Raw genomic sequence first — 52,748 nt, 5'->3', positions numbered from 1 at the left:
CTAAAGGACAGGTTATTTCAACCGGCACAGCATACTTGCAAACTGAAGTGTTGCCGAATGCTGAATTAGATAAAATCACTTGGTGGATGGATACTAGACCTGAAGGTAAATGGTTCTACGAGTATTTTAAAAAGTAAACAATGAAAGCCGTCCTGTCGGGCGGCCTTTTTTCATTTTGCATCAATAATATCAATAAATTTCAACGTCATATTATTATAAAATGCATCCGTACAAATTATAGATTTATTCAAAGGATCAATATCAATGACAGTCATATAGCTAGTAAGTAAAAATCCATCTTCATAATATGTAATCAATATTTCTTCTTCAGAAAGCAGCGAACATAATAGCGTATTCTCAATAAGTTCTTGTTCATCCTGGGTTAATGTAGGGCGTTCTACTTTTGTCTTGTCTTTAATAATCTCACGGATACCTGCGAATTGTTCTGGCATCGCTGCGAACGGAGTCCATTTAACCATTCCTCTTCCTTTTGGCATATTAGCGTTATTCATGCTTTATGTCCCCCTAACAATGTGTTTCTGTATCTTGCTGTTGCACTATTTGTATACGAAATTCCTCTTAATATGCTGTTCTTACCAAATTTAGTGCGTATTTCATCCATTACTTTAGTTAGTTTCATTTCTTTTTCTCGTTGTATTACATTATCGAATAGTGAGATTTGTTCTTCGCCTTCATGGATTAAGTTAGTTAAAGAAACATTTATGGATCTAATGGGCTCCCCAGTGTAAAACTCGTGTAAAAAATATGTACAAATCTTATATATATCCATTGTTAAATTGGTCGGTCGGTTCATAGTGTGAGTTTTTCTGAAGCCACCAGAGTAATTTTTGCTATAACCAATGGAAAAATGAACAGTTTGAGCTAGTTTGTTTTGCCTTCGCATTCGATAACAAACTTCTTCTATATGCTCCAGTAAAATAATTGGAAACTCTTCTATAGTGTAATCACGCATGAGTATTTGGCTTTTACCAATAGAAGTTGTTGCTGGAACGTATTTTTCTGATATACGGCTAAAATCAATGCCGTTGCTATGTAAGTGTAGTTCTTCGCCAATGACCCCAAAGCTCTGCTTTAAGTATTTCAGTGGATATTGTGCCAAGTCTCCGATTGAATGAATCCCTTTTCGGTTTAACTTTGCTTCTGTCTTACTCGAAATCCCCCAAAACTTACTCAGTGGTCGTATTGGCCATAATTTTATGGGTACATCTTCGTACTTCCAGTATGCTATGCAATCTTTCGTTTTCTTCGCTTCTACATCTAAGGCAACCTTGCTCATTAAAGGGTTAGGTCCAATTCCTATCGTGCATTCGATTCGAGTCTTAGCATATATCTCACGTTTGAATTTCAACGCAAACTCATATGGATCGTTTGCAAACAAATGAATACTATCCGTAATGTCCATAAAGAACTCATCGATGGAATATTGGTGGAAATCCTCAATTGGCACGTATTGTAGAGCCAACTTAGTAATGAAATTAGAACATTTTATGTAAGTACTCATAATTGGATTTACCACAAGGATATCTTTACGACGTGGTATTTCATACAACCTCGCCATCTTTTTTATACCCAAGGCTTTTAATGGTGGAGTTGCAGCCAAAACAATTGAACCACTCCTATTCACATCACCGACTACAGCTAACTTTGTGTGAAGTGGGTCTAATCCCATTTTGATGCAACTGACTGAAGCATAAAAGCTACGAAGATCTACACATAAAACAATTCGGTTTGGCAATATTGAATAGTCATACACCGTTATTCCTCCTAAATAACAGAACGTTAGTTCTTATTATATACGAATGTACGTTCTTTTATGAAGAGGTTTTTATAAAAAATAAAAATAGCCCCACTCATTTAAGTGAAGCTACATCCAAAAATCGTTTTCATTTATGTTTTTCCCTAACTTTTTTAATCCTTTTGTGATTTGAACTACAGTTGAAAATTTTGGTCTATACGTATGGTCATTACACAGTTTTGAAATTGTCGCTCTACTCAACTTGGATTTCTCTCCTAATTCCGCTTGGGAAATCCCTTGGCGATCTAACCACTTTCCAAATTTACTTCTATTTGTTTTCCCTAATCTTAGCCAATCAAACATTACTGTCACCTCAGTAAACAGCATGTACAAGAGTTAACTTTTTTATACGAGTGCAAAAAAAGATGCATATCAAACAAACAGTATGAAATACCTTTTACCATACCAAACAAATTACGATTCTTACTTCCAATTTGATAGCCTTTTAAAACTTCGTTTCACCTATTCTGAATAGAATTCGGTCACGGAATACTACTTCAGACATTGAAAGATTAGTATTTTCAATGATTCATAGCTATTATTCTCTCTTCTAATTAGCAGGGACTGTTTTTGCTAAAACATACATGAGGGGTGGTGCAGGTTTGTGATATTTGAGTTAGTAAGTTCAGCTGCAGTTGGTGGTGTAGTCTTTCTATCAAAAATGCATCAAAAAGGAGCAACGAATGATGCCTCTAAGATTCAAAGAATTTGTGCTAATTGCGGTTTAAAAGTAAAAGAAGGGAAAGAGACCAGGACCATACAGCTACTCCGTAAGACGAGGAATGAATGGGGAGTTGAATATGCATATAGAATTCCACTCGGTCTTAGCTTCTCCGATTTTGAACAAAAGATACAACATTTAGAAGATGGATTAAACCACAAGAGCAAAGTTTATGATTTTAAACTACAAGACTTCAAATCTCTCCGACTGCGAAAAGATATCTTAAAACAAATACAAAACATCATAAGCAAGAAAAAACTCGTTAGAAAGGAAATTGAGCTGTCTTACGATGGGTTACTTAAAATACGAGTTTATGAGAAAGGGATTCCTAATTTCGTAAAATTTGAAGAAGAGATGATGAAGCAATGTAGAGGATGGGAAGTACCTATTGGTTATACGAGGGATGGATTGGTAAAACACGACTTTGACCAGTTATCACACATGATCTCTGCCGGTATGACGGATATGGGTAAATCTAATGTACTAAAGCTCATCATTACATCCTTGGTACGCAACCAATCAGAAAATATAAAGCTATTCCTTATCGATTTGAAGGGTGGTCTCTCTTTCAACCGATATAGATTCTTAAACCAGGTCGAATCAATTGCGAAGAATCCAGAGGAAGCCCTTAAGACTCTAAGGGAATTGCAAGATAAACTGAATGATAGAAACGAATACTTACTAGAAAAAGGATACGAAGATATAAAAGAAGCCGGGGATCCAGTAAGATACTTTGTAATCGTGGATGAAGCAGCCGATATAGCGCCATATCAGGAGTGCAGAGACATCATTGTGGATATAGGTCGTCGCGGCAGGGCAGCGGGATTTCGATTGGTATATGCAACGCAGTATCCAACTAATGAAGCTTTGCCGTCGCAGCTACGTCAAAATATTGGTGCTCGTGTTTGCTTCAGACTACAGACAGAAGCAGGGAGCCGTGCCGTATTAGATGAGGGCGGCGCAGAGAGCCTTCCTAACATAAAAGGAAGGGCTATATATCAAACGAACGAGAAAAAGGCCCTACAGACAATTTATATCGATAATAAGCAAATTGATAACATCATAAAGCCGCACATTAACATAAGAGCGAGGAAGGAGCATGAAGATGCAAAAACTAGCCATGAAGGAACAACGCATAGAAAGCATACTCTACAGCTTGAAGAGATTGGGATTCTTGACTAGGAAGCAATTACAGGTACTTCATAACCTTGGCGGAGACAGGAATGCTTCTCGTGTAATGAAGGGGCTTGAAGAATATGTGTCTAGCTTTAGAGATGGTGAGAAAGTGTTTTATTTGAATAAAGAAGGGCGTGAGCGCATTGGAAGTAAAAAGGTACTCAAGCGTTCGAATCAATTTCGCCATTACATTATGAGGAATGACATCTACATCGCTTACGAATGCCCGAAAACGTGGAAACAGGAAGTTAAGATGAATGTAAAAGGTATCGTTTCCATAATTGCAGATGCACTATTCACGGATAATGGCCGTTATCACATTGTAGAGGTGGATCATGAGCAAAAGATGAGCGCGAATCGTATCAAGATGCAGAAGTATCGCAAATTAATTGAATGCAAAGTGTTTGAAAAGACACCTAAGTTTATTTGGTACACCACGACGGAATATCGTAGAAAACAACTTCAGAAGCTTTGCGAGGGATTGGATTGCAACATATTTACGGTTACTGATTTCCATTAAAAACAGGGAGATGGTCCATATGGCAACTGAGACGATGAGCATCAAAGATTTTATGGATGGTAACTATGGGGCAAAGAAAAAGTGGAGCTTGTTCAAAAAGAAAGCAAAAAAATACGCACCCGTGGCGGCGCGAATAAGTATTGTGATCGGTAGTGCTATTATATTCAGCCAAATTTTAGATATTCCTCATGTGTTTGCTGATGGTAATAATCCGGATGTAAATGAAGTATTTAAAGATGTGCAGTCAAACGATGGGAAGATAAAGAATTATATAGATGGCCAACTGTACAATCGCATTGTAAATGCGTTTGAACCGGTTATTTTCTTGATTAAAGCAGTATCCTATCCGATTGCATCCGTTGTAGCGTTATGCGGTGGGCTGTTCATTATGGTTGGTAGCCAGGAACGGGGATTCTCCCTTATTTCAAGGGCAGGGATCGGCTATATAGTGGTTCAAATGATTCCATTGTTTATGCGATTACTTGTTGAAATTGCTAAGGCAATATAGTAGGAAATAGACCCTATAAAAAGTCTTTCGACATCGTTAGACTATAGATATATAATAAAGTTAGGTATTAAAAAGAGGTGATTATTTTGTCAGAAGAAAGAAAGAAAAGGTTATTCGCATTAATTTTGTTATGCGTTGCCTTTACCATCAATGTAACCGCTAAAAGCCTCGGCTATTTCACGATTTCAGGATTAAGCGTACTGTTTGGATTCGCAGTTATAATTGCTTGGACTGTCGAGTTCATAAAAGATAACCGAAAAAACAAGCGAAATTAGTTCTTTTTTTATATAGAAACAATTATGCTACGAAGGTCATGTGTATACATGGCTTTTTTTATTTGAAGGAATTTTTTAACCATCATGGAATACTGTCACTAGGAGGTGTTGTGACGTTATGACGGACGAAATTGTTTATTCGGCTAGCGAAGTATATAAACGACTAGGAATAAGTGATAGCACCCTTAGAAAGTACATGGAAGTATTATCACGCGAAGGATTCGCAGTAAAGAAAGATAATCGTGGCAGACGCCAATACACAGACAATGACATTATGGTGATTGAGAAGTTAATTGAACTGAGTAAGCATGACGGTATGACGTTAGAAAAGGCAGCGAAGATGATTGCGCAGCAAATAGAGAAAGTTAATCCGGATCTGATTCAAGAAGAGACTGAGGAAACAGATTTAGTGCCATTCCATATTAAACAGCAATTACAGGAACAGTACAGCGTTATGGCGCAAGAAATGAATCAGAGTATGTTAGCAATGGAGAAGCGATTAAGTGAGCAGGCCAAGCAAAGTAACGAGGAAATCAAAGCGAGTGTAGAAGCGCATAATGAACGCGTGGAAAAACGATTGGAAGCGCATAATGAACGCGTGGAAAAACGATTGGAAGCGCGAGATGAGACACTGATGAAGACGCTGCGTGAGATGCAGGAAACCAAGAGATTAATGCAGGAGTTTCGGGATGAGGTTGCTGCTGCGAGAGAGAAGAAAAAACCGTGGTGGAAGTTCTGGTGAGGGAAATCGAAGCAGGAGTATTTGTTTTCCTGCTTAAAATAAAAAGATACAAAGATAAAAGGATAAAAAGATACATGTATCTTTAGATACAAGGATACATAATAAAAAGTACCCCTGATATAGGGATACTTCAATGATTTTATAGGTTTGTAAGCAATTCGAACTTTCTTTTTTGATCCGAAGTTAGTTCATTTTCTACATAACTTTTTATAAGTATATCAATTATTTCGTGAGCATATTTGGTATTTGTAAGTTTATTTAGAGCTTCAAGTTTCTCTTTGGATTGACTAGAAATTTTAATACTACCCTGTTGGTTTTTAAAATTCTTTTTTTCTGGTGTTTGCAATTTATTATTTGTATTCGTCTCCAAGCTATCAGTAATAGGTGTAACGGTTACTACAAATGAATTATTATTATTATCCTCCACAAGCACCACTCCTATTTAGTAATCAATTAAAACTATTTATTGTTAGATGTTATGTTTTTCAAAATACGTTGCTCACGTTCAGTTAAGTTATTAGCAATATAAAATTCTAAAATTTCATCAATGAATTCGTAGTTTTTCATACTCTTCATTGTACAAATGGTTTTAATTTTACTAAAGGATTCAGGTGTTACTTTAATATTTTTTCTATCTTGAGCCGTTAAAACTTTCTTCCCTTGAGTATCCCTTTTAGTATTAGCCTTATCATTTATATTAGGATCTTTCGGCAGTTCTCTTTTGACTAAAGCCACTTATGTTAATCCCCTTTCCTAATTTAGTAAGTTTATTATCGACAAGGTATTTAGGGATGTATTTGTAACCTGGAACTATATCCCCTTCAGTTTCAAAAAGATGAATTCTTTCTTCTAATTCACAGAAAATATCACTGAATAAAGCTAACATTCTTTTATCGTGATGGTCCTCAAATTGCAATCCTATTCGTGGATACCATTCTAATCGGGCGTGATTATTAATAATCGTACTAAATACATTTTCTTCACCAAAAGTGGCGATAGTACTTTTTACAATTTCTTTATGTAGGGCACGTTTTTGTTGAAGTAATACTGGGAGTACTCCAGCTACTTGTAGCTTTACCAGCGAACCGAAATCATCCACTAATGTCTGCATATACTCAAAGATTAAACGCTGGCTTCCTTCATATGAAAATTGTTGCGTCTCTTGAACTACTATAATGTAGTCACTAGCTACCATAGCATTGTCCACTTTTAAATCTGTTGAAGGCGGAATATCAATGAATATGTAATCGTAGTTGTATTTTATTTTTTCTAACAATCTAGCAAGGTAAAAAGTTCTATCTTCAATATTGTTGAAATTCTCAATTAGAAAATCAGTGTACTTCCTCATATCATATCCGCATGGGATCATATCAAGATTTTCATGCAGATGCACAATTCCTTCTGATAAGTTTCCATCTTCAAGACATTTCATTAATGTTTTAGGCATTTCAGTAATATCAAAAGATTTCGCTAAAAATGATGTACCATTCCCTTGAAGGTCAGTATCAATAAATAAAACTTTCTTATTAAAGATCAAAGAAGCTACAAGAGATTCCATACACGAATCAGTTGTTTTTCCAACTCCACCTTTTTGTTGGGCGTTGATTATGACGTATCCTTTTTTCACAGGAATCGCTCCTTTTAAATTTGTAATATAATTGTAACAAAGGATAAATGTATCTTTTTATCTTTTTATTCTCGAATTGATGATAACACGAGATTGTACGAAAAGTAAAAGGATAAATGTATCTTTTTTTATGTTTAATAGATTACCCCTATTTTACGTGTACAGGACATTTAACAAAAACCTTGTAAAATCAACGTTTATTTATGTATCTTTGTATCTTTCTATCTTTTTATCTTTGTATCTAAAGATACACAAAGGTAAACTATGTATCTTTGTATCTAAGGATAAATGTATCTTTGTATCTTTCTATCTTTGTATCCTTCAATTAAGTTAACTAGATGGCATAAACCTACTTATAGGGGCATTTACAAACAAAAAAGCTTGTTGTAACGTAGTACACAACAAGCATCATTCTACAAAACAAAACATATTTTGATAAATCAAATCTACATAAATAGATCGAGCAAAACAATTGAATATGAACACAAAACAAAAAGCCACTCCCACGTGCTAACGGCTACCAACCTTTAGCGGGAATGACTTGCTCTAGCAAGTGTACCACCACTTGACTAGAAATTAGCTGTATTAACCCACAGTGTTAACGTTTAAGAAGTGTACCACCACTAACCTTAAACAACTATGCCTTTTCACGAGGCTTCTTTGATATACCCATTTTATCTATTGTTTGACTAAAATTCAACTAGTAAATGCTAGAATTGTATTTTTTGTAGTCAAAAGATATATAGCGGGCATCTCTAAACCTAGAAGTCTTGTGGATATACAGGCCATTTAGGAATTGGAGATGCCTTTTTGTTTTTTGTTCGCGTGGAATTGCCTGATACCACGTAAATAAAAACTGATAAGCCGTAATTCCGTGCTTCTATATAGAGGGAACGTGTTACGTGCGTGGCTAGCTGTTGGTCGTGCAGGGGGTACAGAGTATGCGCCTACAAAAACAGCACCCCTCATTGGATTCCTGTTCATCTGGTGAGGGAGGGCGAGAACGTGCCCAGGGACGATTCTCTGAAAGGTTCGGGTGGTTATCGTTAGCATTACGGTGCTAGGGAGTACATTCAGTTTGTCGTGTAGGGACGATATTACAAGGACAAGCCATAGTAAAAGGATGTATGCGGTGAAAATCGCTGAGTGAACAGGGTCTATACATACGGATACCTTATAAGTGACCGCATGGCGAAAACAAGACGCTTATCCATCTATTTTGATTGATTACTTTTTTGTGATCTTTCAAAGTAGGGGATAAATCTGCCTTCCAGCCGTATTCCTTAATCGTTCCCACATGATAAAAACCCTCCAGACCTTCAGTCAAGCTTAATTACGAAGAAAAGATGAAAAAATTGAGATTGTTTAACTCCTGGGGGAACTACTAACTAAGATAGTGGAATAAATAAAGGATTTACAACTTATTTGGTTAGAGGATAAGGGAATGAATGGTAGAATAAGTCTTATTGCAGAATTTGGTTTTATACAACGGATATAGTACGTGAAATTTTTATTAGTGTTTAATTTATTTTAAGGGGGAATTTTATGTTACATTGTTTATCTGGAATTTCATCTGATATTGTTCTTACAGAAGGGGAATATGGTTTTTCTGAGGTTTTAGAAGATTATTTAAATGCTAGTTTTATAAATATAGTCACTTATAATATTAGATCTTACGAGGATTCAGTATTAATTAACGCTCTTAAAGAAGTTGAAAGTAATACTCCAATTAATATAGTATTAAATATTCCAGCTCGTCGTGATCTTTATATAGATAGGGATGGGAATTTTAGTGATTATTTAGCTAGACAGGCAGCAATTCAGATACGTTATTATTTGAGAACGTTAGAGAGAGAAAAATTTGGAGATTTAAATGTATTTTTTAATTTTTTTAATCATGCAAAACTTGTTATGACAAATAATATTGCTTACATAGGTTCTCAAAATTATTCTGATGCTAGTAGTAATAATTTTGAATTGGGTGTTATTATAAAAGACACTAATGCAATAAGGCAAATTGATTCAGTTATTTTCAATTCAATAAAAGAGAAGTCAATGAGATACCAAACATCTAAATATATTGTTTTATCAGAGACAACGGCAGAAGTTATGTATGATGTTCTTGGTAAATTGAGAGAAAGTATTTTTTCTATTCATGATCACGAACCCTTTATGGAAAATGTTGAAGTATTCGATATTGATTATGCAGTTTTTCCTCAAGAAGAGTGGGAAAGGTTATCTTATTTACATGAAGAATTTGAAATAGAGTTAAGAGATTTAAGTGAGCAGTATGAGAAATTCAACTCAGAAGAGGCTACTATTATATTAAATTCTTTAGAATCGAATATAAAAAGTCTTGTATCTAATCTTGAGGAGTTAGCTAATTTTAAAAATCGTCAAGAAGAGAGTATGCTATGGGATACTTTTCATAGCATTGATACAGGAGATAATAGCGATGAAGCTTTGGATATAGCTATGCAGAGTGTAAGAAATTATGAAATTGATAATTTTTTTGATGTTACAGAAATAGGAACAGAACTTGTAGCTTATTTTACAAATATTGAAGTTGCTATCCAAGGGATTTGTGAACTTATTGAAGAGATTAAAATAGATCTTATAAAAGAAACAGTATGTGAAAATATAAGATCTATTCAAAATGTAGAGTAATTGTCAATTTTAACAGGTATTAAGATATTTTGTTATAATTTAATAGTGCACAAGTGCAAAATCACATATAGCCCATCTACGGAAATAGGTGGGCTTTTTTATATTGAAAAATAAAGAAAAGACACCCTAAGGTGCCTTCCTCCGACTTGAACCATCTTAATTTTAATAATATGTATTGGACGCCAATCCAAATATTATTTTACCATGTTTAGTTGTTTCACACATTGATAAATGTTATTAAAATCTATATTTTATTGGAATTTTCTTTTTATGTAAGATGCAACATTATCGTAATCACCATAGATGAATTTCTCGTTAATTCCCATAAAATTAAGTTCATTAAGAATCTTTTCTTTATCTTTAATGACAATTATTTTATCTGGCCAAACCCTTTGACATGATAGAACATTATAGTTGTAAACTGATTCTGTATAATTCAAGTAAGTTTGATATATAAATAATCCTTGTTGATTACGACCACGTTCAAAAGTTAATATTGGTTCATATTTGAAATTAGGCATTATATCTAACCAGAAAACAGGTTCAGTACTTTCTAATATATTTCGTAAAAAATTTTGAAGATATGCTGTATATGCAAATATTTCACTTGAAACAATATCAATTTGTTCGTATATTCTTTCTAGTTTTTTGTTGTGTTTTTTGAAATCATAAGCGCATGTGTGCATGCTAATATCATAATCCAAATCCTCGTAAGAAAAGATATTATTAGGAATAGGGTTTTCAGTAAAACTCATTTCGAAATACGAGAGATATTCTTTATGTAGGTTTTCGAAATGTTGACGGAATAATTTAGGGTGTTTTAGTTGGAATTTTAAAAATAAATAATACAGATCAAGGAAAGTATCCCCTTCGTTATAAGCAAACAATGTTAATAGGTTATCGTCTTCGAACTTTTGAAGAACATCTGTTATATCAACAAGTGCATTCTTAAATAAATAAACAAATCCTGTTTCAATATCATTGTTTGTTATGTGTGAATTTGAATTCTGACAGGCGAAGTATAATGCAACTAATGGTGAAGTAGTTACATCGATGAGATTTGTTGGTATCCCGTGATGTTGGGAAAAAGCTGTAAAATGTGTACGTTCATCCGCAGATAACTTATGCCAAACTTCTTTTTTAAATTCTTTTTTCATCTTAATAAATGAATAAGAAATAGTATCTTCTCTTAACGCAGATGATACAGTTTCAGGATAATTAGTCGGTTCTCCCCTAAATAAGTAATCTTTAAAATTTTGATTAGAAAACAGTTCTATGTATTTAGATAAACCTTCTACAACTATTTCTTCTGGCGTTGGAAGACCATCTAATTTACGTTGGGAGTATCTTTTTTCCTGTGTCATAATAACCTCCAAAATTAAAATAATAAAAGCACTCTACAGAGTGCCTATTTACGTTTAACACCTAATTTTGATTCTACTTCAGTTAAGTTTGCAACTGCACTAAGTAATTTCTCATCAGAAAGTTGAACTGATTTTTTTGATTCTTCCATTCTACTTTCCATAGGAGCGAGTCCTTTTATCCATTGGGTTACGACACTAGCTGCATTACTTCTATAATTGATTGCTAAACCCAATTCAACTTTGAATTTATCCAATTTCTCTTTTAAGATAGGATCATTTATTTTTTGGATATCTTTTAAATTTGTATTCTTCTTTGATAAATCATCATATCTACTAGAAACGATGTCCATTTTTTCTTTTAAAGCACTTGGACTAACCGACTTTGGATCTTTACTAGCTTGCGCCCATATTGGTCGCCATTCTTGATTCCATATCTCATCATATTCTTTTATCATGGCATCAATTTTCGGTTTGATTTCATTTTCGTATGTAGATTTATCGGAATTTAAATCTGGATTAGGTTGTTCTTTGCTTTTTGTCTCTTTTGGTTCTTGTTTCACTTTTGAAGTGTCCTCTTTCGATTTATCTTCTTTCTTAACTTCTACAGTAGCTGTTTTAGTTTCCTTGTCTTTAACTTCTTCTTTGGGAGAAAGGTAATAAAAAACTATGGTCAACATAAAACACACTATACCTGAAATAAGATACTTCCCTTTACTTTGATAGTTCTTTGTAGCTTTACTCATAAGTACAAAGGAAGCAATAGTGGCTACAAAGAATATGGCTAATAATACTCGCATGTAATTACCTCTTTCAGTTTATAAAATGTAAGATTTCCGAAATAAGCATAACAAATTTAGTTACAACTATTTTGTCATATTTTGTCGAGGAAAAATAAAAAACAGGACCAAATAGTCCTGTTGGTAGGATTGGTAAAATTATGTAAAATTTTACCTCTTTCCTTTGGAAAAGATTTCTTTTATGATGAAATCAAATCACAATATTTCATTATTCTCACCTAAGAACTTTACATAATGATCAAGTTGCTTACAGAAGTTCTCTCTTTGACTTTCAGATAACGCCCCATACGTTTTTTGAACACCAATTAGAGTATTATGTAGCCTTTCATCATCAGTAGCGTCAGTGCGACCAGTAAGCGCATCTAACGATACATTAAAGAAGGAGGCGAGACGAAACAAGGTTGTAAGATCTGGTTCAGAAAAACCATTTTCATAGTTGTTGATTTGACTACGACTAAGGTTTAGTTCATGAGCCAAATCAGCTTGTCTAAGCGAACGACTTTTCCTAAGATTTTTTAAAGTTTCACCTAAAGTTTTCATACTATCAGTATAGTTATAGACATATCGATATACTATAAATGATAGATATATTGTCTAATGTAGTATAATGATAGAAAAATAATCATAATCCTGAAATAAAATAGAACAAAAGTTCGATTTTGTGGTAAAATATGCATATGAGCTCTTTATACATCTCATGCATTATTGCATATTTTATTTTTATGTCAATTGAGAAACCTTGTTGTACAGCGGTTTTTCAACTTTCTCAACAATTGTCAGGTAACTCTATGACCGAATTTTGGGAAAAATGTGTTATTATGAAAACATTAAAATAAACGGACGTAAAAAAGACTCACAGCGTGTATAAGTAGTGTTAGCGCACTCTTATACCGCTTTCCCTAATTGCGCTAGGGAAAACACTTACTGCAAGTCTTACATAAATTATAACACATCTATTGAATGTAGTGACGCGTTTTCCTCTAAAAGTTAAAAAATGGGTATAACGTGTCTTTTGTTCCGGCAAGGAGGAGCAAAACAGTGCAGAAATTATTAATGAAAATGAAGGATGATTTATTTGCAGCTGGTATCACTAATAAAGAATTAGCAGTACGACTTGGGATCAACGAAAAGAAGGTTTCTTATTATCTTAATGGCAATACGCAATTTAGTTTTCAATGCTTTTCAGACACATTGATTCTTTTGTACAAACATAATCCGGAATTAAGAAGAGCATGTTTATTTGAGTATTGTGAGAAGATTAAAGGTAATAAAAATTTAAAAATAGGTATGGAGTTTGTACATGCTAGAGGCGAATTCAACTTACTAGAAACGTTAATAAAAAAAGCTGAGTTATCAAAAGATGATGTTACAAAAGAATGGGCGGAAGTTTATCGTATTCTATATAGAAGAAGCAAAGAACATCTTGTAGGTAAATTATTATTAACAGAGGTTGAAAAAAAGAGAAAAACTATAAAAAGCACTGAAATGAGTTTAGTCTTAGATATTATTTATTGCTATGGCCTATACGATCTGAGTGATTATCGATTCTTGTATAGATACGCGTGTGACGTTAAGGAGAAAATCGAAAAAGAAATTCCTCAAAAAGAAAAATTTTTAAAACAAAGTTTCACTATAAAAATTAACGAGAGTATACATGCTGCATGTCTTTCGCTTTGTAAGATAAAAGAGACAAGAGAGTACACACCTTATTTAATGAAATACCTCGGAGAACCTGGTAAATACCCTATTCCACAAGCAAGCGCTTTAAATGTTCTTGGAGAGTCATATATATTTGAAGACTACAACAAAGCTAAAGCTTACTTAGAACAAGCATTATATGTTCTTGGTGACGCCTTTAATGACACGATGAAAAATAAAAAGAGATGTATTATGAACACACTTAATTTTCTCAAAATATATCACGGAAAAGATTTAGATGATTTGTATCTTACTGATCCTGCAGAAATAGCTTATCTAGAAATCAAAAGAGGTAATAACGAGAAGGCTATTGAAATACTAAATGGATTAGAAATTCAAAATGGCAAGCTATCCGCTTTCCAACTATGCTATATGGGAATCGCAAAAGGGGATAAAAAACTGATAGAAAAATCATTAAAGAAGTTCGAAGAAAACGGCAACTTATTTTATGCTCAATTACCTAAATTATACTTGGGCATCCTTTGAAAAAATGGTATAATTGTCTTATAGGTAGGTGAGAGCATATTGAAAAAGATTCTATCGACTTTATCAGTGTTAGCGGTTCTTGGAGTGTTTTTATTAAATACTTCGGATGTTGCAAAAGAACAACCAAAACAAGCAGCTATTACTGAGACAACTCAATACAAAATGATGGTTGATCCAGGCGGCGGCGGAGCTGGCTGATTATAATAATATATATTTAAATGGCATTACCTCAATGAGAGGTAATGCCATTTGTGCTTTTCAGGAAAATCCTATTTTTTAAGAAAAAAAGTAAAAAGGTAATCATTGTGAATCGTTCACAAACTACATAGATATAAACTGGGGGTTTTAGGGATGAAGAAAGAGAACTTAGCTGAGGTATTATGGAAGACACTTGTTATGGGAGAAACAACGAGTGATGAAAATATAAGACAAGAAATCTCTAACATAGAGATACAAATTATGAACAAAAAAAATGATTGTTAGTGAGATGCTAACAATCATTTAATCATCTGAACCAAGAGCTGCTTGCATCATTTTGTAAAGCATCTCTTGTTCATGTTTAGGTTTTTGTTCTAATTTCTCAAGTAATACATCAAATTTCTTTCGTAAATCAGAATATTGATCACCGCTTAATTGAGGGTCGTCAGATAGCCCTAGCAAATAATCAGTTGTACAATTTAGAGCTGTAGCGATTTTTGTAATAGCTTTTCTGCCAGCGTCTTTCTTATTGTTTTCTATCTCTGATATTGTTGATTTCTTTAAATCTATACGATTCCCTAATTCTTCTTGTGTCCACTTCATTTCTTTCCTTAATTGTTTTACCCTATCTCCACGCATAATTAATCCACCCTTTTTATTGAATTCAAACTTATATAATCAGTTAATAATTAACTTAGTTAGCAACGTAGTCATACTACAGTAATATTACGTTGGTCAAGTTCATTCTATTACAAAAGTTCGCCCAGAGCAAACTTTTCTTGAGTTGTTAATTACAATAACTAAATGGATAGATTTAAAATAAATAAAAAAAGTTTTTAAAAATAGTTCCCTTTTTTCGAACTTTTTGATATAGTATTACTTGTAAGCGAGGTGAACAGGAAAATGATTTTTGACAACAAAAAATTGTCGGCTTTGCTTGATGAAAATGAAATGAGACAAATACAACTAGCTAAAGAGATAAAACGCTCTAAAAGCACGGTTTGTGAATATGTTAAAGGTACAAAATCTCCAGGTAAAGAAGCAGCTTTTGCTATTTCTAGAGTATTTTCAGTACCTGTGGAAGACCTATTTAAAAAGGTTGAATAAATCGAACTTAATAATGTTAAACTTGATATTTTTTTAAATATTAAGTTCGATTTTTTCGAACTAATAAAAGGAGTGAAAACAATGAATCGGCTACAGAAATTTAAAAATGAAATTTTTGAGGTTTCAGCAAAATTCGAAAACGGCGAAGTATTATTCGATGTAGAACAAGTTGCTAGGTGTTTAGGAATTACAAGAATGAAAAATGACAAAGTATACGTGAGATGGGATCGCTTGAATTCTTATCTGCCTAAACATTCCCCACAAGTGGGTAAAGGTGATTTAATACCTGAACCGCTAGTTTATAAACTAGCTTTTAGAGCAAGTAACGACATTGCAGAACAATTTCAAGATTGGTTAGCTATTGAAGTGATTCCTTCTATTAGAAAACACGGAGCATACATGACGCCGAAAACAATCAACGCTCTACTTCAAGATCCAGACTTAATTATCGGTCTCGCGTCACAGCTGAAGCAGGAACAACAAGCAAGACAGGTTGCAGAGCAAAAGAATCTTATGTTAACACAACAGATCGCAGAAAACGCATCAAAGATTACTTACCTTGATCAAATTCTTCAATCGCAAGATACAGTAACGGTTTCGCAGATTGCAGCTGACTATGGTTTATCAGCAATGAAGCTTAATAAAATCCTGAATGACGAAAAGGTGCAGTACAAAGTAAATAATCAATGGTTACTTTACTCCAAACACCAAAACAAAGGTTACACAAAATCGAAAACAGTTGAAGTAGTGCATACAGATGGTAATAGGTCAGTAAAAATGAACACTCGTTGGACACAAAAAGGAAGACTTTTCATCCACGAACTTTTAACGAAACGCGGAATCATTCCGGAAATGGATAGGGAGGCGGTTTAAATGATGGAGGAAAGCACATTAACACTGGCAATCGTATCAGCAGCAATATGTTTATCAGTATACCTGGTACATCGAATTGATGTAGTAGCAAAGAGAGCAGGATGGCTTGAAGATGACAAATAAAGAACAGCGTGATGAATACGAACAAAAGAAACTAGCATGGATCATAAAGGATTTAAGAACTAGAGGGATACATAACAGCGCAGATAAGGTTGAGGAAATGCATAAGGAGTTTATAACTTTAGCTAAATAGGACAAGCCTTCGCTTGTCGGAATATTCAGGAATTTAATGGTATCCCCCCACCTAGTAAATGGGTTCCTGAATATTCCGATGCGTGAAAGCATCAAAACTAAATAAAAAGAGCCGACTACGCCTAATAATCGACTCTTTTTCAAGAAATGACTCAATATTTGAATCTCTATTATATCACATTCGTTTCCGCCAAGTAAATAAGGAGTGAAAGCCTATGTTAGATAAAAATCAATCGAAAGTCGTCCTTCCGGCGTGGGTTTGGAAGGGCGTAAGAAACGATAAGGAAGCAAAAGAGAGAGCGATAGAGTACATTACTCCCAATCGCTATCCAGGATACAAAATAATCAAGGTTCAGGGCGATATAGCGTTATGCGAAAGGGAGAATGCATGATGATACCAATTCGAGTTAAACGAGGATCAAAAAAAGAGTTAATAAAAGCGGTACGTGAGTTAGAAAAACGTGGATTTGATTATGTAACTCCAATTAAAGCGGTCTATAAAACAACAAAAGATTTTGTATATAACGAAAACAAGAACATTAAAGGCGGCTATAAATTCTACGGAATGGAAGAATACGTCTCTTATGAATGTTGGATGAAGAAGGTGAACTAAATGGCAGACGTTAAATGGATAAAGCTATCTACTAGCATGTTTGAGGATGAAAAGATTCGATTGATTGAAAGTCTACCAGATGCAGATACATTACTAATCATTTGGATTAAATTGTTGTCTCAAGCAGGGAAAACAAATGCCAGTGGTTACATTTTTCTGAGTGAGAATATTCCTTTTACAGAAGAAATGCTATCAACTCTTTTTAATAGGCCAATAGCAACTGTAAGACTTGCACTACAGACTTTCAAGCAGTTTGGAATGATAGATGTTACTGATGATCAGTACATATGTATCTCAAATTGGGAAAAACATCAGAACATAGATGGGTTAGAACGTGTAAAGCAATTGAATGCAGAGCGGAACAAGAAATACCGTGAACGCAAGAAACAACAGCAATTAGCACTAGAAAATAAAGGTGGAGAAAGTGACGCTTGCGTGACGTCACGTGACGATACAGATATAGAAGAAGATAAAGAATTAGATATAGATAAAGAAAAAGATAAAAAGAAGAAAGAAAAACCTTCTCGTCACAAGTTTGAAACTTGCGACATTAATGGGGCTAAGTATTTATTTGAACTAATTAAGGGTAATAATCCTAAACAAAAAGAGCCCAACTTCGATTCATGGGCGAATGAATTTAGATTAATGCGAGAACGCGATAACAGAGAACCACAAGAGATTAAAGATGTTATTGATTGGTGCCAAGCAGATCCATTCTGGCAAGGTAATATCTTATCTCCTAAGAAACTACGTGAAAAGTTCGACCAGTTAACAATTCAAATGAAATCAAGAAAAGGAGCGAATAACAATGCAGAGAGCGATAGCGGCAGTACCAGACGCTATAGCCAAAAGGGTCAATATGACTATGGCTTCTGATACTTGTGAAACTCATAAAATGACAAAAATGAATTTCAAAGGACAAGTTGTATGTCCTCGGTGCTACCTTGAAAACGAAAGTAAAAAGCTTCAAGAACATGAACAAACAAAATGGGAAGCTGATCAAACGAATAAGCAAAAACACTTATTCCATCAACAAAGCATGATTGCCGATATCAATATTAAAAAAGCAAACTTTGATAACTACCAACCTACTAGCGAGGAAGGAGAAAAGAACCTTGAACTCGCAAAGGTCATTGCAAAGGATTATCGCAATGGAAAGATATTCAATACGATTATGGCCGGGAATTGTGGCGCAGGGAAAACACATCTTGCTTACGCTATTGCAGAAGAACTGGCGGGATCTGGCATACCAGTCGTTTTTGTCACAGTCGGTGAATTACTACGAAAAATTAAGAGTACATTCAAAAAAGATTCCTCCTTAACTGAGGATGAAATTATACGAACGTTAGTACAAGCTGAAGTATTGATAGTTGATGACTTGGGAGCGGAATTAGGTGCATTAGACACCGATACAAAAGCAACAAACTTCATTAATAGGGTGCTGTTCGATGTTTTTGATGGAAGACAAGGCAAATCTACTATCTTCACAACAAACCTCACAGGAGAGCGTTTGGAAGGCGCATACGATGAACGAATTGTATCGCGTATCTTCAATGGGTTTAGGGCACTAGTTTTCAAAGAAACAAAGGATTATAGAAGAAAAGTTCTACCATTCTAAGGGGGATATAAAAATGTTATTCGGTGATGTACAAGCTCCATCCAAACCATATTGCGATATATGCGGTGCAGCAATTGATAACATCGACATTCATGAAGTGTACATTGAAGAAAAAAAGATTACAGCATGCTCAATTTGTTACGGCGATCCAACCGTTAGAAGAATTGAAACGAAAACACTGTTTGACTTAATCAAAGCGGTAGGAAAACGTTATGGGTACCGCAAGAGCATAAGGGAAGTACACCAGTTAATTGAGGAAGAAAAAATCAGTATTGAAATCGACGTGTTAGAAAAAATGGAAGGGCAGTTATTGCGACAGCCAACAGATAAAAAGATTGAATTTTCAGATAAAGAATTGTTATACATCTTCAACAAACTGCGTTTAAACATAGCTGGTCATAACAATATGGCTTTTGCGGTAGCTCAGATATCAGATCAAAGAATCGAAGTGGTAATCAGAAAGGATGACGATTATGTGCGCGTGTAACGGAACTGGAGTGATTCAAAACGATATTGGAATGGGAATGTATCGATTTGGACCATGCGTTTGCGAGGCGGCGAATCAGACGCCTGAAGAAGTGGATAGAAAGCGTCATGCCGTTATAGCGAGGTTAATGGAAATCCATCGTATACAGCAGGAAGAGAAAAAAGGAATTGCGTCATGAAAAGCGGTCAACTTTCGTTTGAAGATGTCATAGGAACTTTTGACTATGCAGCAACTAGTACTTCAGAGAAATTCCTACAAAGCAATAGCCATAACGTTATAACGCCTACGTTTGAGGTTCACTTCTATGATCAGGACGAGAAGCAGAAAATTGATTGGTTTGAAGCGGAAAATGAAGAAGATGCAAAGGGCAATGCCACAGCAAAGCATGGAAGGATTCAAATTATAAAAACGGTAGTAAGTACGAGGACTTTAGCAGAGATTATGGATCTGGATTAAGAAAGGAGAATAGCAATGAACTTCTTTATCTTGGACGAACATTATAAAAAAGCCGAATTAAATGGGATTAACAGAAAAAGGTTGCAGGAACGAATATACCGCTATGACTGGGATATCGAAAGAGCGATAACGCAACCAGTTGGCACAAAGAAAATGGACTTTGATAGAAAGCACGGAGACTGGATGCATGTAGCAGAGCAGAATGGGATCTCACGTTTTACCTTCTATAGCCGATTAAAAAGAGGTTGGTCATATCATTTAGCGGCAACGAAGCCACCAGGTAAGCAAGGGAATCGCTACGATAAAAATGGTGATTTGAAAGAAATTAGCTAGATTAGGAGGGAGAAGAAAATGGCTTTAGATCGTTGGTTAACTGATGAAGAACGTGCAAGAGCAGCTGCTAACGGAATAAATACTAAAACACTATACTATCGTCTCTATAGATCGGATAAGTGGGAACTAGAGGAAGCTCTAACAGCTCCGCCCGGAACAGTGAGACATAGCTATAAAGGGAAATACACTGACTTGCTTAAACTCGCTGCTGAAAACGGAATATGTAAAGAAACATTTTATAACCGATTGAACGGCGGATGGAGTCGTCATGACGCTGCAACAAAACCTGTTAAAAGAAGAAACAAATTAGCGGCTAAATGGCTAGAAATCGCTAAACAGAATGGGGTTGGTTACCAAACATTCATGTCCAGGATTAACACTCGCAAGTGGGATGCAAAAAAGGCAGCCACAACTCCAACGATTAGGACAGGGCGGAATTGCTCAGTAAAGGTTAAGGAGGAATCATTGTGAATTGTTATGGACCTGTTATAACCGATGAAGATTACGAGAAAGCAGCGGGGAGAGGCATAACGAAAACAAATGTTTACCAACGAGTTCATACGTATGGATGGAGCATTGAACGAGCGATAACGGAACCGCTAAGAAGTAAAGGGAATCCAGGTAAGCACAGCAAGATGCTAATTATTGCCGAGTCTTTAGGGATTAGCGCATCAACATATTTTAGAAGATTGAGAAATGGTATGACGCCAAAAGATGCAGCAATGAAGCCTAAAGGACATACTACCCATCTAGAGCTTGCAAGGGAAAATGGTATCAATGATATTTGCTTCTATAAAAGAGTGGAAAGAGGAATGCAACCTTATTTAGCAGCAACGAAGCCAATGGCTAAAAGAACGAGGAAAAAGAAACAAATCAGCTAGGGAGGCAATATGGACAGGAAACAAGTTTTCATCGACGTCTTATTACATAAAGGGATCTACAAGGAAGAAGAGACAGGACGTCAGCTTTATGAAATGAGTGAGCAGGAATTGTTCAAATTGATAAAGGGGGCTGGAAGCTATGAGAGAAGCGATTGAAGAGTATATCGAACAGTTACAACAATCAGCAGTGGAGAACAGAAAAGAAGCGGACAAGGCTTATGAAGCTGAAAATTTAGGACTTGCTGGGTATTACAAAGGGCAATGGATTTCGAATGAGGAAACAGCGGTTAAATTAACGGTTATCTTATCTAAATACAAGGAGGAAGAACAATGAAATATACAGAGCATGGAACTTTTGAAGTAACTCAATTATTAGCAGAAGCGAAGGAGAATGAAGAGAATGGCAACTAAGATCGTTATGTACACAGGTGATAACTGCAGTAAGTGCAACGCTGCAAAGGTACATTTAGGTAACTTACCACCTCACATTAAAGAAGAGGTAACAATCATCGAAATTAATGTGGATGAAACGAAATATCAACGAGACTATGTGGTGAACGAATTAAAATCAAACACGTTACCTACATTTGAACTATTCAAAACAGAAGATTACAACGAAAAGCCCGAAGTATTGCGTGGTTTTGATGAGAACATCGGCAAGATTATGGAGCACTTAGGACTGTAGGAGGGGTCGAATGAAGAAAGAAACCAAAATACAGCTGGAAGGTGAGCTTGAAACAGTGGAAAACGAGATTTACAGGAAGCAATATCATTTGAATGGATTGAATAGCGAAAAACGGAAGACAGAGAAGTCTTTGGAAGAGCTTAAAAGCCGGAGAGAAGAATTGAAAAGTTACTTATAAGGAGCGGAATGGAATGAATTTGCGAGTGAAGATTAAGCGAGTTAAAGATGTAGAGTTACCAAAGTATGCGAAGCCTGGTGATGCTGGTTTTGATCTTGTAGCAGCAGAGGACACGATTATCTGGCCAGGCGAGACAAAGGTTGTACCAACCGGATTGGCATTTGAAATTCCACCAAGATACGAATTGCAGGTACGCCCGCGTAGCGGTATGACGCGTAACACAAAGTTAAGAGTTGTTCTTGGCACAGTGGATAGTGGATACCGTGGAGAAGTTGGGGTGCTAGTTGATAATACTGAAATACCTAAAGTAGCCAATATGCAAGCGCATGTAATCGAAAAGGGAACTCGCATCGCTCAAGGCGTCATAGCGCCAGTGGAAACAGCTCATTTCGTTGAAGTAGACAAGCTATCAGAGAGTGATCGTGGCACAGGCGGATTTGGAAGTACGGGCGTAAAGTAAGACAAAATTTGAATTTTGTACAAAAACGAGGTGAAAGTAATATGCCGACAAAGAAAGGGACACATGAAGATTTATCATTATCCTCATGTTGCCAATCAAAGTGCAAACGAGGATATAGTTTAGCGCAAGATCATAAATCTATTTATTGCTGTAATTGTGGTAAGAAACAAAACTAAACAAAAGCGTTATTTTAATCGAAAAGGGGAATGAAGAATGAGAGAAATTAAGTTTCGTGCGTGGGATAAAGAATTCAAGCAGTTCAGTGATATGGCACTTAAATATAAAATTGCGGATATAAATTATTACACCGATTACGAATGGATGCAATACACAGGTCTAAAAGACAAGAATGGTAAGGAGATTTATGAAGGAGATATTGTTAAATACCTTGACGGAAACGAATGGTCAACAGAAAGCGGATATGATTGCGAGGAATTCAATAATCATGGAGCGATCTTTTTTGATGAAGAATGTGGAAGATATGATGTCACGAATAAACAAGGAATTGGTTACGACGATTTGTTTGATTGCGGTGTTGACTTTGAAATAATCGGCAATATCTATGAAAATCCAGAGTTAGTAAAAAACTAAACAAAATAGTTATTTTATGACGAAAAAATAAAAGAACCCGTTTGTTATAAACGGATTCTTCCCACAAGGTGTACAAGAAATTCAAGGTAACTTGACCAGAGTAACCCGTGGAATTCCTTGTGGTAATACTGTATGCAAAGGAACCAATAAGGTTAATGAATCCTTATTTGAAAACAAGAAGCCCTAGAGTTAGGGCTCTAGGGCTTCTTGTTTTGGTATTCTCACATGGTTTTTCAAAAAGAATAGAACATATTGAAGATAACATGTGAATGTTTCATAAATGTATCAAAAAAGTGAACAAAATTGCTATTGCAGAAGAAGCAGAAATGAAGTTTCTAATACGTAAGTACGTGAAAGGTATTATTTCCAGTAGATAAAATGCGCATGGGACACCTAATCATTATTTTATCGAGGGAAAAGAATATGTTATGAACTTGGTTGAATGAAAAAATGACAATTTTACTTTTAGAGTGAAGCTAAACAAAAACGCTATTTGAGTAGAAAATAAAAAGAGCACCATATAAGTGCTCTTTAGAAAGGTAAAAATGCCTATGAGTTTTTTACATTATATGTTCATGTTATGTAATTGTGAAAAAATAAATAAAAACTTCATTTTAGTAGAAAAGGAGACTGAGAAATGAACTTAAAGGAGTACGTCGTTTATAAAGGTGAATCATTGCTATGTATCGGAACTATACAGGAATGCGCTGATTATATGGGCGTACTTCCTGCAACAGTTCGTTTTTATACAAGACCAGCGTATCAAAGGAGAATAGCGAATCGGAAGAATGCTAGGAACTATATAACTGTTACGGAACTTGAGGAAGATTAGTATAAAAATTTCATTTTGTAGAAAAGGAGAATGGATATGAGGAAGGTTAAAGAGTTTACAGGAAAAGTCGGTGCGGAATTTATGAGTTTTCTTCTTGAAGACGATACATTGCACAGCGCTTATTATTCGCATGTTGAGGTTGTTATGGATAATGGCAAGAAAAAGATGTTGTGCATTAAAGATGATGCTGCATTAAAAGGTATAGCTGAAGGTCAAACAAGAGCAGAAGCTATTAAGAAAGCGAAATTGTTTTTAAAGAGACAGGAAGAAAAACAAAGAGCAGGTAGCAAAAGCTAACTGCTCGGTTCTCCAAGGGGGAACAAGGAGAAAGTAACTTAATGGGTTGTCTACAGTATTGACGGAATATTGAGTTTTATTCAGGGGAGGAATAGAAAATGAGTAAAGAAAAGCAATTAAAAGAGACGATTGAATCATGGTTAAATAGCGTGGATGTAGAAGACATAGAAAGTTTTCAATCGGTTGTTAGAGAAATTGAAGATGTTTTAAATATTTACATTGAAAATATGTAGGGGGTAGAGGGAAATGAAAGTAGTACAGTGGTTAGCCTTCATTTATTGGTCCATTACTGGAATTATGATGTTTTTCGGATATGAGCCAGCGCTAGGGTTACTAATAGCATCTTGTTTTATTTCAGCACTTTTCTTTCTTGATGGTGCTACAAGATAAATTCGAACAAAATAATCCTTTTAATAGAAAGTGAGGTTGCTAGTTGTTTAAACGTAAAAAGAAGACAGGACGTATTAATAGTAGAAAAACAGTCGTACAAGGAATTGAGTTTGATAGTAAAACAGAAGCAGAGTATTACCTAGTATTGAAGAGTAATCCTGAGGTTGTTGAGATCGAGCTGCAACCTCAGTACATGCTCCTTGAAGGGTTTTATATTACAACACGAGAGGGTAAGCGAAAGAAACGTAGGGACTGGAAATTCACAGCTGATTTCCTTGTTACTTATAAGGATGGAACGCAGGAAGTAATTGATGTTAAAGGATACGCTAACGATCGCTTTCCATATATGAAGAAGATGTTTGAATACCGATATAAACAGGAATTAGTAGTTGTTATGAAGGACAAGCAGAAAGGTTGGATAAGAAAATAAAGGGAGCTGAGTAGATGATTCTAAAATACAAAGGTACAAGGGAATTCATGCTGCACCGTAATGAGGAAGGATTTGGAGATAAACAACGTGTATGGAGTTTCGATGTATTTACGTACAAGGAGTTAATGGAACATTTGGATGATGGATGGAGAATTCACGATGAAGATAAACGTATAGCAGCGTTTTATAGGAAGACAACAGCTTAATGGATAACGGAACCATGCAGAGTAGATTGGTGGGGGCTACTTTACTAAGCATGTTTCCCTTATTCAACAAAGAGATAATAAAATTTCACGTACCTTACGTGATGTTAAAAAGACAAATTCAGAAATAGGGGGATTACAGATGGAGCAATTAGCATTCTTTCCAGAAATCGACGATAAGACGCAAAAGACAATTGAAAAAGAGGTAATAAAGGTACTGAAAGAGTATCGAGCTTTGAAAATCAGAATGGAGAACCAACAGGAAAACAGACTGGAAGGAATCAGCTTATTCCCTGAAATTAGAGATACAAGAAAAATAAGTGATATTAAGTTTAAACAAATAGATAAGGCGTTAACATATTGCTTAGATGAAGATGAGAGCGAGATCATCAAGAAAAAGTATCTAAGTAATAAGAGGTTAAAAGACGAGGTTATATATGAAGAAATCGGATTGTACAAGAATGCGTACTATGCTAAAAAGAGAACAGCATTGCGCTTAATTGCTACATCACTAGGGATGATTTAAAACAGAAAAGTGGGAGAAAAATAGGACAAAATTAGAGAGGTTTTTAGAGAACTTTGATAGTCAAATCAACGGTAAAGTTAGTATCAGAAGGGGAACACAATCCCTTCTGGTGCTAGCATTCCACCAGGAACGAATGCACTCGGGAATCTCCGTAAAGTGTTATTTAGCTGAAATGTAAGTAGGCGATAACACGATGCACTCGTTTGCGGGGAGGTTCACTGCGGGGCAAGGAGATAAGAGTTCTCCAAAATTTCTATTGTATTTATCAATCAACTCGGAATGCGTCCTCTGGGTTGATAATAAATATAAGTCTATTTCCCTCTAATATGTCGGTTCTTGAAAATGGAATGGGGGTGGTTGCTCATGATTGAGTGACACTTGCATTCTAAAAAGCTAAAAAGTATACGTATCTCGTACATTAGTAATTACTCACGATTCTTATTAATGACCAAAACGAGGGCAAAGAGTTCCACTCTTTGTTTGAGCCAATACAGCGGAAACATTCCCCTTCCGTACCTCTAGTGTATTGGTTCAAACAAGGCGTCGGAAGAAAGATATACGTCTTGGATATAAATCCTTTATAATTCGATATTGGTCAGCTAAGGACATCCAACAGCCGAAGTATTGACCGACTCTACGGAGTATAAACAAGAGAGTCCCTAGCTCTCTTTGAACCGATGACAGCTCTTACGCATGGAGCAAACTACTGAACGTCGTCGGTTGAAAGAGGTTATGGAAGTTCTTAGTCTTCTCCCAGCCACCGAACGTAAAGCGCGTAGCTAATAAGAGCTAAAAAATTACATGATGCGGTGGTTTGGAGAAGGTTGAGAGTACTCAACCTTGGACTAAGAGAAACTTTGCCATTTGTTTTCTCTCTTTTCTCTCATCCCCTTGAAAGCTGTCACTTCGGTGATGGCTTTTGTTATGTATAATGGAATAAGGAGAAATAGAAAGGGAGGATAAATTAATGAGAGAATTAACGATTAAACGTTTTTATGAGAAAAGTACAAATAAGCGAAAAGAAGAAATCAAAATTGATAATAATCTAATTAAAGAAACTTATGCTGAAGTATTTCGACCTTATAATATTAACGAAACAATAGATATTGAAGGCAATAAATACATTTTCGTTGAAGCAGAGCGTACCATTGATGGTTCTGAATTGTTAAAAGGGTTGGAATATGAAAGCTATATAGATAGTATCACGATAAAGCATCCATAACGGGTGCTTTTTTCTTTGTTATATAGAAATTACACATTAAACAATAATGCGGTGGCGGAATAGGTAGACGCTATAAGGTTATCGGTGTGTAGGGTGAGACCTAACTGAAATTCCTGTAACTTACCGAATCATGACGGTAAAACCGAGACATTGGAAGAGTAGTTACATTGTAAGGTGCAAATCCTTGCCCGCATATAAAATTGAACAAAATGGACATTTGGTTAGGAGGATAATAATGAGTGAACAAAAGAATGGATTGTCATTAAAGGTGGATGTTGATACAAAAGAAGCGAATGAAAATATTAAAGAATTAACTGCCGCAGCTAATGAGTGTGTAGAAGCGTTTGAAAGATTAGAAAAGATTATGGAGAAGTTTGGGAATAAACCTGTTCAGACATTTAACTTCAGTCCAGTAATTAAAACCACTACAGATGTAAATGAAATTACTAAAGCGATATGTAGGGGAACACGAATATAAATGATTAAACCAATAGCAATTATCGTAGGCGCTGCTGTGATCTGGGCAGCGTCTTGTTTGTTGTTAAGGAAAGATAAGGGGTGAGTAAATGTTATACGGAGAAAAGTTGCATAAAGAGATTTCGAAGTTTCTTGATGATGTCGAAAATGGTGCTGAAAGACGACCAGACTTAATCGGTCAAACTGGTACTATTACACGTAACATCGAAATAATTGACGCAACAGAAACTGAGCATGGTGTATCAGTACGTGTGAGTGATAATGTAGGCGAGGTATATTGGACAGATTTGAACGATGTTGAGTTGAATTAAGGAAAGATAAGCGCAAACGTGTTGCATCTAACAAAACAAACGAACACAACGAACGAAAATAGATAAAGTTAACAAGGTGAAGTTTATGCAAGAAATACGAAACGATGAGTGGTAGAAATGCTGTTAAATCAACGATGTATAAAATATGTATAACGGTATAAAACAAGAATCGCTCAACCATGCGTATTTCCCATGTTAATGACTGTCATATAATAACTATTATGTAAACTAAAACTGTTAGGTCTATTCATTTCCCTGTATAAATTAGTTTTCGTTATGGATTTTTAAAAATAAGATTCTTTCGAGGTGATTTTGTGGCGGCTATTCCAACAAAAATAATTTCTTGTCCGCATTGTGAAGGTACAGGAAGGGAATTGAATTACTTCGATCCACCTGTTACTGAGTATAGAAAACCAATGACTATTTTTGAAGTGGAACGGTCACCTAATGGTCGGGAGATATTGAACGACCAATGTCCTGCTTGTAACGGGACGAAAAGAATTGTGGTACCAACTAGATGAGTAGCTTAACTGCTATCATTTTTATTTTGTGTGAGGTGATTTCGTGCTGATCTATACAGTTATGATGTGGGACCATGCTGATACGGATATTATGTTAGCTACCGCAGACAGAGAAGAAGCGTTAAAAGAATTCGAATCGTGTGTAGCATTCTCGCTGCAGGTTTGGGAAAAAGGTGAAGTTCTAATTGAAATGATAAATAGTGAAGGTGAATATTTCGCTGATGGTGGATTAGAAAGATATCCAGAAAAAGGACAACAGTTATTTAATGAGATAGTAGAACAATTACAGTAGCAGATATGTTGCTTTTTATTTAATGACTTATCCTTAAAAGGAGAGTGGATAGAGTGAAGATATATTACGTTGGTGTTATGTCTACCGCGGAGTATGAAGAGCTAATTGTAACAGAAGATAAATACTTCTTAAAAAAAGAAAGCGCATTGAAACATAAAAAAGAATTAGAAGCAGATGAAGACGGTTGGATAAAAGAAGAACAAGGAATGGAAACTTTCTTTGAAGAGATTGATGTTATTGAAGATTAAACATAGCACCTGTAAATGGTGTTTTTTATTTTGGAGGAAAACCAATGAAAGTAGTTAGAGAACACAACGGTAAGTATTATCTAACAGAATATGATGAACCTCATGGATGGTATGCGGCAGAGATTAGCTATGAAGCATTTAAACTGCTTGAGCATCTGGACTCTTTAAATGATTTCTATAGTATTGATTGGATCAATGAGGAGGATGAGTAGATGATAAGACATTACTTAATCAATACATTAGTCAATTGGCGTGAAAGTTTACGGAAGAGTGAGATACAGAAAGCTTATAACGATATGAGATATATGGGAATGTCAAAACTAGAAATAAGAAGACTGATTAATTTATTTGGAAATATGGGATATAAGTGGTACGAATACAGACATCCGAAGTTATGCGAGTTATTAGGAAAATGATTGAAGTCAAATTTATAGAAGAGATTATCGTGAGGTGGGTGAATGGCAAAGGAATACGCAAAGAAATTCTATAAGTCAACAGCTTGGGAGAAGTGCAGAGAGTCATACATCGTTACAACATTAGATGGTATGTGTGAACATTGCAAAGAAGTACCAGGATATATCGTTGACCATATTGTTGAGATAACACCAGAGACTATAGACAATCCGGATATCACATTGAATCATGAGAACCTACAGTACTTATGCTTACCATGTCATAACACTAAGACGTTTGGTAAAGCTGTATTGATTAGAGAAGATGTAATGTTTGATGAGAACGGTGATTTGATTAGGAGGGATACGGAATGAAATTAGATTTATCTTTAAGGAGTATTAAGGAGTGTCTAAAATTAGCTGCTGAAAATGGAGAGAATGTTGTAACTAATCAACACCAAAGAGTGATTGGAAAGACGACAGCATTAATTGAATTTGCTATAGAGCATAAGTACATTGTAGTAGTTAATAGTGAAGCCATCGCTAACGGATTACGTTTTAAATTTAATTATGATTATATTATAGGCATCGACAGGATACATGCATTGAAGATAATAGATGGATGTAAAGAGGAAATTGTATTTGATGAATGTTGTAGTCAAGAACGTATAGTTCAACTGGTTAACTTAGGATTTAAAGTAGTTACAGGATTTATAAACGAGAAGAATGAAAAACGCAGAGAATATTACAATGCTTCTCAATGTTTAGCGTGTGGGTATAAAGGTAAGATATATCATCCATCTAAAGAAGAATATCAGGAGATAACTATTTGTCCTAAGTGCAGCGGTGCTTTTGTAGATATGTGGAAGTTAGGAAAGTACAAACAATCTAATAATACTAAAGAAGCTTTATTGCAAATTTCCCAATCAGATGTTGATGCTGTTCCTACTGTACTTTACAAAGGTGAGCAGATTAAAGGTAAAGTAAGGGTTAGCTTTGATTGGAAGACGGATGGTCATCATCATAAGTCAGGTCCTTATATTCATATTGAACACGTAGAAGACAGCGCAAAGTGTATTAACACAAAGATCATAAAACACAATTATCCTATCGTTGAAGAAGCGCTATCTAATTACTCAACGGAGGAATTGATTAAAGCTTTAAGACTAAAGGAAGATGTTCAAATTACTGATACGAGAGAAGATACATACGAAGTAAGTATGGACTTAATGAAAGTAAAGAAACATGTATTAGTGATTAACAACTGTAATCCTCAATTAGTAGAACGTCAAAGAAGAGCTTTAGAAGTCGACATGATTAGATTTGCTGGCAGTTGTGAATGAATACATTCTTTATGATGTAATCGGTGTACATGAAGCAGCTTCTATTCTTAGAGTGTCATCTGGTCATGTTAAGAATCTGTGTGCCGCAGGAAAGATTGTAGCAAAGAAGATTGGTAAGACATGGGTGATTGATAGATCGAAATTAAAAGGAGTGATGACTAATGTGCAATAGATGTATGGAAAATATAAAAGAAATTGAAAAACATAAAGGCAGCACACGTGAACTAATCATTGAACATATTAAAAAGATTGATGAAGCAGAAAACAATTTAAAAAGTGCAGATGTATTTTGTTCTTTAATGCAGGCAAAATCAACAGCCTTATTGGCACTATCTCTTACTCCCCCCTATAAAAAATAAACCAAAGGTCTATAGGGGGACCGAGAGGGGAGCTTCGTGTAACACACAGGTCATTTCGTGTGACCCCCCTACCCCAATACAAATGAAGTGAGGTGTTATTGATGGCGATAAAGAAAGAATTAACAAAAGAAGAACGAGTTAAGAAGGAAGTAAACAGACTTAAACGGATTTATAAAGAGATGCCAAAAGATACCCTCTTGGTTGTGGAGGGGTTAATTGTTGAAGCTGCAGACTTGCGTGTACGATTAGAAGATATTCGCAAAGATCTTGATGAGAATGGGTATGATGAAATGTTCTCGCAATCAGAGAATCAAGATCCATATGAGAGAGAACGTCCACAAGCCCGACGTTATATATCGATGAATAAAAATTATCAATCTATCATGAAACAACTCGGCGATTATGTTCCTAAGATTCCACCAGAACCTAAAAAGAAAGATGATGGATTTGAATCATTCGTGAATAAACGTGATTGAATATCCTTTATCTTATAATCCGATTCTAGAATACTGGTACAAAATAAAAAATAGACAAGAAATAGTATCGGATAAAGTTAGGCGAGTTTATAAGAAGCTCGTTACTGATATAGGAAGTACCAAAAGCGAATGGGAATATAACGCTAACCGAGCGAATCATGCTATAGAATTTGTTGAGAATTTTTGCAAACATAGTAAAGGTAAAATGGGTGGAAAACCATTTTTATTAGAGCTATGGCAAAAAGCTATGACGGCCGCTTTATTTGGTTTTGTTCATAAAATAGATGGTATAAGAAAATACCGTGAGTTTATGTTAATTGTTGCCCGGAAAAATGGTAAATCAGCTTGGGGTTCTGCAATCGCTCTTTATTTAATGGTTGCTGATAATGAACCAGGACCCGAAATCGTATCGGCAGCAACTAAAAAAGATCAGGCTAAGATTATTTGGTCTGAAGCAAAGAGAATGGTGAAAAAATCGCCAATCCTTTCTAAAAGAATTCGTACGTTAGTAGCTGAAATGATTTCAGATTTTAACGATGGTTCTTTCAAACCCCTTTCAAGTGATTCAAATACACTTGATGGACTTAACGTGCATTGTTCATTAATAGATGAACTACATGCTATTGAGGACAAGAATCTTTATGACGTTATTGTTGATGGTATGACGGCCCGTGAACAGCCAATATCAATAATTACAACAACTGCTGGTACGGTTCGTGAAGGAATTTTTGATATCAAATATGAAGAAGCTGAACGTATTATCAATGGTTACGATGATCCAGATGGTTATAAAGATGAACGAGTTCTTCCTATTATTTATGAATTGGATAAACGTGAAGAGTGGACAGAAGAGTCTTGCTGGAAAAAAGCGAATCCAGGATTAGGTACAATCAAAAACTTAGACCAATTAAGAAGCAAAGTTGAAAAAGCAAAAGCAAATGCTATGCTTGTTAAGAACTTACTTACAAAAGATTTTAATATTAGAGAAACGTCAACAGAAGCATGGTTAACATTTGAACAATTAAATAACACTGCAATATTTGATATTGCAGAATTAAAACCTTCCTATGGTATTGGTGGTTGCGATTTATCTTCGACAACCGACTTAACTGCAGCGAAGGTTATTTTTATGCTTCCAGATGACAAAAACATATATGTAAAGCAAATGTACTGGTTACCTGAAGATTTATTAGAGCAAAGAAGTAAGGAAGATAAAATCCCTTATGATTTGTGGTATGAACAAGACCTTTTAAGAACTACTCCAGGGAATTCTGTTCATTATAAGTACGTTACAGAATGGTTCTTAGAAATTAGAGATGAATACGGCATTTATCTCCCTTGGATTGGTTACGATAGATGGTCAGCTAAGTATTGGGTTGAAGAAATGGAAGGCTATTTTGGTAAAGAAGCAATGGTTCCTGTTGCACAAGGTAAGCAAACACTTTCAAGTCCAATGAAATTATTAGGAGCTGACTTAGAATCAAAATTAGTTAATTATAACAATAATCCAATTGATAAATGGTGTCTTTCAAATACAGCAATTGATATTGATAAGAACTTAAATATACAACCAAATAAGACAAAGAACCAACGACGCCGTATCGATGGAACGGCAGCGCTTTTAAACGCATATGTAATCCTTCAAGAGAAGAGAAATGATTATCTCAACATGATTTAAGAAGGAGGTGAGAAATTGGGATTATTCGATAAGATATTCGGGAAGAAACAAGCCCCTACAACAACTCGTTTTGAAATGATAAACGACAATGGCGGAGGATTTTTCTCGTGGCATGGCGATATTTATCAAAGTGATATTATACGAGCCTGTATTCGACCTAAAGCGAAAGCTGTTGGAAAACTTATTGCGAAACATATTCGTGATAATGGTAATGAATTTAAAATTAATCCAGAACCATATATAAGATTCATATTGGAAGAGCCTAATCCTTTAATGACAGGACAAATGTTTCAAGAAAAAATGGCTATTCAATTAGAGTTGAATCATAATGCTTTCGCCTATATTAAGCGTGATGATTATGGTTATGCTACCGAGATATATCCTATCCCTTGCACAACGGTAGAAGTTGTTGAAGGAACATATGGAGATATCTTTTTGAAGTTCTACTTTAAGAATGGTAAGCAAATGACTATACCGTATGCTGATGTGATTCATTTACGTAAGGATTTTAATGATAATGACTTTTTCGGAGAACATCCAGGCAATGCATTATCACAGTTGATGGAGATTGTTACGACCACTGATCAAGGTATTGTCAAAGCGATTAAAAATAGCGCTGTAGTAAAATGGATTCTTAAATTTAAATCAGTATTAAAGCAGGAAGATATTGATAATCAAGTTAAGAATTTCGTTAATAATTATTTAAATATCGCTAATGATGGTGGAGCAGCTTCTTCTGACCCTCGTTATGATTTAGAGCAAGTTAAACCGGAAGCATTTGTTCCAGATTCAAAGCAAATGCAAGAAACTGTACAGCGTATTTATAATTTCTTCAATACAAACGATAAGATAATACAAAGTAAATACAATGAGGACGAGTGGAATGCCTATTATGAATCAGAAATAGAACCATTCGCAATGCAGCTTGCTGGAGAATACACCAGGAAGCTTTTTTCACGTAAAGAAAGAGGGTTCGGAAACAAAATCATCTTTGAATCTTCTTCTCTTCAATACGCTTCGATGAATACCAAAATGAATCTAGTTCAAATGGTAGACAGAGGCTCATTAACACCGAACGAATGGAGAGCGATTCTATCGCTTGGTCCAATTGAAGGTGGCGATAAACCTATTAGAAGGCTGGATACAGCTTTAGTTAAAGAAGGAAAAGTTACTGATGAAGGAGGTGATAATAATGAACCAAACGGAAAAGAGGGAGCTACTGAGTAGTAACCTAGAAATAAGAGAAGTTGAAGGCGGTCTTCGAACAATTGTCGGATATGCAGTTAAATGGGAAATGAAGTCTGTGACAATGGGTTACTGGAGACGATTTAAAGAACAGTTTAAACGCGGAGCTTTTACAGATTCTTTAACACAAGATGATCAATTAGCGTTATGGAGCCATGATTATTCTCAAGTTTTAGGTAGAACTAAGAATGGGACTCTACGATTGTTTGAAGATGAAATAGGGCTTCGATTCGAATTAGATTTGGCTGATACAACGTTAGGTGATGATACGTATAAAACGATTAAACGCGGTGATGTCGACGGCGTTTCTTTTGGCTTCCAAATGGTAAAAGAAGAATGGGATGAATCCGATCCAGATAACATTGTGCGAAGTGTTACAAAGGCGAAATTAGTTGAAATTAGCCCTGTTGCCTTCCCGGCTTATCCGGATTCTCAAGTCTCAGCCAGAAGTCATGATCCATATAAACAATTTGTAGACGAACGTAATCAAAAAGACTTACGGAAAAAACTAATTTTAAAAACTTACTTATAAGGGAGAGATTTATTTGAAAACATTACAAGAAATTTTAGCTAGAAAAGCAGAAATTCGTACTTTACTACAAGGTGATCAAGAAGTGGATTTAGCAGCATTGGATACTGAATTACGTGAACTTGATGAAACACAAAAACAAATTGAAACTCGTCAACGTTTGCTGAAAGAAGCTGAGGTTATTAACAACAACGCTGAACCAGAAACGCGTACAGTAGTTGAAAAGTTTAACAATGAGCCACCTCAACCAGATGTAGAGTTAGAAGCATCAGAAAAACGTGGACAAGCATTGATGGAAAATCGTGCTGTTACTGTAGGAAGTGGAAATGTAGTATTACCGAAACATAGTGCTTCAGATATTCGACCTACTTTTAATGAAGTTTCTACACTGATTGATCGCGTATTAACAAAAACACTAAAAGGCGGAGAGAGCTACCAACAACCATACATTAAGAATTATGGTGAAGGGGATTATTCAACTGAAAGTGGCGATTATACTACGGCTGACACTCAGTTTGGATATGCTGACATTACAAAAGCTAAAATCACTGCTTATTCGGAAGATACTGAAGAACTTCAAAAGTTACCAGCGGCTGATTATGATTCTGAAGTAATGAAAGGTATTACTGTTGCAACTCGTAAGAAGATCACTCGTGAAATTTTAATTGGAACAGGTGCGACTAATCGTCTGGTTGGTATCTTCTCAGCAGCAGCAACAGCAATCGATGCAGCGACAGACTTAGAAATTTCAAAAATTGATGCTTCTACATTAGACGATATCATCTATAGCTACGGTGGCGATGAAGATGTTGAAGATGCAGCGGTATTAATCTTAAATAAAAAGGATTTAAAAGCATTCGCTAAACTTCGTACTTCTGATGGTAAAAAAGTGTACAACGTTGTTTCTCATGGAAATTCAGGAACAATTGATGGTGTACCGTTTATTATCAATAGTGCATGTAAAGCAGTATCTGATGCAGCAACAACAGCTGGTCAATTCAATATGGCTTATGGTCCATTATCAAACTACCAACTTACTATCTTCTCTGATATGGATGTACAACGTTCGACTGACTTCAAATTTAAGCAAGGTATGATTGCTCATAGAGGTTCAGTGTTTGCGGGTGGTAACGTAATCTCTAAAAATGGATTCTTACGTGTTAAGAAAGCGGCTACTGTTTAATAGCCGCTTTTTCATTTGAAATAAGGAGGTATTTTTATGTCTGAAAAGAAAACGCAAGAATTTAAAGTAATTACAGCTTTCCGCGATAAGTTCTCTTATGTACATTATAGTGTCGGAGAATCATATAAAACAGATGATCAAGAAAGAGTAGAATTCCTACAAAAAGAAGGGTTCTTAGAAACTGAACCGATTGGTGATTATAAACCTGTTGTTCCTGAAATCGTTCATGTTGGCGGAGGGTATTATGAACTTCCTAATGGAGAAAAAGTTAAAGGAAAAGAAGCAGCGCTGAAAGCATTAGAAGAACTTGAACCAGTTGGTGAATAATCATGATGCTTGAAGTAGTAAAGAAGGCATTGCGTGTCTCGCATAATGCTCTTGATGACGAAATTGATGATTTAATCGAAGCGGCCCGAACTGATTTAAAGTTATCTGGCGTTTCTGGTTTCAAATCAAATGATGATACAGATCCATTAATTAAACGAGCGATAATCATGTATGCAAAAGCTAATTTTATCGCTGATGTTAAGGAAGCTGAGCGATTTCAACTATCTTATAACATGCTTAAGAATCATCTTACTTTAGCGGGTGATTATAAATGAACGATATTCTACAATTCCCAATAGTTACAGTCATTGAAGATGATTTAGGACAAAAAGAGGAAGTAAGAACGTTTAATAGACAAGTATTTTGTAAAAAGAAATCTGTCCCTCAATCAGAATTCTTCCAAGCGGGTCAAAGTGACATTAAAGCGAGTTGTGCTTTAATCGTCCACGTTTTGGATTATCAAGATGAACGTGAAGTGAAGTACCGCGAAAAAGAATATAACATATACCGCACATACGAACGCGAAGATGAAAAAATCGAATTGTACTGTGAGGTGGTAGCTGGTGGCGAGTATTGATAGTCTAGCAAATGATATTGCTAGAGAACTACAAATGTATGGAAAAGAAGTAGAGGAAAAGTTAGAAGTTGAAAAAGAAGCAGTTGCAAATAATCTAGTGAGTGATTTGAAAGAAAACAGTCCTAAAAATACAGGTAAGTATGCGAAGGGATGGCGTAAGAAGAAGGAAGGCAATGGTTTTATTGTCCATAACGCATTAAAGCCTCAGCTTACACACTTATTAGAAAAGGGCCATGCACAGGTAAATGGTGGGCGTATTCCAGCTAAAGTTCATATCGCTCCTGCTGAAGAAAAAGCAGTAAATGATTTTTCCGAGCGAGTTGAAAGGGCGATTCAACAATGACCTTAGGTGAATTAAAGAAGATTCTAGATGCTACAGGATATCCTGTGGCTTATTCGCATTTCACGGCTACTATAGTCAATCCCGTACCTAAACCGCCTTTTATTTGCTATCTTGTGACTGGTTCGCCGAACATGATTGCTGACAACAAGGTGCATTTAAAAATAAGCGATGTAAATATTGAGCTTTACACAGCTAAAAAAGACTTGGTTGCAGAAGCCAAACTTGAACAAGTATTAGATGACAATGAGATCCCTTATGAGTCATCTGAGATTTATATAGATTCCGAGAAATTATTTCAAAAAATATATGAAACGAGGTTGATATGAATGGAAAATAAAGTTATTTTCGGTCTGAAGAAAGTACATTATAGCGTGATTACTGAAGATGCATCAGGAAAAATCACATATGGAACGCCAGCTAAATTACCGGGTGCTGTTGAAATGAAATTGGAACCAAAAGGTGAACAATCAGACTTTTATGCTGATGACATGAACTATTATGCAGAATCAAGTAATCAGGGGTATGAAGGCACCTTAAATATCGCTAAACTCACAGAAGCTTTTCGAACTGACGTGTTAGGAGAAGTTCTAGATGAAACTGACAAGGTTATTTCAGAAGTTTCAAATGCAAAAATCAAAAGAATTGCTTTAATGTTTGAATTTGATGGGGATGTAAAAGCAACACGTTATGTATTGTATAACGTATCTGTTTCACGTCCAGGTTTTGGTTCTTCCACAAAAAGCGATAAAACAGAGCCAACTACAACAGAATTAAAGTTCGTTGCATCACAGCACCCAGAAACATTCAAATTTAAAGATGCGACAACTGCTGCTACACCGGCTGGTATTTATGATGCATGGTATACAAAAGTATACGAGAAAGTCGTGGGGGCGTAACTAGATGGAAAAAACAATTGTAATCGATGAAAAATCAGTTCTTTTGAAAAGTACCGCTGGAACAGCTATCCGTTATAAGTCTCAATTTAGACGTGATATGTTTGCAGATATCCTTAGTTTAGGAGTACTTTCTTCATATATTTCAACTGATGGCGACCAAAATAACATTGACCTTTCACAGGTTGATTTAAGTAAATTAGATTTCGAAGTTATTTATAACTTGGTATGGGCATTTGCTAAAACAGCAAATAAGGAAGTCCAAGATCCGTTAACGTGGCTGGATACATTCGGAGAATTTCCGATTACTGAAATTATTACCGAAATTCAAGACTTAATTAAAAGTACGGTTCAATCAAAAAAAAAATAACTGAAGATGAACAAGGGCAAGGGCGTAACGATGGAAAAGGTAGTTTTTCTGTCGATACATTCCTTGCTCTTTGTTATTCATGCAAACTCTCAAAAGAAGATTTAGAAGATATGACAATAGGTGATTGCTTGGATTATATCGATGAGTATGTTGAATTACGAAATCCTAAGAGAGAACAAGAAAACACTAGAACAGCTACACAAGATGACTTTAATAACTTCTAAGCAAGTGAGGTGATAACATGGCAGGAAGAATTAAGGGAATAACGATAGAAATTGGCGGGGAAACCACCGGTCTTCAAAATGCCTTGAAAGATGTCAATAAAAGAAGTGGTGACCTATCTAAAGAGCTAAAAGATATTGAACGACTCTTGAAATTTAATCCAGGTAATGTGGAGGCACTAGCGCAAAAACAACAATTGCTTACTCAACAAATTGAAAATACAACGAAGAAGTTAGATAGCTTAAAGGCTGCTCAACAGCAAGTACAAGCACAATTTGAAAGTGGCGCGATTAATGAAGAGCAATATCGAGCATTTAGGCGTGAAATTGAATTTACAGAAGGGCAACTTAATGGATTCAAAAACAGTCTTGCAGGATTAAAGGCTGAGCAAGAAAAAGCAGCAAGTTCAACAAGACAATTAGAGACATTATTTAGCGCCACAGGACAGAGTGTTGATGATTTTGCGGATGCATTAGGGAATCGTCTTGTAAATGCAATTAAAAACGGCACGGCATCAAGTAGGCAGTTAGAACAAGCTATTGAAATTGTCGGAAGAGAAGCACTGGGAGCCGAAGTAGATATTGGCAGATTACAACAGGCTCTTCTTTCTGTTGGTGATGGTAATTCTATTCAAAACATTAGAAATGATTTAAATCAGCTCTCTCAAGAGGCAGAAGAAGCGGGCGAAAGCGTTAAAGGATTAGGCATTGAGTTAGAAAACGTAGTAGCTGGAATAGGCGCTGGTCTAGGACTTAAAGAAGTGGTCGAACAGGCTCTAGACATGTCAGAATTAAAAACAAAAATCGATATTACCTTCGACGTTCCCGAATCATCAAAGAGATCTGTGGAGGATGCAGTCAGAACTGTTACAGCCTATGGTGGTGATGCTGAGGAAGCGTTGGAAGGTGTTCGAAGACAATGGTCATTGAATAAAGATGCTTCTGACGCAGCAAATACGGAAATTATAAAGGGAGCAGCCAGTATAGCTAGTTCCTATTCGCAAATTGATTTTACAGAATTAATACAAGAAACTAATGAAATCGGTAGCGAATTAAATATTTCGAATAAAGAAGCACTAGGGTTAGTTAATTCACTCTTAAAAATCGGATTCCCTCCTGAGCAGCTTGATATTATCGCTGAGTATGGTGCTCAACTAAGAAGAGTTGGTTATACAGCGCAGGAAGTACAAAGCATTATGGCAAGTGCGGCAAAGGAAAAATCTTGGAATATAGATAACTTATTGGACGGATTAAAAGAGGGGCGTGTTCGCTCTGTTGAAATGGCGCGTGGATTAAGCAATTCTATGAAGGATGCTGTCCGTGATGCTGTAGGCGACACTGAAAAAATGTCTGATGCACAGATTTCAGCGATGCAAAAGGGATTTGCTAAACAAGAATCTGCACTTGCAAACTCATTTAGTAATCAAGAAAAGGCACTTTCTAAAAGTCATAGTCAAAGACAAAACGCATTAGCTAAAAGTCTTGATGTTGAATACAATGCAGTTTCTAAAAGTTATGAAAATCAACAAAAGAATTTAGAGAAGAAACTTAGTGCCCAATATGATGCAGCATCAAAAAATTATGATAGACAACAAAAAGCGCTTGAGAAATCACTCGAAGCGGAAGTTAAAGCATTTGAAAAGTCTTCTGAACAGAAATTAAAGCTCATCGATAAAGAATACATGGAACGTATGAAATTAATTGATGAGGAAAAATATAATCGTCTTAAATCGGTAGACGATCAAATTAATTCTTTAGATGCGAAAACAGCAGCTGAAGATAAATATTTTAAAGATCGTGAGAATGCTGAAAAACGTGCTGATTTAAAAGTTAAAATAAGTAAAGCGAAAAATGAAGAAGAACGACAGGCGGCAATTAAATCATTACAAGAGCTTGAAGAAAAAATGCGTTTGGATAAGATACGTGAAGAACGTAAAAGCCAAATTGATAGATTGAAAGAGGAAAAAGACGGAATAAAGGAAGCGTCTGATGCGAAAAAAGAGGCGCTGAAATCAGAGATTGATAGTCGTAAAGAACAAGTTAAAGAGCAAATAAACAATGAGAAGGAAGCTTTAAAAGAACGACAACAAGAACAAAAAGAAGCTTTTCAGCAAAGTAAGCAAGAAAACTTAAAGGCTATTAGCGAATCAAATAAAGCACAACTCGATTCATTAAGAGAAGTCAATCAAGCGAACTTATCGTCCTTAAAAGAAAGTCAGAATAACCGCAAACAAGCGTTGAGTGAACGTTTAAGTGATGAAATGGACGCTGTTCGTGAATCGCATAGAGCTGAATTAGAGTCTTTCAAAGAAATGAATGCACAGAAATTAGAACTTGCAAAAAATCCGCCAGATAGCGCAGCAGTACAAGAAATATTTGCTCAATTAGAAGGATGGGGTAAAGCAATAGCTAAAGGCGGAGAAGAAGGTAAACAAGCATTTGTGGATATGGTTAAATGGCTAGATCAAATCCAGGATGCTGATTTGAAAGAAGCAATTGGTGTAGAGCTTTTCGGTAGATGATAAATTGTGCCGAAGTAAAATCGCGGTATAAAGCAAAGAGGGTGCGAATCCTAATTTGAACCGAAGGCTATGCAAAGTATAGTCAGGGGCAGAGCATAGAGGGTGAAAAGATATAATCCCTCCACGAGACCGCGACACTTTATAAGTGAAAACGTATGCCGATCTTACAGGAAATGAACTGTAAGAAGTAGAGGATAAAAAGCCTTTACGATAACAAAATGACAATGTGGGAAGATCAAGGTCAAAAAATCATAAATACGATTTTACAAACCGAACAAAAACAAGCTGACTTAAAACAAGGCATAGATGATTTACAACAGTCCGTAAGTAAAACGGATGCATCACCAATGGTCAAGTTAAAAGAAGCTATGAACGATTTAAAAGAAGCTCTTGAGCCTGTGTTACTTGTGGTGGCTGATGTTGTTTCTAAGGTAGCTGAATTCATTTCAGCTCATCCAGTGTTAGCGGCAGCTATTACAGCTATAACAGTTGCAATCGGTATACTAGTTGGTATTTGCGCAGCTCTCGCCCCAGTAATATTCTTAGCCACATCAGGTGCTATAACCTTCGCGGGTGTTATGGCTGTTTTAACAAGCCCGATTGCTTTGGTGGTTGCAGCTATCGCTGGATTAATTGCTATTTGGGTATTATTCGGTGATAAAATCATGGCCATATACAACGAATATTTCAAGCCGACGATAGATCAAATCGTAGCTATAATCACTGAAACACTGCAACCAGTGTTTGACAAGGGATTCACAATTATAAAAGATATTGTTAAAGATGCATTTGATATTATCAAACGTGTTTGGGAAGAAATACTCTCGCCTGTTTTTTCAAAAATTTCATCATTTATAGAAAATGTCTTGTTACCAGCTTTTAAATTTGTATTTAGTGCTATTGGTAGTGTTGTATCAGATGCATTTGATGGAATAAAAGTTGTGTGGGATACGGTTTTAAAACCAATTTTAAATGGAATTATTGATTTCATTTCTGGTGCTTTTTCTGGAGACTGGGATAAAGCTTGGAAAGGAATTGTGAAAATTTTTGATGGAGTTTTCAATGGAATAGAATTAGCGGCAAAAGCGCCAATAAATGCCGTTATTTCAATGATTAATGCATTGATCGAGGGTATTAACAGTATAGATATGCCTGACTGGGTTCCGTTTGTCGGTGGTGGGAAAACTCATATCCCTACAATCCCAATGTTAGCGACAGGTGGACATGTTCTAGGGGATGGATCGTTTATTGCTGGTGAAGCTGGGCCAGAGTTATTTACTAAAAGAGGTAATCGTGTATCTGTTACACCTTTATCTTCAAATGAAAAATCACTTGGTATTACAGGTACTATGAGCCGATTAATTGGCGATATGAGTTACTCAATGGCTAATTCTATGAAAGAGCTATCTGGCTTAAAAAGTGTCATGAGTAATGTATATGGCAGTCTAGCTAACAGTTCAGAAGCGATGAGCAGAAATGCTAGTCAAAGAACTGGGGATGGCAATTCTTCTTCAAATGCTAATAAATCAGATTCATATAACTTTGCTGATATGTTTAGAGGTTCAACATTCGTAATTAGAGAAGAAGCGGATGTACAAAAATTAGCAGTAGAACTAGGGAAATATGTGAAGGCATCAGGAAGAAGGGTGGGACAACTGTGAGTTTAACAATAGATGGAAAACCTTTAAAACAATTAGGATTAGCGCTTTTACCAGGATTCCAACATCCCGCAGCTCCACCAATTCGCGACTATACTGTTTCTATTCCTGGTCGCCCTGGCGCTTATTATTTTGGTTCAGACATAGACCCTTTAGAGTTTAGCTTACCTTTAATTATTAAACCGAAAGAAAATAGATTTGAATTGGCGGCAGCTATCAGAAATACGGTAGCTACATTTATTGATCCTTATGGTAAACCGAAAGAAGTAAAACTGATTTACGATTATGAGCCTGATAAATATTATCTAGTTAGATATAGCGGCTCGCTTCCGATTGATCGCTACTTTAGGATGGGTAAATTTGAATTACCTTTGATAGCTTACAATCCGTATGCATATTCCATTGTAGAGAGCACAAAGGATGCGCTTTGGGGAGATGATATCCCATTTATGTCTGATATCCCTCTCGGTGGTAGTGGTGCTTCTTATGTAGTCACAACTCCACAGAGTTTAAATATAGATAACTTAGGTTCTCTAGTTATACGGCCGATTGTGGAAATATCCGGAAGTGCGACATCATTAACTCTCACTATACAAGGTGAGAGTTTTTCTATTGGAACTTTTACAAACTCCACAATTTTAATAGATGCAGAACGATATGCCGCAATAAAGAATGGACAAAATTTCTTGTTCCAACTCCAAGGCGATTTAGAAAAATTAGAACTGATGCCAGGCGCTAATGCAATAAATATAGGCGGTTCAAACCTAAATATCAACATTGCATTTAAGTACCGTGCTAAATATAAATAGGTGGTGAAGGAAATGGCTGATGCGCCTAAATTATTACCAACAGACTCCCTTAGAGTGGGTTATCCAAAAATTAATCAATCAATAGAAAATGCGAATGAAGCATTAAGAAGATATACAGAAATAGACTACCAACGTAGCACTTTAAGTGCTGGTCTTATAGGGTCTAATCGAGCCTGGGAAAAAACCGCATTAGTGACGTCGATTTCCGGTATGACAGCAAAGTTTGAAAATAATATTGAACAATCTTATGGGAAAAAGTTATTAACCTTAACTGTTACTAATACAGCGAATTTCAAGCAATTAATCAATCCTGGAGTGCCAGAACAGGCAGCTTTAGGTGTTTCAATCCCGTCGTATTACCAAAGATATAAAAAAATCTCAATGGCTCTTAACTATAAAATTATTAAAGCGCCTGGAACACGACAAATAAGCGTAGCAGTCGCTATTCAATATACGGACGGAACGAGTACTAACGTATTAATTCCATTAAAGGCCGATAGTAGTGAGTACGCTGAAATCTTTGAACAAAGTTTTGATAATAAAAAATCTATATCTAATGTGTATTACTATGTGTCCGGCGGGGATATTGGCGATATTATCAAAATTTCTTACGTTTCTTATTGGTTCGGAAACACGAACGATAATCCATTTGATCGAGAATTATTACAAAGTAGAATTGATGATAGTGTAGACATTGTATCTAACAAGATAGGACGGGAGAATTGGTTTACAGAAGCTAAAAATATTATCACGAATAAACCTGTTACCAATACGAATGTTCAAGTATCAACCGATTTTAAAATAAACGGAGTAAAATCATTAGCTACTTTAAACGCTCAAAAAACTCCATTTTGGTTAGAGATGGAATGTGTAAGTTCCAATGCAACACCTATTATACAAATCCCGATACATGAATTGATAAAAAAGCTTAGGTCTTTAAAATCAAAAGGGTTTATTCTTCCTAAAGCGAACGTAAGATTACAAATTAATTTTGATTATGTTACAGCGCATGTATTGACAATGCAACTTTTGTCTAAAAAGACAGATAATACATTTTATTATTTTACTCCTACAACTTTTATTAAACAGAACGGGAAAGAAACAGCTATTATTGAGATTTCGAATGACATCGATAGTATCATAGATACACTTCAAGATTGGTTAGTTGTATATGTTGTTTTTAAGACAAATATAAATGCAAATAAAATCAACTTAGGTTGGGTTGATGTATGGTTCGATGATGATAAACATATTTTACAAGAAGAATATATTGAAGGGAAAGAAATCAAGCCTGGCACACTAACAGAAGCTGCAATTGATTCTGCGTTCTTTAAAAAAGTTAATAAGCCAGCAATCGAATCCTATAACTGGTGTTCTTATGTACCTGATTTTGTGTATAAAGGAATTTCGCCGAGCGGTGATTTTATTTCACCAAGTGCTAATTTCAGTTATTTAGGAGTTGCTCAATTACCTGGTGTTAAGAATTCAAGGGGAACAGAGTATTGGATTGATTGGAAAGGCGTAACGAGTGTAGCAACTCCGTTTGGATTTATAAAATCGAAAGAGTTGATCGAGTCGTTGGTAGCGGCCGAAGGAAAGGGAAAAAAGATACCGAAAGTGAACTTTGAAGTTGAAATACATCTCCCTTATGATGAATCACATAATGTCGAGATTCAAGGGATTGGAGATAGGGACTCAGGCTGGTTCTATTTTACTAATCAAACTATGATCAAACCATTCGGACCATATACAATGAAAGCTTCTGGAACAATGGAAATCGGAACAAATTCATGGACAACAATTAAGAGCTGGATCGGTTTGTATTTTATATTTAAACAATCTCTTCAAGACAAACATGTTTATTTTGGAGATTTCTCGATATGGGTTGAAGATGATGAAAAACATACCTTTTTACCTGAATTTATCGACGGAAAAACGATTGTGAAAGAGTCAATCTCGAAAGATAAATTAGACCAATCTCTTCAAGATAAATTAACATCATTAATTACAGTTAAAAATACTTTAGTCAATCCTAAGAAAGTAGCATTTGTAGGAGATAGTGTAACATGGGGAGATGGATATTTATCAGATGGGTATGTAAAAGTATTGGATCAGCTAATTCGAGTAAATCAAGGTCAAATCCTTTTATCTGATAGTAACGACGTGATTTGTGAAGGCACGAATTCATTCATTTCTAACAAAAAGTTTTACAATGAAAAAGCAGTTAAAATTTCTGGTGCGAATTCGAGTGTGAAATTCACACTAAAATCTAATGAAGTGCATATTTGCCAAGCGATTGAGAGAGGATTAGGTAATACTATTTTAGACGTTTATGTAGATGGGGTCTTGTTCGATACGATTGAAAATAAAAACAGAAGACCAAGCGGAACTGAAACAAAAACATTCGCTGGTGATGGCGCAAAAGTGAAATTTGATTTAGGAAGGGCTTTTACTTACAACCACGCAGTAACTGTCGATGGAGTAGCAAAAGTCGGAGGATTAAATACACAAGGGTACGGCGGTACGTTCCCTGTTGGTTCTGACTATATGGTCATTAAACAAAACGTTACGAATGCAGATGGAGATGATGAAATCCATCACATTTTATGGTTCAAAATTGCTCCTGCTAACGGAGCCAATATATCAGTAACGCAAAAATATGGAGAAAGCATTTCATATACTCGATCACATATAGGTGAAAACGGAGCTCTATTTTATGATGGTTTGGAAAGTGCTTACGGTGATGGTACTACTTCATTTGACCCAGCAAATCCAAGCACTTTATCAAGTGGACTTGATTTTAGATATGTTGATTCGGAAAGCTTTATCTCTTATAAATTCAGCTCTGTTGATACTAGACAATTTGAAATTAAAGTAAGAGGGCTTGCCCCTGAAGCTACTGGGACACCTTATTTTATTCTTAACTTTGTGACGGATTTCCGCTTTGAGTACATGAACGCAGGGATTGGAGGTTATACGTACGCATTATTTGATAAAGATACTAGTTTAACCTCATATCGAAAATTCATGGAGTATGAGCCTGACTTTATCACAATTCTTCTAGGTACGAATGATGATTGGAATACAGCTACCTATCCGGTCACTCAAAACAAAGTGATAACAGCTTCTGAGCTAACAAACAGTAGTTATTATGGATACGGAAATGTTACGAATGCTGGTAATGGGAACTATAACGTAGCTGATCGATGGGTTGATACTAATCGCATTACAAAATATACGGTTAAATTAGCCGATACAGTTACAGTGGGAACCATTGCTAAAGGCGACATTTTAATTGTTAATAAGTGGACAAACGACGAGAGATATTGCCAAGTGAGATTGGTAGATTCTTACGATGTTGCCACAAAAACGATAAAATTTTCAACGCCTCTAAATATAGATGCTTTGCCTGATAGCTCTAAGGTAATGATTAAAAGTATAAGCCAATATAAAACAAACCTTATGTCAGTTCTTACTAAAGTACAAACATATAACCCAAAAATACCTGTTCATTTAGTTGGGATGGGTGTTCCAAACATGAATCATCGTCAATTGTTAGGATATCGAGAAACAATAAGGAATATTGCGAACAGTCAAAGTTGGGATTTCATTGATTTATATACAGAAACATCTCGTTATTTAGCAACCAATAAAAGAGATAAAGTGTATACAATTACTTCAACGGGTGCTAAAACGTATCTAGTTGATAACAACCTGAACCCTTTACTACGAAATGTCAGAGTGACAGTAGATGGTAAACAAATGAATGTCGGTAAAGATGTCTTCGTTACTGGCGGTTATGGCTATTACTATAATAGCGATCTTACTCATGGTTATGCCACAAGGCCAACAAATATCAGTTTTGTTAATCCTCCTGTGAGTGGTGCGGTCATAAAAATTGAAGGTACAACAGCAACTTGGAGCTCTGACTACACTCATATGTCTAACGATGCTGGTAAGTATATTTATGGTGAGGGTATATATAAATCAATAAAGAAACATTTTTAAAAAGCAGGTGATACATTGCTAAAACTCTACAACAAACAAATGCAGCTCAAGGCATATCTTGAGAATGCATATAATATAAAGTACAACCCGCCACTCAATGAACTTTGGACGGCGGGTTTTTCATTGCCATTTACTGATCCGAAACGAGAAGAAATCGAAACGTTTGACTATGTGGAGATATTCGATAACGGTAAGCGTATTGGCATGTTCCGTATTATGGACAGTGATGAAGAAAGGGAAGTACATGAAAAAATAATAACGTATGACTGCGAGCACGTTTTATCCACACTAATGGATAGCGTGCTTTTTGGTTATCACGAAAGAATTAACTTAAGTACAAGGGAGAATATCGAGTATCTTCTCGGCAAACAAAGAATAAAGCATTGGAAACTTGGTCGATGTGATTTTACAAAGTATTTCTCATACAGTTGGGAAAATGAGGATACCTTATTAGGCCCAATCTATAGCATTCCGAAGCCGTTTGATGAGAAATTCCAATGGACATGGGACGATTCCTCCTATCCTTGGACATTAAACATTGTCCGATATTCCGAAGAAATTACGGGTGAACTTCGATATAGAAAGAATATGAAGGGGATTAAACGAAAAGTAGAAGCTAAGGATGTCATGACAAGGATTTACCCGCTTGGTTATGGTGAGGGAGTTAATCAGCTAACAATCAAAAGTGTTAACAATGGTCTCCCTTATATAGATGCTCCTGATTTTGTTAGAGAGTTGCATGATGGATTTGATTATATTTGGGTGGATAGACGATTTGAAGATGCACAATCGCTTTATGCCTCCGCTAGATCAATGTTGCTAAAAGCATGCATGCCAAAAGTTACGTATGAAATTGATGCAATTGATTATGAGTTAATTGATCCATACAAAATAGAAAAGTATGAGACTGGCAAGCTAGTACGCTTATATGATGAGGATTTTAATATATTTGTTGATTTACGGGTGATGGACCGTCAAAAAGATGATGTCACTGGAAATCCACTTGAGGTAAAGCTTGTGTTAGAAAATAAGGTAACTGATATAGGAACAATACAAGCTGATATCGAAAAACGCCAAAAAGTTAATGAAGTGTATTCTCAAGGAACAACGAATATCGACAGTCGCGATTTCCAAGATAATTGTGACCCTGAACATCCAGCTATTATTAGGTTTCAAATACCCAATGATGTAAAAAATGTAAATGAATTGTTACTAACATTTGAGATATTAAGATTTAGAGCATTTGAACGTGCTATTAAAGGTGGCGGTGCTGTTGTAGGTTCAACAAGTGCTGGTGGAGCAACAGTTGGTTCAACTCAAGCGGGTGGCGCTAATGTAAGTTCCACAACCTCAGGAGGTGCGACTGTTGGTTCAACGAGTGCTGGCGGTGGTACTGTGAGGGCATCAAGTGGCGGAGGAGATCATGTTCATAAGATGTTTCATGGTGGCGGAATTGTTCCTGCTGAGCCTGTAACAATAGGATTGTATACAGCTTTTTCTGACCCAGGAAGAAATACAGCAGCTTCATTTTATGCAAAAGGAACTGGATCTAGTTTCTATACACACGGTTCTAGCGGTGATCATACACATGATATTACATTGCCAGATCATAGCCACAGTATCAGTATACCTAATCATAATCATAGTATAAGTATTCCTAACCATACGCACGACATCAGCATTCCAAATCATACACACGATATTACATTGCCGGATCATACACATGAAATTGAGTTCGGTATTTTTGAGTTATATCAAACCCCATCAAAAGTGACAATTGAAGTAGATGGAAATACATTACCGTTTGATTCGATAAGGGGACAAGATATTAATTTGATCCCTTATTTAGCAAAGGATTCCGACGGGAAACTTCAGCGTGGCCGTTATGTTGAAATTAAAATTACACCAAATAGTTTAGCTAGAATAAACGCTACTGTTACAGGACGCTTGTTTATTCAGTCCAGAAGTGGCGGTACGTATTAAGATAAATGATTAAAAATAGAGAAGGAGATTGATAACATATGCAAATAATCGAAATTCATACACAAGGCGGATTGAAACATACAGTACAAGCCGAAAAATACGATGCACAGGTGCTAAACGAACAATTAAATAGTAATGACCTAATCACTGTGCTTATCGGTGATTTTATTATTCAACGAATTGATGTAAAACGTATCTTACCAATCAATTTACCTACTGTAGAAGGTACTAAGAAGCTAAAGGTTCATACAAATGGTGGAAAAGAAATTGAAATTGTAACAAATGATTATGATCCAATCTACTTAAATGAACAGTTGAACAATAGTAATACCATTACAGTCGTAATTGGTGACTACATCTTCTCTCGAATCGATGTAAAACAAGTCGTTTCTGTAAAAGAAGAACCAAAAGAGCCGGAACTACCACCAGTAACAGAACCAGAGAAACCAACAGCCCCGGTTGAACCGCCAAAAACTGAAGAACCATCAGAAGGAACGGGTGAAGAAACGGAACCTACAGAGCAGAAATAATCTGTTCTTTTTATTTTATCAGGAGGTGCTGATTATATTGAAACGAATTGTAGATCCTGTAATTTACGATAAACACGTTAGTTCAGATAATAAGAACCTAGTTAGGGACTTCCTGATTGAAAAGAAAGCACAAGGAAAAGCAAAGAGCACTTTGAAGCAATATCAGTGGGACCTAAGAATCATAATGTATTTGCTTTATCAGCATTTTGATAATAAAAGAATTACAGAACTAACAAGAAAAGATATTCGTAATCTCTGTATTGTATTTCAAGAAATGGACATGTCTAATGCTCGTGTAAATGGATTGATGAGTGCATTACGGTCCACACTAGAGTTTTGTGCAGATGACGACGATTATGATTATGAATTTAATATTGGTTCTAGGGTAAAAGGTTTGCCGAAAAATCCAGTTAGAGAAATAACATTTTTAAAAGAGGAACAGATTGAATGGTTACTAGATGAACTGGATAAAAAGGACCAGACACTTATCGCAGTGTATCTTGGGATTTCTTATTACAGTGCAGCAAGAAAGAATGAAGTGCACCAGGTATTAAAAGACGGACTGGCTGAACGATATTATACAAATACTGTTATTGGAAAAAGAAGCAAGAAATTTAGATTGTATTACAACGAACGTACTAGATTGTTAATTTCGAAGTACCTTGAAGATAGAGGAGAAGATAATATTAATCAGCTATTTGTAAAGAAATATATCAATGGTGAAAAGAGAGTGGTTAATAAAAGTACTTTCAATTACTGGTGTGAGATTTTATCCGGCATGTTGAGTAATAAGGAAGGTAAAACAATTTCAATTAATCCTCATGCTTTCCGTCATTCAAGGCTTGATAATCTTCGTGAACAAGGCATCCCACTCGAAAAATTAAAGTCACTTGCTAATCACAGTGATGTATCAACAACTGAATCTTACCTATCTGATCGTAGCGAGAATGATATTGCAGATATATTCGGTATGGACGTTAGTTGTTTTAAGTAGGGACACAAAGGTGTCTTTTTTTATTACGTACAAGGAGGTGAACAATTGGAGCGAGTTTATGATATTTTCAGAAGTCTTAACATAATCGATATTTTTAATACAGCACAATTTAAAGCTGCTTCATTTGTAAGTGGCGGAGTAGGGACAATCTTAAGTCTAGTGTATGGTAAAACCAACTTAATTTGGATATTCATTTTGATGATGGTTGTTGCACTCGATTGGATAACAGGCAGTAAAGCTTCAAAGTTAGATGGATCATATTCATCAGCATATGGAGTAGAAGGCATCGCGCGTACCGTGGTGCTTTTTTTGTTGCCATGTTTAGCTCATATGTTTGATATCGCATTTAAATTACCAGATTTCTTTTTCTTTATGGTAACTGGCGGTTTAACATATCACATTTTCAACAGTTTCACTGCTAATTGCGTTCGTGTCGGCTGGGACAAATGGATTCCAACATGGTTACTGGAAAGCGTGGCAAGTGAAATTGAAGCGAAAATAAAACGTTCTGATACAAGGAAACGGAGGAAATAACGATGCAAGAGAAATTTAAGAATTATGGATTGTGGGTAGCGTTGTTCGCACTGTTAGGGATGGTATTAATGGATACTGTCCCTCATTTTAATTTAGGAAGGTATCAAGAATATGTAGATATGATTCTATACATTTTGATTGCTGCAGGTGTTGTATCTAACCCTACAGCAGGTAAATGGTTTGCGGACAAACGAAACAAAGGAGCTGATAAATAATGGGTTATATTGTTGATATGTCTAAGTGGAATGGCAGTCCTGATTGGGATACAGCAGCAAAACATCTAGATTTTGTTATTGCTCGAGTACAAGACGGTTCTAACTATGTTGATCCGGTGTACAAATCTTATGTTGCTGCTATGAAAGCTCGAAATATTCCTTTTGGAAACTATGCATTCTGTCGTTTTGTTTCTGAAAATGATGCACGTATAGAAGCTCGTGATTTCTGGAACCGTGGAGACAAGAGTGCGACGGTCTGGGTTGCAGATGTCGAAGTGAAAACAATGAATGATATGAGAACTGGTGCGCAAGCTTTTATTGATGAATTGCGCCGATTAGGTGCTCAAAAAGTCGGTTTATATGTCGGCCATCATATGTATGCTCCATTCGGGATGGCAAATGTGGTTGCTGACTTTGTATGGATTCCACGTTATGGTGGAAAAAGACCAGCTTATCCATGCGACATTTGGCAATACACTGAAACAGGAAATGTACCTGGTATCGGTAAATGTGATTTAAATGAACTAATTGGAAGCAAACCTTTATCATGGTTTACAGAAGTGAATCAACCAGAACAAAACGTTTCAAATGGCGGATATCAATACGTTAAATCTGGCGGGTTCGGCGTCTCATTGGTTCCAGAAGTATTAAATGCTATGGCAGAGCGCGGAACTAAAGGAC

At 35.8% G+C, this 52,748-nt stretch carries 79 protein-coding genes and 3 pseudogenes; 72 read left to right on the top strand and 10 right to left on the bottom strand.

Features of this window, described 5'->3' with window-relative positions; all coding sequences use genetic code 11:
- On the top strand, positions 1-137 hold a 137-nt coding region (locus ABWK52_RS01185; protein WP_353771863.1), incomplete at its 5' end, for an N-acetylmuramoyl-L-alanine amidase C-terminal domain-containing protein.
- A gap of 33 nt (positions 138-170) precedes the next feature.
- Here ABWK52_RS01185 and ABWK52_RS01180 read toward each other — a convergent pair.
- The 3 genes from ABWK52_RS01180 to ABWK52_RS01170 all read right to left on the bottom strand — a co-directional run bounded on the left by ABWK52_RS01180 (position 171) and on the right by ABWK52_RS01170 (position 2,119).
- Entirely contained in the window at positions 171-512 is a 342-nt protein-coding gene (locus ABWK52_RS01180) for a YolD-like family protein (protein WP_075676561.1), read from the bottom strand.
- On the bottom strand, positions 509-1,774 hold the full coding sequence (locus ABWK52_RS01175) for a Y-family DNA polymerase (protein WP_353771858.1): 1,266 nt from the start codon (positions 1,772-1,774) through the stop codon (positions 509-511). The genes ABWK52_RS01180 and ABWK52_RS01175 overlap by 4 nt, the downstream gene beginning before the upstream one ends.
- 111 nt (positions 1,775-1,885) lie before the next feature.
- Entirely contained in the window at positions 1,886-2,119 is a 234-nt protein-coding gene (locus ABWK52_RS01170; protein ID WP_353771857.1) for a helix-turn-helix domain-containing protein, read from the bottom strand.
- Positions 2,120-2,420: 301 nt separating this feature from the next.
- On the opposite strand from ABWK52_RS01170, the gene ABWK52_RS01165 reads away from it, so the two are divergent.
- The 5 genes from ABWK52_RS01165 (at position 2,421) to ABWK52_RS01145 (ending at position 5,758) form a co-directional block, all read left to right on the top strand.
- Positions 2,421-3,719: an FtsK/SpoIIIE domain-containing protein gene (locus ABWK52_RS01165; RefSeq protein ID WP_353771856.1), complete on the top strand. Its 1,299-nt coding sequence runs from the start codon at positions 2,421-2,423 to the stop codon at positions 3,717-3,719.
- Positions 3,658-4,233, top strand: a complete 576-nt coding sequence (locus ABWK52_RS01160) for a replication-relaxation family protein (RefSeq protein ID WP_353771862.1) — start codon at positions 3,658-3,660, stop codon at positions 4,231-4,233. Before ABWK52_RS01165 ends, ABWK52_RS01160 begins: the two co-directional genes overlap by 62 nt.
- Positions 4,234-4,252: 19 nt before the next feature.
- A complete protein-coding gene (locus ABWK52_RS01155; protein WP_353771855.1) occupies positions 4,253-4,741 on the top strand; it encodes a hypothetical protein in 489 nt (162 codons plus the stop codon).
- 86 nt (positions 4,742-4,827) lie between these two features.
- Positions 4,828-5,016 (top strand): hypothetical protein, encoded by a 189-nt coding sequence (locus ABWK52_RS01150; protein ID WP_353771854.1) that lies wholly within the window; start codon positions 4,828-4,830, stop codon positions 5,014-5,016.
- Positions 5,017-5,134: 118 nt separating this feature from the next.
- The gene (locus ABWK52_RS01145; RefSeq protein ID WP_353771853.1) at positions 5,135-5,758 is read left to right on the top strand and encodes a DUF3967 domain-containing protein; all 624 of its coding nucleotides are present in this window, start codon (positions 5,135-5,137) and stop codon (positions 5,756-5,758) included.
- A 139-nt stretch (positions 5,759-5,897) separates the two neighbouring features.
- Here the strand turns inward: ABWK52_RS01145 and ABWK52_RS01140 are convergent, their stop codons facing one another.
- Genes ABWK52_RS01140 through prgP form a run of 3 tightly spaced genes read right to left on the bottom strand, consistent with a single transcriptional unit; the run spans position 5,898 to position 7,385 of the window.
- Entirely contained in the window at positions 5,898-6,194 is a 297-nt protein-coding gene (locus ABWK52_RS01140; RefSeq protein ID WP_353771852.1) for a hypothetical protein, read from the bottom strand.
- Positions 6,195-6,217: 23 nt separating this feature from the next.
- Positions 6,218-6,493: a hypothetical protein gene (locus ABWK52_RS01135; RefSeq protein WP_098393607.1), complete on the bottom strand. Its 276-nt coding sequence runs from the start codon at positions 6,491-6,493 to the stop codon at positions 6,218-6,220.
- Positions 6,456-7,385: a ParA superfamily DNA segregation protein PrgP gene (prgP, locus tag ABWK52_RS01130; RefSeq protein ID WP_098393609.1), complete on the bottom strand. Its 930-nt coding sequence runs from the start codon at positions 7,383-7,385 to the stop codon at positions 6,456-6,458. Before prgP ends, ABWK52_RS01135 begins: the two co-directional genes overlap by 38 nt.
- A 1,545-nt stretch (positions 7,386-8,930) precedes the next feature.
- Between prgP and ABWK52_RS01125 the strand changes: the two genes are divergently transcribed.
- Entirely contained in the window at positions 8,931-10,052 is a 1,122-nt protein-coding gene (locus ABWK52_RS01125) for a phospholipase D-like domain-containing protein (RefSeq protein ID WP_353771851.1), read from the top strand.
- Between the two features lie 251 nt (positions 10,053-10,303).
- Here ABWK52_RS01125 and ABWK52_RS01120 read toward each other — a convergent pair whose 3' ends face one another.
- From ABWK52_RS01120 to ABWK52_RS01110, 3 genes are all read right to left on the bottom strand, one after another.
- Positions 10,304-11,416 carry an FRG domain-containing protein gene (locus ABWK52_RS01120; protein WP_353771850.1) on the bottom strand — a complete coding sequence of 371 codons (1,113 nt, stop codon included), beginning with the start codon at positions 11,414-11,416 and terminating at the stop codon, positions 10,304-10,306.
- A gap of 44 nt (positions 11,417-11,460) precedes the next feature.
- Complete coding sequence (locus ABWK52_RS01115) at positions 11,461-12,213, bottom strand: ribonuclease (protein ID WP_353771849.1); 753 nt, start codon at positions 12,211-12,213, stop codon at positions 11,461-11,463.
- A 195-nt stretch (positions 12,214-12,408) separates the two neighbouring features.
- Positions 12,409-12,753, bottom strand: coding sequence for a helix-turn-helix domain-containing protein (locus ABWK52_RS01110; RefSeq protein WP_047387689.1), 345 nt, complete (start codon positions 12,751-12,753; stop codon positions 12,409-12,411).
- A gap of 498 nt (positions 12,754-13,251) precedes the next feature.
- Between ABWK52_RS01110 and ABWK52_RS01105 the strand changes: the two genes are divergently transcribed.
- The 3 genes from ABWK52_RS01105 (at position 13,252) to ABWK52_RS01095 (ending at position 14,880) form a co-directional block, all read left to right on the top strand.
- Complete coding sequence (locus ABWK52_RS01105) at positions 13,252-14,397, top strand: AimR family lysis-lysogeny pheromone receptor (RefSeq protein WP_353771848.1); 1,146 nt, start codon at positions 13,252-13,254, stop codon at positions 14,395-14,397.
- Positions 14,398-14,436: 39 nt separating this feature from the next.
- Positions 14,437-14,595 carry a hypothetical protein gene (locus tag ABWK52_RS01100; RefSeq protein ID WP_353771847.1) on the top strand — a complete coding sequence of 53 codons (159 nt, stop codon included), beginning with the start codon at positions 14,437-14,439 and terminating at the stop codon, positions 14,593-14,595.
- 153 nt (positions 14,596-14,748) lie between these two features.
- Positions 14,749-14,880: a hypothetical protein gene (locus ABWK52_RS01095; protein ID WP_353771846.1), complete on the top strand. Its 132-nt coding sequence runs from the start codon at positions 14,749-14,751 to the stop codon at positions 14,878-14,880.
- Between the two features lie 18 nt (positions 14,881-14,898).
- Here the strand turns inward: ABWK52_RS01095 and ABWK52_RS01090 are convergent, their stop codons facing one another.
- On the bottom strand, positions 14,899-15,234 hold the full coding sequence (locus ABWK52_RS01090; protein ID WP_353771845.1) for a helix-turn-helix domain-containing protein: 336 nt from the start codon (positions 15,232-15,234) through the stop codon (positions 14,899-14,901).
- Positions 15,235-15,498: 264 nt separating this feature from the next.
- Here ABWK52_RS01090 and ABWK52_RS01085 point away from each other — a divergent pair, with 264 nt between their 5' ends.
- The 62 genes and pseudogenes from ABWK52_RS01085 to ABWK52_RS00780 all read left to right on the top strand — a co-directional run.
- A complete protein-coding gene (locus ABWK52_RS01085; RefSeq protein WP_000575564.1) occupies positions 15,499-15,702 on the top strand; it encodes a helix-turn-helix transcriptional regulator in 204 nt (67 codons plus the stop codon).
- Between the two features lie 81 nt (positions 15,703-15,783).
- Entirely contained in the window at positions 15,784-16,575 is a 792-nt protein-coding gene (locus ABWK52_RS01080) for a phage antirepressor KilAC domain-containing protein (protein WP_353771844.1), read from the top strand.
- Positions 16,576-16,698 (top strand): hypothetical protein, encoded by a 123-nt coding sequence (locus ABWK52_RS01075; protein WP_353771843.1) that lies wholly within the window; start codon positions 16,576-16,578, stop codon positions 16,696-16,698. It abuts the gene before it with no gap.
- Entirely contained in the window at positions 16,688-16,828 is a 141-nt protein-coding gene (locus ABWK52_RS01070) for a hypothetical protein (protein WP_353771842.1), read from the top strand. The genes ABWK52_RS01075 and ABWK52_RS01070 overlap by 11 nt, the downstream gene beginning before the upstream one ends.
- A 214-nt stretch (positions 16,829-17,042) precedes the next feature.
- A complete protein-coding gene (locus ABWK52_RS01065) occupies positions 17,043-17,219 on the top strand; it encodes a hypothetical protein (RefSeq protein WP_353771841.1) in 177 nt (58 codons plus the stop codon).
- A complete protein-coding gene (locus tag ABWK52_RS01060) occupies positions 17,219-17,440 on the top strand; it encodes a hypothetical protein (protein WP_071739958.1) in 222 nt (73 codons plus the stop codon). The genes ABWK52_RS01065 and ABWK52_RS01060 overlap by 1 nt, the downstream gene beginning before the upstream one ends.
- The gene (locus tag ABWK52_RS01055) at positions 17,441-18,316 is read left to right on the top strand and encodes a phage replisome organizer N-terminal domain-containing protein (RefSeq protein WP_353771840.1); all 876 of its coding nucleotides are present in this window, start codon (positions 17,441-17,443) and stop codon (positions 18,314-18,316) included. It abuts the gene before it with no gap.
- Positions 18,300-19,058, top strand: coding sequence for an ATP-binding protein (locus tag ABWK52_RS01050; RefSeq protein WP_353771861.1), 759 nt, complete (start codon positions 18,300-18,302; stop codon positions 19,056-19,058). Before ABWK52_RS01055 ends, ABWK52_RS01050 begins: the two co-directional genes overlap by 17 nt.
- Positions 19,059-19,071: 13 nt before the next feature.
- Complete coding sequence (locus ABWK52_RS01045) at positions 19,072-19,545, top strand: hypothetical protein (RefSeq protein WP_070179813.1); 474 nt, start codon at positions 19,072-19,074, stop codon at positions 19,543-19,545.
- On the top strand, positions 19,532-19,723 hold the full coding sequence (locus ABWK52_RS01040; protein WP_353771839.1) for a hypothetical protein: 192 nt from the start codon (positions 19,532-19,534) through the stop codon (positions 19,721-19,723). Before ABWK52_RS01045 ends, ABWK52_RS01040 begins: the two co-directional genes overlap by 14 nt.
- Positions 19,720-20,001, top strand: coding sequence for a hypothetical protein (locus ABWK52_RS01035; RefSeq protein ID WP_353771838.1), 282 nt, complete (start codon positions 19,720-19,722; stop codon positions 19,999-20,001). The genes ABWK52_RS01040 and ABWK52_RS01035 overlap by 4 nt, the downstream gene beginning before the upstream one ends.
- 15 nt (positions 20,002-20,016) lie before the next feature.
- The gene (locus ABWK52_RS01030; protein WP_353771837.1) at positions 20,017-20,334 is read left to right on the top strand and encodes a hypothetical protein; all 318 of its coding nucleotides are present in this window, start codon (positions 20,017-20,019) and stop codon (positions 20,332-20,334) included.
- Positions 20,335-20,352: 18 nt separating this feature from the next.
- On the top strand, positions 20,353-20,805 hold the full coding sequence (locus tag ABWK52_RS01025; protein WP_353771836.1) for a nucleoside permease: 453 nt from the start codon (positions 20,353-20,355) through the stop codon (positions 20,803-20,805).
- Positions 20,802-21,215, top strand: coding sequence for a hypothetical protein (locus ABWK52_RS01020; protein ID WP_025921862.1), 414 nt, complete (start codon positions 20,802-20,804; stop codon positions 21,213-21,215). The genes ABWK52_RS01025 and ABWK52_RS01020 overlap by 4 nt, the downstream gene beginning before the upstream one ends.
- Before the next feature lie 9 nt (positions 21,216-21,224).
- The gene (gene fbpA / locus ABWK52_RS01015; RefSeq protein ID WP_080296794.1) at positions 21,225-21,371 is read left to right on the top strand and encodes a Fur-regulated basic protein FbpA; all 147 of its coding nucleotides are present in this window, start codon (positions 21,225-21,227) and stop codon (positions 21,369-21,371) included.
- Positions 21,355-21,549 carry a hypothetical protein gene (locus tag ABWK52_RS01010; RefSeq protein ID WP_353771835.1) on the top strand — a complete coding sequence of 65 codons (195 nt, stop codon included), beginning with the start codon at positions 21,355-21,357 and terminating at the stop codon, positions 21,547-21,549. The genes fbpA and ABWK52_RS01010 overlap by 17 nt, the downstream gene beginning before the upstream one ends.
- A 66-nt stretch (positions 21,550-21,615) precedes the next feature.
- On the top strand, positions 21,616-21,900 hold the full coding sequence (locus ABWK52_RS01005; protein WP_325764555.1) for a glutaredoxin family protein: 285 nt from the start codon (positions 21,616-21,618) through the stop codon (positions 21,898-21,900).
- Between the two features lie 10 nt (positions 21,901-21,910).
- The gene (locus ABWK52_RS01000) at positions 21,911-22,078 is read left to right on the top strand and encodes a hypothetical protein (protein ID WP_165609437.1); all 168 of its coding nucleotides are present in this window, start codon (positions 21,911-21,913) and stop codon (positions 22,076-22,078) included.
- Between the two features lie 13 nt (positions 22,079-22,091).
- Entirely contained in the window at positions 22,092-22,538 is a 447-nt protein-coding gene (dut, locus tag ABWK52_RS00995) for a dUTP diphosphatase (RefSeq protein WP_353771834.1), read from the top strand.
- 41 nt (positions 22,539-22,579) lie between these two features.
- Positions 22,580-22,714 carry a hypothetical protein gene (locus ABWK52_RS00990; protein WP_257205297.1) on the top strand — a complete coding sequence of 45 codons (135 nt, stop codon included), beginning with the start codon at positions 22,580-22,582 and terminating at the stop codon, positions 22,712-22,714.
- A gap of 37 nt (positions 22,715-22,751) precedes the next feature.
- A complete protein-coding gene (locus ABWK52_RS00985) occupies positions 22,752-23,129 on the top strand; it encodes a YopX family protein (RefSeq protein ID WP_097821073.1) in 378 nt (125 codons plus the stop codon).
- A 637-nt stretch (positions 23,130-23,766) separates the two neighbouring features.
- Complete coding sequence (locus tag ABWK52_RS00980; protein WP_061113334.1) at positions 23,767-23,961, top strand: hypothetical protein; 195 nt, start codon at positions 23,767-23,769, stop codon at positions 23,959-23,961.
- Between the two features lie 30 nt (positions 23,962-23,991).
- Positions 23,992-24,258, top strand: coding sequence for a hypothetical protein (locus tag ABWK52_RS00975; protein WP_098368301.1), 267 nt, complete (start codon positions 23,992-23,994; stop codon positions 24,256-24,258).
- A 98-nt stretch (positions 24,259-24,356) separates the two neighbouring features.
- The gene (locus tag ABWK52_RS00970; RefSeq protein ID WP_255849804.1) at positions 24,357-24,491 is read left to right on the top strand and encodes a hypothetical protein; all 135 of its coding nucleotides are present in this window, start codon (positions 24,357-24,359) and stop codon (positions 24,489-24,491) included.
- A 13-nt stretch (positions 24,492-24,504) separates the two neighbouring features.
- Positions 24,505-24,648 (top strand): hypothetical protein, encoded by a 144-nt coding sequence (locus tag ABWK52_RS00965; RefSeq protein WP_158236268.1) that lies wholly within the window; start codon positions 24,505-24,507, stop codon positions 24,646-24,648.
- A 43-nt stretch (positions 24,649-24,691) separates the two neighbouring features.
- Positions 24,692-25,078 carry a DUF1064 domain-containing protein gene (locus ABWK52_RS00960; protein ID WP_353771833.1) on the top strand — a complete coding sequence of 129 codons (387 nt, stop codon included), beginning with the start codon at positions 24,692-24,694 and terminating at the stop codon, positions 25,076-25,078.
- 14 nt (positions 25,079-25,092) lie between these two features.
- On the top strand, positions 25,093-25,284 hold the full coding sequence (locus tag ABWK52_RS00955; protein ID WP_353771832.1) for a hypothetical protein: 192 nt from the start codon (positions 25,093-25,095) through the stop codon (positions 25,282-25,284).
- Positions 25,285-25,423: 139 nt separating this feature from the next.
- The gene (locus tag ABWK52_RS00950) at positions 25,424-25,807 is read left to right on the top strand and encodes an ArpU family phage packaging/lysis transcriptional regulator (protein ID WP_025921806.1); all 384 of its coding nucleotides are present in this window, start codon (positions 25,424-25,426) and stop codon (positions 25,805-25,807) included.
- Positions 25,808-26,774: 967 nt separating this feature from the next.
- Positions 26,775-27,029, top strand: coding sequence for a hypothetical protein (locus ABWK52_RS00945; RefSeq protein ID WP_353771831.1), 255 nt, complete (start codon positions 26,775-26,777; stop codon positions 27,027-27,029).
- Between the two features lie 235 nt (positions 27,030-27,264).
- A complete protein-coding gene (locus ABWK52_RS00940; protein WP_353771830.1) occupies positions 27,265-27,507 on the top strand; it encodes a hypothetical protein in 243 nt (80 codons plus the stop codon).
- An 88-nt stretch (positions 27,508-27,595) separates the two neighbouring features.
- Positions 27,596-27,817, top strand: a complete 222-nt coding sequence (locus tag ABWK52_RS00935; RefSeq protein ID WP_335390784.1) for a hypothetical protein — start codon at positions 27,596-27,598, stop codon at positions 27,815-27,817.
- A gap of 314 nt (positions 27,818-28,131) precedes the next feature.
- Positions 28,132-28,338 (top strand): hypothetical protein, encoded by a 207-nt coding sequence (locus tag ABWK52_RS00930; RefSeq protein WP_353771829.1) that lies wholly within the window; start codon positions 28,132-28,134, stop codon positions 28,336-28,338.
- Between the two features lie 43 nt (positions 28,339-28,381).
- Positions 28,382-28,630 (top strand): hypothetical protein, encoded by a 249-nt coding sequence (locus tag ABWK52_RS00925; protein ID WP_033695369.1) that lies wholly within the window; start codon positions 28,382-28,384, stop codon positions 28,628-28,630.
- A 53-nt stretch (positions 28,631-28,683) separates the two neighbouring features.
- Positions 28,684-28,878, top strand: coding sequence for a hypothetical protein (locus tag ABWK52_RS00920; RefSeq protein WP_098021109.1), 195 nt, complete (start codon positions 28,684-28,686; stop codon positions 28,876-28,878).
- Positions 28,879-28,922: 44 nt separating this feature from the next.
- Positions 28,923-29,090: a hypothetical protein gene (locus tag ABWK52_RS00915; RefSeq protein WP_179863430.1), complete on the top strand. Its 168-nt coding sequence runs from the start codon at positions 28,923-28,925 to the stop codon at positions 29,088-29,090.
- Positions 29,091-29,294, top strand: coding sequence for a hypothetical protein (locus ABWK52_RS00910; protein ID WP_098021108.1), 204 nt, complete (start codon positions 29,091-29,093; stop codon positions 29,292-29,294). It abuts the gene before it with no gap.
- A gap of 42 nt (positions 29,295-29,336) precedes the next feature.
- Entirely contained in the window at positions 29,337-29,645 is a 309-nt protein-coding gene (locus tag ABWK52_RS00905; protein ID WP_353771828.1) for an HNH endonuclease signature motif containing protein, read from the top strand.
- Positions 29,646-29,983: 338 nt separating this feature from the next.
- Positions 29,984-30,397 (top strand): annotated as a pseudogene (locus ABWK52_RS00900) (hypothetical protein); the annotation flags it as partial.
- Between the two features lie 196 nt (positions 30,398-30,593).
- A complete protein-coding gene (locus tag ABWK52_RS00895) occupies positions 30,594-30,785 on the top strand; it encodes a helix-turn-helix domain-containing protein (protein ID WP_438825461.1) in 192 nt (63 codons plus the stop codon).
- On the top strand, positions 30,775-30,972 hold the full coding sequence (locus tag ABWK52_RS00890; RefSeq protein ID WP_353771827.1) for a hypothetical protein: 198 nt from the start codon (positions 30,775-30,777) through the stop codon (positions 30,970-30,972). The genes ABWK52_RS00895 and ABWK52_RS00890 overlap by 11 nt, the downstream gene beginning before the upstream one ends.
- 101 nt (positions 30,973-31,073) lie before the next feature.
- Complete coding sequence (locus ABWK52_RS00885) at positions 31,074-31,448, top strand: hypothetical protein (protein ID WP_047387612.1); 375 nt, start codon at positions 31,074-31,076, stop codon at positions 31,446-31,448.
- Positions 31,441-33,126 carry a terminase large subunit gene (locus tag ABWK52_RS00880; RefSeq protein WP_240383987.1) on the top strand — a complete coding sequence of 562 codons (1,686 nt, stop codon included), beginning with the start codon at positions 31,441-31,443 and terminating at the stop codon, positions 33,124-33,126. The genes ABWK52_RS00885 and ABWK52_RS00880 overlap by 8 nt, the downstream gene beginning before the upstream one ends.
- Positions 33,127-33,141: 15 nt before the next feature.
- Entirely contained in the window at positions 33,142-34,353 is a 1,212-nt protein-coding gene (locus ABWK52_RS00875; protein WP_353771826.1) for a phage portal protein, read from the top strand.
- Complete coding sequence (locus ABWK52_RS00870; protein ID WP_025921818.1) at positions 34,319-34,903, top strand: HK97 family phage prohead protease; 585 nt, start codon at positions 34,319-34,321, stop codon at positions 34,901-34,903. The genes ABWK52_RS00875 and ABWK52_RS00870 overlap by 35 nt, the downstream gene beginning before the upstream one ends.
- A gap of 13 nt (positions 34,904-34,916) precedes the next feature.
- The gene (locus tag ABWK52_RS00865; RefSeq protein WP_353771825.1) at positions 34,917-36,083 is read left to right on the top strand and encodes a phage major capsid protein; all 1,167 of its coding nucleotides are present in this window, start codon (positions 34,917-34,919) and stop codon (positions 36,081-36,083) included.
- Positions 36,084-36,119: 36 nt separating this feature from the next.
- Positions 36,120-36,410 carry a hypothetical protein gene (locus tag ABWK52_RS00860; RefSeq protein WP_240383991.1) on the top strand — a complete coding sequence of 97 codons (291 nt, stop codon included), beginning with the start codon at positions 36,120-36,122 and terminating at the stop codon, positions 36,408-36,410.
- 2 nt (positions 36,411-36,412) lie between these two features.
- Positions 36,413-36,685, top strand: a complete 273-nt coding sequence (locus tag ABWK52_RS00855) for a head-tail connector protein (RefSeq protein WP_142408603.1) — start codon at positions 36,413-36,415, stop codon at positions 36,683-36,685.
- On the top strand, positions 36,682-36,987 hold the full coding sequence (locus tag ABWK52_RS00850) for a phage head closure protein (RefSeq protein WP_240383992.1): 306 nt from the start codon (positions 36,682-36,684) through the stop codon (positions 36,985-36,987). Before ABWK52_RS00855 ends, ABWK52_RS00850 begins: the two co-directional genes overlap by 4 nt.
- Positions 36,974-37,330: an HK97 gp10 family phage protein gene (locus ABWK52_RS00845; RefSeq protein ID WP_240383993.1), complete on the top strand. Its 357-nt coding sequence runs from the start codon at positions 36,974-36,976 to the stop codon at positions 37,328-37,330. The genes ABWK52_RS00850 and ABWK52_RS00845 overlap by 14 nt, the downstream gene beginning before the upstream one ends.
- Positions 37,327-37,656: a hypothetical protein gene (locus ABWK52_RS00840; RefSeq protein WP_070179840.1), complete on the top strand. Its 330-nt coding sequence runs from the start codon at positions 37,327-37,329 to the stop codon at positions 37,654-37,656. Before ABWK52_RS00845 ends, ABWK52_RS00840 begins: the two co-directional genes overlap by 4 nt.
- Positions 37,657-38,226 carry a major tail protein gene (locus ABWK52_RS00835; RefSeq protein ID WP_061686863.1) on the top strand — a complete coding sequence of 190 codons (570 nt, stop codon included), beginning with the start codon at positions 37,657-37,659 and terminating at the stop codon, positions 38,224-38,226.
- 4 nt (positions 38,227-38,230) lie between these two features.
- Entirely contained in the window at positions 38,231-38,593 is a 363-nt protein-coding gene (locus tag ABWK52_RS00830; protein ID WP_240383994.1) for a hypothetical protein, read from the top strand.
- 241 nt (positions 38,594-38,834) lie between these two features.
- Positions 38,835-41,330: pseudogene (locus tag ABWK52_RS00825) on the top strand (tape measure protein); the annotation flags it as partial.
- A 227-nt stretch (positions 41,331-41,557) separates the two neighbouring features.
- Positions 41,558-42,997, top strand: a pseudogene (locus tag ABWK52_RS00820) (phage tail protein); the annotation flags it as partial.
- Positions 42,994-43,803, top strand: coding sequence for a phage tail domain-containing protein (locus ABWK52_RS00815; protein WP_240383996.1), 810 nt, complete (start codon positions 42,994-42,996; stop codon positions 43,801-43,803). The pseudogene ABWK52_RS00820 and the gene ABWK52_RS00815, both read left to right, overlap by 4 nt.
- A gap of 12 nt (positions 43,804-43,815) precedes the next feature.
- A complete protein-coding gene (locus ABWK52_RS00810) occupies positions 43,816-47,811 on the top strand; it encodes a hypothetical protein (RefSeq protein WP_353771824.1) in 3,996 nt (1,331 codons plus the stop codon).
- A gap of 39 nt (positions 47,812-47,850) precedes the next feature.
- On the top strand, positions 47,851-49,794 hold the full coding sequence (locus tag ABWK52_RS00805; RefSeq protein WP_353771859.1) for a phage tail spike protein: 1,944 nt from the start codon (positions 47,851-47,853) through the stop codon (positions 49,792-49,794).
- A 38-nt stretch (positions 49,795-49,832) separates the two neighbouring features.
- On the top strand, positions 49,833-50,324 hold the full coding sequence (locus tag ABWK52_RS00800; RefSeq protein ID WP_353771823.1) for a hypothetical protein: 492 nt from the start codon (positions 49,833-49,835) through the stop codon (positions 50,322-50,324).
- Between the two features lie 37 nt (positions 50,325-50,361).
- Entirely contained in the window at positions 50,362-51,318 is a 957-nt protein-coding gene (locus ABWK52_RS00795) for a tyrosine-type recombinase/integrase (protein ID WP_353771822.1), read from the top strand.
- A 45-nt stretch (positions 51,319-51,363) separates the two neighbouring features.
- Entirely contained in the window at positions 51,364-51,852 is a 489-nt protein-coding gene (locus ABWK52_RS00790) for a phage holin family protein (RefSeq protein ID WP_353771821.1), read from the top strand.
- 2 nt (positions 51,853-51,854) lie between these two features.
- Positions 51,855-52,067, top strand: a complete 213-nt coding sequence (locus ABWK52_RS00785; protein ID WP_098021089.1) for a hypothetical protein — start codon at positions 51,855-51,857, stop codon at positions 52,065-52,067.
- A partial coding sequence (locus tag ABWK52_RS00780; RefSeq protein WP_353771820.1) for a glycoside hydrolase family 25 protein occupies positions 52,067-52,748 on the top strand: 682 nt, incomplete at its 3' end. The genes ABWK52_RS00785 and ABWK52_RS00780, both read left to right, overlap by 1 nt.

Origin of the sequence: Bacillus sp. AP50 (genome assembly GCF_040492675.1) — a bacterium.
In the GTDB taxonomy this organism is placed as follows: Bacteria; Bacillota; Bacilli; order Bacillales; family Bacillaceae_G; genus Bacillus_A; species Bacillus_A cereus.
The sequence above is the reverse complement of the archived record's forward strand: the minus strand, read 5'-3'. Positions and strand labels throughout refer to the sequence as shown.

Coding starts and splice junctions, on each gene's coding strand:
- ABWK52_RS00975 (WP_098368301.1), top strand. CDS start 23,992: ATGGATATGAGGAAGGTTAAAGAGTTTACAGGAAAAGTCGGTGCGGAA.
- ABWK52_RS01050 (WP_353771861.1), top strand. CDS start 18,300: ATGACTATGGCTTCTGATACTTGTGAAACTCATAAAATGACAAAAATG.
- ABWK52_RS00890 (WP_353771827.1), top strand. CDS start 30,775: ATGTGCAATAGATGTATGGAAAATATAAAAGAAATTGAAAAACATAAA.
- ABWK52_RS01075 (WP_353771843.1), top strand. CDS start 16,576: ATGATGGAGGAAAGCACATTAACACTGGCAATCGTATCAGCAGCAATA.
- ABWK52_RS00990 (WP_257205297.1), top strand. CDS start 22,580: ATGCCGACAAAGAAAGGGACACATGAAGATTTATCATTATCCTCATGT.
- ABWK52_RS01040 (WP_353771839.1), top strand. CDS start 19,532: ATGTGCGCGTGTAACGGAACTGGAGTGATTCAAAACGATATTGGAATG.
- ABWK52_RS01010 (WP_353771835.1), top strand. CDS start 21,355: ATGAGAGAAGCGATTGAAGAGTATATCGAACAGTTACAACAATCAGCA.
- ABWK52_RS01115 (WP_353771849.1), bottom strand. CDS start 12,213: ATGCGAGTATTATTAGCCATATTCTTTGTAGCCACTATTGCTTCCTTT.
- ABWK52_RS00965 (WP_158236268.1), top strand. CDS start 24,505: ATGAAAGTAGTACAGTGGTTAGCCTTCATTTATTGGTCCATTACTGGA.
- ABWK52_RS00980 (WP_061113334.1), top strand. CDS start 23,767: ATGAACTTAAAGGAGTACGTCGTTTATAAAGGTGAATCATTGCTATGT.
- ABWK52_RS00810 (WP_353771824.1), top strand. CDS start 43,816: ATGGCTGATGCGCCTAAATTATTACCAACAGACTCCCTTAGAGTGGGT.
- ABWK52_RS01055 (WP_353771840.1), top strand. CDS start 17,441: ATGGCAGACGTTAAATGGATAAAGCTATCTACTAGCATGTTTGAGGAT.
- ABWK52_RS00950 (WP_025921806.1), top strand. CDS start 25,424: ATGGAGCAATTAGCATTCTTTCCAGAAATCGACGATAAGACGCAAAAG.
- ABWK52_RS00970 (WP_255849804.1), top strand. CDS start 24,357: ATGAGTAAAGAAAAGCAATTAAAAGAGACGATTGAATCATGGTTAAAT.
- ABWK52_RS00955 (WP_353771832.1), top strand. CDS start 25,093: ATGATTCTAAAATACAAAGGTACAAGGGAATTCATGCTGCACCGTAAT.
- ABWK52_RS00915 (WP_179863430.1), top strand. CDS start 28,923: ATGAAAGTAGTTAGAGAACACAACGGTAAGTATTATCTAACAGAATAT.
- ABWK52_RS01145 (WP_353771853.1), top strand. CDS start 5,135: ATGACGGACGAAATTGTTTATTCGGCTAGCGAAGTATATAAACGACTA.
- fbpA (WP_080296794.1), top strand. CDS start 21,225: ATGGACAGGAAACAAGTTTTCATCGACGTCTTATTACATAAAGGGATC.
- ABWK52_RS00935 (WP_335390784.1), top strand. CDS start 27,596: ATGTTATACGGAGAAAAGTTGCATAAAGAGATTTCGAAGTTTCTTGAT.
- ABWK52_RS01120 (WP_353771850.1), bottom strand. CDS start 11,416: ATGACACAGGAAAAAAGATACTCCCAACGTAAATTAGATGGTCTTCCA.
- ABWK52_RS00910 (WP_098021108.1), top strand. CDS start 29,091: ATGATAAGACATTACTTAATCAATACATTAGTCAATTGGCGTGAAAGT.
- ABWK52_RS01005 (WP_325764555.1), top strand. CDS start 21,616: ATGGCAACTAAGATCGTTATGTACACAGGTGATAACTGCAGTAAGTGC.
- ABWK52_RS01155 (WP_353771855.1), top strand. CDS start 4,253: ATGGCAACTGAGACGATGAGCATCAAAGATTTTATGGATGGTAACTAT.
- ABWK52_RS01035 (WP_353771838.1), top strand. CDS start 19,720: ATGAAAAGCGGTCAACTTTCGTTTGAAGATGTCATAGGAACTTTTGAC.
- ABWK52_RS01160 (WP_353771862.1), top strand. CDS start 3,658: ATGAAGGAACAACGCATAGAAAGCATACTCTACAGCTTGAAGAGATTG.
- ABWK52_RS00835 (WP_061686863.1), top strand. CDS start 37,657: ATGGAAAATAAAGTTATTTTCGGTCTGAAGAAAGTACATTATAGCGTG.
- ABWK52_RS01030 (WP_353771837.1), top strand. CDS start 20,017: ATGAACTTCTTTATCTTGGACGAACATTATAAAAAAGCCGAATTAAAT.
- ABWK52_RS00805 (WP_353771859.1), top strand. CDS start 47,851: ATGCAGCTCAAGGCATATCTTGAGAATGCATATAATATAAAGTACAAC.
- ABWK52_RS01065 (WP_353771841.1), top strand. CDS start 17,043: ATGTTAGATAAAAATCAATCGAAAGTCGTCCTTCCGGCGTGGGTTTGG.
- ABWK52_RS00905 (WP_353771828.1), top strand. CDS start 29,337: ATGGCAAAGGAATACGCAAAGAAATTCTATAAGTCAACAGCTTGGGAG.
- ABWK52_RS00860 (WP_240383991.1), top strand. CDS start 36,120: ATGTCTGAAAAGAAAACGCAAGAATTTAAAGTAATTACAGCTTTCCGC.
- ABWK52_RS00940 (WP_353771830.1), top strand. CDS start 27,265: ATGAGTGAACAAAAGAATGGATTGTCATTAAAGGTGGATGTTGATACA.
- ABWK52_RS00985 (WP_097821073.1), top strand. CDS start 22,752: ATGAGAGAAATTAAGTTTCGTGCGTGGGATAAAGAATTCAAGCAGTTC.
- ABWK52_RS00800 (WP_353771823.1), top strand. CDS start 49,833: ATGCAAATAATCGAAATTCATACACAAGGCGGATTGAAACATACAGTA.
- ABWK52_RS01110 (WP_047387689.1), bottom strand. CDS start 12,753: ATGAAAACTTTAGGTGAAACTTTAAAAAATCTTAGGAAAAGTCGTTCG.
- ABWK52_RS00855 (WP_142408603.1), top strand. CDS start 36,413: ATGATGCTTGAAGTAGTAAAGAAGGCATTGCGTGTCTCGCATAATGCT.
- ABWK52_RS01080 (WP_353771844.1), top strand. CDS start 15,784: ATGAATCGGCTACAGAAATTTAAAAATGAAATTTTTGAGGTTTCAGCA.
- ABWK52_RS00870 (WP_025921818.1), top strand. CDS start 34,319: ATGAACCAAACGGAAAAGAGGGAGCTACTGAGTAGTAACCTAGAAATA.
- ABWK52_RS00850 (WP_240383992.1), top strand. CDS start 36,682: ATGAACGATATTCTACAATTCCCAATAGTTACAGTCATTGAAGATGAT.
- ABWK52_RS01045 (WP_070179813.1), top strand. CDS start 19,072: ATGTTATTCGGTGATGTACAAGCTCCATCCAAACCATATTGCGATATA.
- ABWK52_RS01060 (WP_071739958.1), top strand. CDS start 17,219: ATGATACCAATTCGAGTTAAACGAGGATCAAAAAAAGAGTTAATAAAA.
- ABWK52_RS00830 (WP_240383994.1), top strand. CDS start 38,231: ATGGAAAAAACAATTGTAATCGATGAAAAATCAGTTCTTTTGAAAAGT.
- ABWK52_RS01170 (WP_353771857.1), bottom strand. CDS start 2,119: ATGTTTGATTGGCTAAGATTAGGGAAAACAAATAGAAGTAAATTTGGA.
- ABWK52_RS01090 (WP_353771845.1), bottom strand. CDS start 15,234: ATGCGTGGAGATAGGGTAAAACAATTAAGGAAAGAAATGAAGTGGACA.
- ABWK52_RS00945 (WP_353771831.1), top strand. CDS start 26,775: ATGAGAGAATTAACGATTAAACGTTTTTATGAGAAAAGTACAAATAAG.
- ABWK52_RS01180 (WP_075676561.1), bottom strand. CDS start 512: ATGAATAACGCTAATATGCCAAAAGGAAGAGGAATGGTTAAATGGACT.
- ABWK52_RS00885 (WP_047387612.1), top strand. CDS start 31,074: ATGGCGATAAAGAAAGAATTAACAAAAGAAGAACGAGTTAAGAAGGAA.
- ABWK52_RS01025 (WP_353771836.1), top strand. CDS start 20,353: ATGGCTTTAGATCGTTGGTTAACTGATGAAGAACGTGCAAGAGCAGCT.
- ABWK52_RS00840 (WP_070179840.1), top strand. CDS start 37,327: ATGACCTTAGGTGAATTAAAGAAGATTCTAGATGCTACAGGATATCCT.
- ABWK52_RS00785 (WP_098021089.1), top strand. CDS start 51,855: ATGCAAGAGAAATTTAAGAATTATGGATTGTGGGTAGCGTTGTTCGCA.
- ABWK52_RS01095 (WP_353771846.1), top strand. CDS start 14,749: ATGAAGAAAGAGAACTTAGCTGAGGTATTATGGAAGACACTTGTTATG.
- dut (WP_353771834.1), top strand. CDS start 22,092: ATGAATTTGCGAGTGAAGATTAAGCGAGTTAAAGATGTAGAGTTACCA.
- ABWK52_RS01070 (WP_353771842.1), top strand. CDS start 16,688: ATGACAAATAAAGAACAGCGTGATGAATACGAACAAAAGAAACTAGCA.
- ABWK52_RS01125 (WP_353771851.1), top strand. CDS start 8,931: ATGTTACATTGTTTATCTGGAATTTCATCTGATATTGTTCTTACAGAA.
- ABWK52_RS01000 (WP_165609437.1), top strand. CDS start 21,911: ATGAAGAAAGAAACCAAAATACAGCTGGAAGGTGAGCTTGAAACAGTG.
- ABWK52_RS01085 (WP_000575564.1), top strand. CDS start 15,499: ATGATTTTTGACAACAAAAAATTGTCGGCTTTGCTTGATGAAAATGAA.